This window comes from Leucobacter sp. cx-42, from assembly GCF_014529985.1.
In the GTDB taxonomy this organism is placed as follows: domain Bacteria; phylum Actinomycetota; class Actinomycetes; order Actinomycetales; family Microbacteriaceae; genus Leucobacter.
Genome location: NZ_JACVMU010000001.1, coordinates 56,160 through 113,830, shown reverse-complemented (window position 1 = coordinate 113,830; position 57,671 = coordinate 56,160). Strand labels below are relative to the sequence as shown.

Below are 57,671 nucleotides of genomic sequence, written 5' to 3'. Positions count from 1 at the left end.
TGCAGGAAGCCTTCGGTCCGGTGTACCCGGTCGCGATGCTCGTGATCGTGATCGCTTTTATCTCGTGCCTCACGAGTCTGCAGGCAGCGGCAACCCGCCTCATTTACTCGATGAGCCGTGACCACTTCCTGCCGGCGTCGAACTTCCTGTCGAAGTTCAACGAGAAGCGTGCGGTTCCTACTCGCTCGCTGCTCATGGCAGCGCTGTTCCCTGCGATTATTCTCGTGCTCTCGCTCTTCCTTGAAGATGCGCTGACTGCGATGGTGAGCTTCGGTACGGTCGGCATTTACATCGGTTTCCAGATGGTGGTGTTTGCGGCGCTCAGAGCTCGCATTCTCGGCTGGAAACCGGCTGGCAAGTTCCGTCTCGGCGCCTGGGCGTACATCGTCAACATCATCGCGTTGATCTGGGGTGTCGCTGCCGTTGCCAACATCCTGTGGCCGCGGCCGACTGGCGGCGGTTGGGCAGAGGACTATCTCCTCATCATCACCACCGTGTGCGTGATCGGCTTTGGTTGGATCTACATGCTCGCCTCGAAGGCGCACACCAAGGGTGATGCACCGGCCGGCGACGCAAGCGGTCCGATCAAGGTCGTCGCGTAGCGGTTCCACTTCAACGTGGGTGCGCCCAGCAGTTTCGCGCTGCTGGGCGCACCCACGTCCGCTCCATCCGAAAGGTTCCCATGCATCAGCTCGTCATCGACCCTACGCAGTTCAATCACCCGGATCGCGAGCAATCAGATGGCCCAGTCGTGGCCATGATTGTGTCGCTCGGATTTCCAGGCATGAATGCCGCTGCCGCGCAGATTCAGACCGCCACGACCGCGCTTGCGTTCGATGCGGTACGAGCCGCAGGCGGTCGTCCGCGACTCGTGACCTATACGACAGGAGCGCAACTGCAGCCAATCGCAGAGGTGTGCGAGCAGGCAGATGCGCTGGTGTTCCTCGGCGGATCCGACGTCGACCCCAGCTGCTACGGTTACGCGGGAGCACTGCCTGACAACCTCTACGGGGTTGATGGTCGTGGTGACGAATACTGCCTCAATCTGTTACGGGAGGCCGCCTCCAGAGACATTCCAACGCTCGCGATCTGCAAGGGATCGCAACTCATGAACGTCGCCTTCGGGGGCACGCTGTACCCAGATCTCGCGGAGTGGCAGCTCCATAAGGGCGATGGGAATCCGCTGTTCATTGATGAAGAAGTGATCCTGGAGCCAGATTCAGTGTTGGCGCAGATCTATGGCCGCGACCGATTGACCGTCCGGAACGGTCACCATCAGGCCGTTGCAGAGGTGGCGCCCGCGCTCGCTGTCATGGCACGCGCGCACGATGGCATTGTTGAGGCGACGAGGCACCGCGTGGCCTCCTGGATGGTGGGGGTGCAGTGGCACCCAGAAGAGCCTGGCGGCAATGTGGCGGATCGCGACCGCATCTTTGCCGAACTCGTCGCGCAGGCGCGTTAGTCGCCGATGAGTCGGTTCGCCGCGAACATGATGTGCGAATCGAGTACGCGGTGACCTGCTGCCCAGTCCTCGCCGAGGAGACTGCCCACGCGGTCGATCCGCTGGCGCACGGTGTTCTCGTGCACATGCATCGTGCGCGCGGTCTCTGACACTGATCGACCGGAATCAAGGAATACCGTCGCCGTGTTCACGAGCGCGGTTCCGTGGGTACGGTCGTACTCGATGACCGGCCCGATGAAGTCTTGAATTGCCAATCGCGTTGGCTCGATCGTGACCTTGGAGAGGAACGCGCCGATTGCCCCAAACGTGAGCAACGAGACAAGGGTTCGCGGGTGGTTTGATCGGCGTGCTGCTTCGAGCACGCGATTGAGTAGCGCAAACTCGTCTGGCACGACTTCGAACATGTGGAGTGCGGGGGAGTGCCCGACGAGCATCGAGCCCCAGTGTCGAGCGCCGCGAGACTCAAGCTCGGCCTGCACTCGTTCAAACGCAGCCTCTGGCGCAAGTGCAACGATCTGCTCGCCGATTTGTGCGTGTAACAGTGTCACGCCGAAGTTGAGCTCCAGGCGGTGCTGGAAGTCTCGGAGCGACGACTCTGCGCCATCAGCGATGAGGATTCGGTACGGGTGGCCCGTCATGATGCCGAGCTCGCTGAGCTGCGTCACGACGGTCACATCGAGACCGCCGGGTGGCGGCGAGAGTACCTGCTGAATGAGCTCTTTTCTGCGGCGTGCGAGGTCGCCGCGTTCGCGATCCTGCGCGCTCAGGAAGACACCGAGCACGTGAGCACAGCGACGCAACACGAGTTCATCGCTGTCGGAGATGGCGCCCTCAACCATGACCGCGCCGACGAGTTCGCCTCGTCGGGTCGCGGCCATGATGGTCTGTTCGGTGCCGCCCTCGCGCATCACGCTCATGGGGTCACCGGTTTTGGCTGAAAGGGCAAAGAGTGGGCGTTCGCTGTCACCGATTTCTGCAGCGGCCTCGCGCATGTCGAATCGGACGGTCATGTCGACCAGTTGTGTCTCGCGGCCAATTGCACGCTCCATGCCTGAGCGGAGTGAGGCAAGGCCGCCACCGCCGGCAATCGCGTCCATGAGTGACTCGTCCGCGCTCGTGATTCTGCGTTGCGTTTCGAGTTCGCGTTCGCGTTCGGATGCCGAGCCGCGAAGCTCGGTGAGGGAGGTGGTGAGAGAATCGACGCGATGCATGTTGTCGATCGCAACGGTGGCAATATTCGCCAGGGTCTCCGCGATAAAGACCTGCTCATCAGTGAACTTTTTGGCGAATCGGTTCGCGACGAGAAGTGCGCCGATGACCTTGCCGCGTGACTTCATTGGCGCACCAAGAATGGCTTTGACGCCTTCAGCTTCGACGACCCGGTCGACTTCGCTGTCGTGTGTGAGGACAGTGTCGGTGGCGTAATCGCTCGTCTGTGCCGGGCTGCCTGACTCTGCAACGCGACCAAGCACGCCGGCGCCGAGTGGCATGCGGAGTGTGCGATATGCGTCGGTGCGCACTCCCGCGGTTTCCACGATGTGTGTGAAGCCGCTGCCGTCGGTGCCATTCAAGCTGATGTACGCCATATCGACATCGAGAAGCGAACGGGTGCGGGCAACGAGCTGTTGCAATGCAGCCGAATCATCACGAATCGCTGTGATTGCGATAGCGAATTCAGAGATTGAGCTCGTGAGTCGCTGCTGTCGCCGAGCCCATTCGATGAGCGAGTCGTAATCAGCGGGTGGCGTGTCGGCGGTGATCATGTAGAAAACTCTACATTCGATCAAAAAGAATAGATAGTTGCACACATGGTTTGTGAAAAGTGGGCGGCATTCTCGTAAGTGTTAACGGCGACGCGGTCGTCGTTCTCAACACGAAGCACAACACGAATCAACAATCAGGAGGCGACGATGAGCGGCACAACGACGACGCGCACCATCCGTGGCGCAGTGTTGAACCAGTTGGGCGCAGAGGCTCCGTACAGCAGGAGCCGTCCCATCACCATCGATGCGGTTGAACTCTCTGGCCCCGCAGCAGGAGAGGTTCTCGTTCGCATCGAAGCAGCGAGCATCTGCCACTCAGATCTTTCGGTCGTAAACGGGTCGCGTCCGCGTCCCGTTCCGATGCTCCTCGGCCACGAAGCAGCAGGCATCGTCGAAGAGATTGGTGACGGCGTCACCGACCTCGAACTCGGCCAGCGCGTGGTACTCACCTTCCTTCCCCGCTGTGGCGAGTGCGCAGAGTGCTTGACCGATGGTCGCCTGCCGTGCTCGGCAGGGTCGAAGACCAACGAGGTCGGCACGCTCCTTAGCGGCAGCGAGCATCTCACCCGCGACGGTGAGAGCGTGAAGCACCACCTTGGTTGCTCGGGCTTCGCAGAGTACGCGGTTGTCGACCGCCGCTCGATCGTTCCGGTCGGCAGCGATGTTCCCGCAGATATCGCAGCGGTACTTGGTTGCGCAGTGCTCACCGGTGGCGGCGCAGTACTGAACGCGGCGAAGCTTACTTCGAACCAGTCGATCGCGATCGTCGGTCTCGGCGGCGTGGGCATGGCCGCGCTGCTTACTGCGCTTGCGGTGAAGCCGAACAAGGTCATCGCTGTTGATGCGAACGAGCAGAAGCTCGAACTCGCAAAGGAGTGGGGCGCCGACGAGGCGTACACCCCGCAGCAGGCAGCAGAAGCTGGCATCATCGCCGATGTGGTGATCGAAGCCGTAGGTCACCCCCGCGCATTCGAGACCGCGTACAAGATGATCGGCTTCGGCGGCACCCTCGTGACCGTAGGCCTCCCGGCTCCCGGCGCAATGAGTGAGATCGAGCCGTTGAAGCTCACCGCTCGCGCACAGTCTGTCATCGGCTGCTACCTCGGTTCGGCCGTTCCTAGCCGCGACATTCCCAAGTTCGAAGAGCTCTGGCGTGCAGGCGACCTGCCGCTTGAGCGCCTCATTAGCGGCACCATCGAACTCGACGAAATGAACGAGGGCATGGACGCTCTCGCTTCAGGCAACGTGCTGCGACAGATCATTCGCATGCCGGCAGCCACCGCATAACTTTTCAATTCTTCTCTTCATCACGTAGTACCTCAAAGGAAATAATCATGAGCACTCCTCAGCACTTCCGCGTAGCAATCCTCGGCTCCGGGTTCGGCGGCCTCGGCATGGCAGCACAGCTCGTTCGCGCAGGCGAGAACGACTTCGCTGTCTTCGAGAAGGCAGGCGCAGTCGGCGGCGTATGGCGCGACAACACCTACCCCGGCGCAGCTTGCGACACCCAGGCACACGTCTACTGCTACACCTTCTTCCCGCACCTTCGCGTGTCGAAGATGTTCGCAGGCCAGGACGAGATGCTTTCCTACCAGGAGCAGCTCCGCGATGCATTCGGCATTGAGAAGCACATGAAGTACAACTCGGAGATCACCGAGGCACGCTGGAACGAAGAAGAGGCTCACTGGGTCATCTCGCTCGCAAACGGCGAACAGTACACTTCTGACTTCTTCGTCCCGGCTTGGGGCCAGCTCAACGCACCCAAGATTCCGAACTGGAAGGGTCGCGAAGACTTCAAGGGCGAGCAGTTCCACTCGGCAAACTGGCGTCACGACATCGATCTGACCGGCAAGAAGGTCATCTCGATCGGTTCGGCAGCTTCGGCAGTACAGTACGTCCCCTTCGTTGCAGAAGAGGCAGGCCAGCTCGAGGTATTCGCTCGTTCGGCAAACTACATCTTGCCCCGCGACCAGATTGAATTCACTGACGAGCAGCTCGACGCATTCGAGAAGAACCCCGAGATCTTCGAGGAGTCGCGTCGCGCGATCCACGATCTCCGTGAGGCTGGCTTCGAGCGTACCCGTCTGAACACCGGCGGCCAGGCTGAAGGCGCGAAGGAGTCGCTCGACTACCTCGCATCGGTCATCGAGGATCCCGAGCTCCGCGAGAAGCTCACCCCGACCTTCGAGTTCGGTTGCAAGCGCATCCTCCGTACCTCGGCGTACTACCCGACCTTCCTCCGCGACAACGTCACGCTGGTCACCGAGGGCATCGACCACTTCACCGAGAACGGTATCGTCACCACTGATGGTGTTGAGCACGAAGCTGACGTCATCATCTACGGCACCGGCTTCTACTCGCAGAACTTCCAGGGCAACATCCAGATCATCGGTCGCGACGGCCTGAGCCTTGCTGACCGCTGGGGCACCGAAGACGCAGAGGCATACGTTGGCCTCACCGTCGACGGCTTCCCCAACATGTTCCTCATGTACGGCCCGAACACCAACCTCAACCATAACTCGGTTGTCACCATGCTTGAGATCCAGCAGGCATACGTGCAGGACGCGCTCGCAAAGACCGCTGGCATCGAGAAGGTTTCGGTTGACGTTCGCCGCGAGCGCCTCGATCAGTTCAACGAGGCAATGCAGGAAGAGATGAACGGTTCGGCGTTCTCGAGCGATTGCTCGAGCTGGTACAAGAACTCGAAGGGCAAGGTCATCAACAACTGGTCTGGCACCGTTGAGGAGTACCGCTCGCTCGCAGGTGAGTTCAACATGGACGATTACCTCGTTCGCTCGGCAGTTCCGGCAGCGAACTAATGACGATCGTTCCGATCAACGTGGTGGCCGCGGACCAGCGAGAGCTGGTCGCGGCCTTCCGCGCATCCGGGGGCAAGTCGTTCCAGGACGCGGAAACGATGGCGATCTCGCGCCAGAACTATGAGGTCTCGAGCAAGGCCAACGGTCTTGCTCCCGACCCCATCGCGCACGTCGAAGATGTGACGGTTGGTGCGGGCGACGAGGCGTTCAAGGTCCGGGTCTACGATCCGCGCCCCGAACGTAACGCCGCTGACGGCGTGATCGTATTCGCGCACGGTGGTGGCTGGGTCATCGGCTCGCTTGAGACGCATGATTCTGCGTGCCGACGCCTGGCGACGCTGACCGGTCTGCCCGTTGTTGCGATTGATTACCGCCTCGGCCCAGAATTCCCGTTCCCCGCGGCACACATTGACTCTGCGCTCGCAGTTGCGTGGATTCGTGATGCTGCTGCCGAGCGTGGCTGGGATGCACAGCGGATCGTCACCTGCGGTGACAGCGCCGGCGGCGGCATCGCGACCGCACTTGCGTTTGAGCCCTCGATGCAGGTCGAAGGCACGACGATCGCGGCTCAGGTGCTGTTGTACCCGGTGCTTGATCTGTCAGCTGAGTCTGCTGGGTACGCACGTATCACCGAGGGCTTCCCGCTCACGGCAGACACGATGCGTTGGTTCGCTCAGGAGTTCCTTGATCCGGCAACGGCAGACGCGGATCGCGCAGACCACCGTGTCTCGCCGCTGCTCGCAGCGCGAGAACCCGGTGCGCAGGCGCAGCCGCCGGCGTGGATCATCACGCTCGGACTCGATCCGCTCGCGGATGAGGCGCTTGAGTACACGCAGCTCCTTGCGACCGCGGGTACGCACGTTGAGCTGACGCACTTGCCTGGCAATGCACATGGCATCTTCACCTCGGCTGGCAAGATCCAGGCCGGTGAAGAGCAGCTTGCTCGCGCAGCGGAGTTCATCACTCGTATGGTGTGATGCGCGCCGCGTATGTGGCATGAATGAGTGAGGGGCTGGGCGCCCGTAGAGGTGCCCAGCCCCTCACTCATTCGGTGTGCGGGTTACGCTGCAGCTCGGAGTTCCGCGAGCGCTTCAAGCACGCTGGGAATCCAGGCGATTGCCACGTCACTTCCCATGTCCCACGATGATGCGTCATGACGTCCGTATTCGCCGACGCGCGTGGCACCCTGAGCGGTGAAGCGGCGGTCAATGTGCTCGCTGCCCTGACTGTAGGTCTCCTCGTAGAAGGTGTCGCCGAGACCAAACATCGCGTACTGGAGCCCGGTGAGGTCTGGCAGTACCTGGTCGAACGCTTCAACAAAAGGAATCGCGGTGTTGGGCAGGTCACCCTCGCCGTGTGTGGAGCAGATCACGATGGTAAACCGGTCTGGTGTGAGGTCCGCTGGGTCGAAGTTCTGGAGATCGTGGACCGCAACATCGTCGTTGGAGTCGCGCAGATGCTCGCCGAGATCTTCTGCAATGAGTTCTGAGTTTCCGGACTCAGTGCCGTAAAGAACAGTGAATTTCATGACTGGTTGGTTCCTTTCGAGGAGGCGTGAAGTGTCTGAATTACCCGCGGGCAATCTTGACCATGTACGTGTGATCGGGAAGCTTGTTGCGTACGCGATTCGCGAGCGCAGTGTTGCGTTCGTGCGCATCCAAGCGAAGCCAGTCGTCGTAACTGACGGCGCGTTCGCGTACCGTGTCTGGCAGCCCAGCGAATCCGGTCTTCCCGGCTGGGGCGAGTGCGCCGCTCTCAATATCGGCGAGCATTTCGTCAGCGACACTCTTTGCGCAGGCGCGATTTTCTGGAATCGCGCCGTTCGGGCCACGCTTCGCCCAGCCCGTACGGTACAGGCCGGCCGCCAGGCGGCCGCTCGCCGCCGGCGTTGCCGTGAGCGCGCTCAATGCGTCATCGGCATCAGGCGCAAACCCGACCGCGGTGATGACCGATGTTGCCGGGACCACTGTGGTCTCGCTGCCGAGCGCAAACTCGACACCGGTCACGTGATCCGCGCCAAGGATGCGTGTGGGGGTCGCACCGAAGAGCACGTGCACCTCGGGGCCAGGCGCCGGCGCGCGATCGGGGGAGAACAGGTCGGCAAAAGCGGCGGATCGGGCAGTCGCTGTGCGGTCGGCATCGGGGGCAGCCGCGGTCGCCGTCGTCGACGAATAGTGCGCGCGGGGGAGTGTGGCCAGCTCCTTGATCATCTGCGGATCGCCCTTGGACTCTGCGGTGCGCGATCTGCTCGCGAGTGTCACACGCTGCGCGGGAGCAGACAGGTAGGCGTTGAGATAGGCGTCGTTGACATCGCTCGCGTCGTAGCCTGCAGCATCCTTGACCAGAAAGCGCAGAATATCGAGGGCAACATTTCCCGCTCCAATGATGACGACCTCCGTCCCAAAATCTGGTCGGAGCGCTGCCGATGCCGGGTGCGAATTCAAGGCGCGCGTGATCTCGCCTGCGCCGAGCACGCCAGGCAGTTCGGCGCCTGGAATATCCAGTTGGCGGTCAATCGTCAGGCCAGAAGCCAAGACGACCGCATCGAAGTTCGCCTGCAGGTCTGCGAGCGAGAGATCTCTGCCGACCTCGATGTCGCCGGCAAAGCGCGCGGCGCCACTGGCGAAGAGTCGTTCGAACTGGCGCGTGATGGCTTTGGTGTGCTGATGGTCTGCGGCGACGCCGTAGCGAATGAGGCCGAATGGCGAGGCCAAACGATCAAAGATGGTGATGGTGCTTTCTGGCAGACCGCGCGAGAGCGCCTGGGCAAGGTAGCAGCCGGAGGGGCCTGCCCCAATGATCGCGATGTGCAGGTTCGCAGGTGACGACATCTCTAGCTCCTTTGCTTGAGTGGTTCGCGTGCAATGGCACTAGTGTACCCATAAAGATTCATTCGATGAATGTTTTATTAACTGAATTTCCCATTGGGCAAAAGTTTCGTTGAATTTACTTGCAATCTAAAACATTCATGGATAGCTTATTGCTGACCGGCCGCAATGACGCGACGGCGGCCGAAGCACGATTTATTCGACAAAGGAGTACGAATGACTGGCCAGGATACCCACACAGACGTGCCGTATTTGGACATCGCTTCACCCGCATTTGCGATGAACTCTGAAGAGGTCCGAGATGCGCGTGAACGTAGTTGGTACGCAAAGACCAACTACGGGTACGGCATTCTGCGGTACAAGGAAGTCACCGAGCTGCTGAAGCACCCGAGCCTGAACCAGGGCAGCGCAAAATGGCCGGAGCACCACGGGGTGCACACCGGCATCTTCTACGAGTGGTGGGCGAAAAACCTGCTCGTGCTTGAGGGAGACGAGCACCACCGCATTCGCCGACTCCTGAACCCCGCATTCTCGCCAGCGGTTGCACGTCGACTTGAGCCAGAGTTTGCTGACATTGCAAATGAGCTCATTGCGGAGATGAAGGCGCTGCACGCGGCAGGGGAAGAGGTTGACTTCGTCGCGGCGTTCTCTGAGCCGTTTGCGACCCGTGCGCTCTGCGCAATGATGGGGCTCGATCACAAGCATTGGAAGTTCATTGCATCTCGCGCGAACACGGTCGGTTACGCGCTGAGTGTCTCCATCAAGGAAGACATCGAAGCGATTGATGAGGCAGTGAAGGAACTCTACGACTTCGTTGATGAACTCATCGAGGAGCGCCGGGCACACCCGGGTGAAGATGTCGTCTCGCGCCTGGTGCAGTTCTCTCAGGCAGACGACAAGCTCACGACCGAAGAGTTGCGGAATGCACTCGTGCTCATGCTGTTCGGTGGCATGGACACCACCCGTAACCAGATCGGTCTGCTCTTGCAGACGTTCATGCGCAACCCCGAGCAGTGGGAGTTGCTCGCAGCGGATCCCGCGAAGTACGCAAAGCCTGCGCTCGAAGAAGGACTGCGTGTGAACCCCACAACTCGGTGGGTGACACGCGAGGCAAACGAAGACTTTGAGTTCAAGGGGCTGCAGATCGCAAACGGCACCACGGTGCATCTCTTCACGATGTCGAGTGGCACCGACCCCGAGGCCTACCCGGACCCTGACATTGATCTCAACGCGACGGACCGGAAGCAGCATCACACCTTCGGCGGCGGCGTGCATCACTGCCTCGGTCATTACATTGCGCGCGCGGACATGAGCGTTGCGCTCCCGCTGCTCGCCCAGGCCTTCACCGATATCACCTGCCCCGGTGGCGATGAGTGGCTCCCCGACTCGGGAAACCACGGACCGGTCAAACTCCCCATCACATTCTCCGTACGCTAACGACGCGACACGGCATTACGAACCTTCCAAAGACGAAAGGGACCTCATGTCTGATCTGAAAACGGGTGGCAGCTTCGGCGCTGCCATGCGTGAAATTCTCGCGGATGACACAGCGTTCGCGCGACATCAAGCCGCAAACCTGCGACCCGAGGTCGTGCAGGCACTCAGTGACAAGATCCGCGAAACCGGGGTGAAGTACATTTACTACATGCTCCCGACGCTGGGGGCGCGCACGGTCGCAAAGGTCGTGCCAGCAGAACTCTATGAGCGCATGTTGAAGAAGGGCATCGCGTTTCACCGCACGGCCCTGACTGACCTGCAGACGAGCCGCGAGGGCGAGCTCATCGGTGGTGGCGTCGACGCACACGAGTTCTGGGGACTTCCCGAGCCAGAGACCTTCCAGGTGCTGCCCTGGGATACTGAGGTCGCTCGTATCTTCTGTACCGCGTACGATCCGCCCCATCTTGGCGAGGGCGGTGGCCGGCTCGTAGCGCTCGATACTCGTGCGCTCCTCAAAGCAGCGATGCGTGGCTTCACCGAGCGCACCGGCCTGGAGCTTCGTTCGGGTCTCGAGCCAGAAATGACCTGGATCGGTCCCGGGATTGAACCAGTCTCGAAGGAAGACCAGAGCCCCGCGTACCAGGTCGAAAACCTTGAGAGGATGCGCCCGGTCTTCAAGAAGGTGTACGGCTACGGCAAGGCCCTCGACTTCACGATGATCCAGGGTGACTATGAAGACGACGGACAGATTGAGCTCAACTGGGATTACGATCGTGCCGACCTCACGGCAGAGCGTATGACCACCTACCGTCAGATCTGCAAGCAGACGGCGCGTGAGCTCGGGCTTCAGGCAAGCTTCATGGCGAAGCCGTACAACGGCAAAATGGGTAATGGCTGCCACCACAACCTCAGCCTGTGGAAGGTCGACGGCGACGGCCCAGCAGAAAACGTCGTTGAGGACGGTCGCGTCGAACTGCACGCGACGGAGCTTGCGCGGCACGCGATGGGCGGCATGCTTCGGCACACCCCCGGTTCGATGCTGGTGATGGCATCGACTGTGAACTCGTACAAGCGTTTCTGGGACGCTGGCCAGTTCGCGCCGTCGGGAGCCGATTGGGGCCTCGATACCCGTGGCGTTGCGATCCGCATTTCTGCCAACGGCCGTATGGAATACCGCCTGCCAGACGCGAGCGTGAACCCGTATCTCTCGCACCTGTACTTGCTGGCCGCAATTGAGCACGGTCTGGAGTCGCGGATCGATCCAGGCGAACCAGGCCAGCTCAGCGACGAGGCCAACGGTGGCCTCGTGCCGAACACGCTCGGCATGGCGATCGAGGCGTTCGAGGCAGATGAGTACCTCATGAACGCAATGCCAGAAGAGCTGACACGTATCTTTGTGCAGCTCAAGCGTGACGAATGGGCCCGCTATTGCGGAGTCATTACACAGTGGGAATTTGATCAGTACTGGGAGGCAATTCCGTGAGCACCAACAACGAACGAATCATCAAGCTGGCATGCATCGACTCAGAGGCGCTGCCCCTGTTCTCGAAAAGCCAGGACGGGAAGACCCGTGGGGGATACGAGCCGGAGGCTGCCGCGCTGGTCATGTCGCGGCTCGCGGGCGGCGCGGCAAGTGTCGAGTGGGTGATGGTCCCGTGGGACGACATGATCCCGACCGTGCGCGCCGGCGGCGCCGACGCGGTCTGGTGCGGTCAGGGTATGACGCCAGAGCGCGCAGCACTCGTTGATTTCACCCATCCGTACGCTGTATTCAATGAGACGTTGATCGTGCGAGCCGATGACCCGGCACGCTCGGCCGATGATCTCGCCGGCTACAGGATCGGCGCGATCACCGGATCGACGAACATGAAGCTCGCCGAGACCTTCCCCGGTGTCGAGCTGGTGCACTTTGGCGCGAGCGACGATGTCTTCAAAGACATGATCGAGGCGACCCGGTCGGGCGAGGTCGACGGCTTCGTTGATGACGATGTGGTGATGATTCCGCTCGGGCAGGAAGATCCTGACTTCGTTGAGGCATTCACCGTGCTCACGGGGAACCGGTGGGGCATCGGCGTCGCACCGGGCAACGATGAGCTACGAGCCGAGATCAACGCGGCGATCGAGTCGGTCATCGCAGATGGCTCGCTCGAAGCCGTCTGGAAGAAGTGGATGCCGTTGCTGCCCTTCCCACTGAAGAACGCGGAGTAAAAATGCAGCACACGAAGGCGCAGGCGGTGCCGCGAATCGGCGTAACGGGCATGTGGTCTAACCAGGTGCACGGGCTCCGATTCGACGGCAGCGCCGTCGCCGGCGCGGTACTGAAATCAGTGATCCGCGCCGGCGGCGAGCCGCACACGCTGTTTGCGCTCAGCAGTCTCGAACCAGCTGAGCGCCTCCTCGGGCTCGACGCGCTGCTCGTGCCTGGCGGAGCCGACGTCGCACCTGCCCGCTATGGCGAGGCAGCAGGTGACGCCACGCTCACCGCTGACTTTGCTGAGCAAGACGAGTTCGAAGCCGGGCTCCTCGCCGCAGCGATCGAGATGGGGCTTCCCGTGCTTGCGATCTGCCGCGGATTCCAGCTCCTCAACGTCGAGCAGGGCGGCAGCCTGGTCCAAGATGTCGCACCCGACAGCGTGCATCGCAATTCGGTACACGACGTCACGCTCGAACCCGACTCACGCATGGCAGCCGTGCTCGCATCGACGCAGCTGCCGGTGTCGTCGTATCACCATCAAGCGATTGGGCGGATCGGTGCCGATCTCCGCGTGGTCGGTCGCGCGCCCGACGGCGTAGTTGAAGCATTTGAGCATGTGGCTGCACCAGTTTTGGCAATGCAGTGGCATCCTGAAGACACCGCCGCTGAAGACGGGCGTCAGCAAGCACTCTTTGACTGGCTCGTCACCAGCGCACAGCGCTACCGAGAGGAACAGGGACGATGACCGCACGCGTACTCGTTGTTGAGCACCAGAAGAACGCTGGCCTTGGCCAGCTCGCGCCGCGTTTGCGCGCAAACGGCCTCGACCTTGTCACGGTTGGGCCAGACACCGGCGAGTCCGTGCCTGACTCACTGGACGGATTCGACGCACTCATCGTGCTCGGCGGCGCAATGGGGCCAACAGAGGATGAACGGGCGCCCTGGCTTCCAGCCACTCGCGGGCTCATCACCGAAGCAATCGACGGTGAGATCCCGATGCTCGGCATCTGCCTCGGTGCGCAACTGCTTGCGACGGCGGCCGGCGGTCATGTCCGAACGATGCCTGCCGGCCCAGAAGTTGGTCTGTGCAAGGTGGAATTCGCTGAGTCTGCGAGCGCGGATCCCGTATTCGGAGGTATCGCAAGCGCATCGCTTCCGGTCGTGCAGTGGCACTGGCTCGAAGCTGACACCCTGCCGCTGAACACCGAGGTCCTGGCCTCAAGCGACGCGTGTGCGAACCAAGCATTCCGCGTTGGATCGGCGGCATGGGGCGTGCAGTTCCACCCAGAAGCGCTTGGCCCGACCGCAAGTGACTGGGTCGACGAGGATCCCGAAAGCCTCGATGAGTTGGGGCTCGATCCGCGCCAGATTATTGCAGCGGTCACGGACGCCGAGCCTCGGCTCGGAGCGGCGTGGCTGCCAATTGCGGATCGCTTCGCAGCGGTCATCACCCAGGCACGCTAGGCGGCATCACACAACACCGCGAGACCAGCACCACACGTGCTCATCAGCTACTCGGCAAGCAGCAGTTCAAGCCCGATACTCAGCGGTTCTACCGACACCCGGCGGAACCCAGCAAGATCGTTGGGGACCTGCGCGCCGGGCAGGTAATTCGCCGAATTGCTGATGAGCACGTTGTTGTGTGTGCCAATAAGAATCGCGTCAGTGGGGCATCCGAGCAGCAGCGGCAGCAGGCTCTTTTCGAGGTCTGCGAGCTGAATATCGTTGCCGACGACGCCGATGCGAGTACCGTTGAGCGTCGCGGGCAGAGTCAGCGTGGTCACGTATGCTTCGACGCCGAGGTAGTCGAGGTACGGCCCGACAAACACCGGGACATCCTCGTGGAACGCGCGAATGAACCACTCGTGGTGTTCGTAATCGTAGTAGCGGTCACCGCCGGGCACGACGCCAAACGAGTAGCGAGCGAACCGTTGCTCGTCTTCACGGACCCACCACTCGATGTGGCCGTTCTCGGTGCCCATTGCTGTCCGCGAGAAGATGAGTCCGCAGCCGTCTACCGATGCGTTGTCTTCAAGATACTGTTCAGCGATCAAGCGAAGCTGACGCTGCATGCTTGCCGTGACATCGATCAGGCCACCGGAATTCAGGTCAATCTTTGCGAGAAACCGATCGGAGAGGTCAGCCAGGCGTGAGAATCGCTCGGTGAACCAGGCGTTGACCGCCTCGACGGTTCCTTGGGTGCGGAGCGAAGCGGTCATTGCTTCCCCTTCGTGCCAGATCGGACAGCCCCAGTCGCTTGGCGAGCTGCATCGCTGCCATCAAGCTGTTTGCGGTTGAGGGCCAACTTGCCAGTGATGATGAGGTGCATGTTGCCGTGCACGTGCTCGACCGCGAGACGCTCTGCGGTCTCGGCATCCTGCTGCTCGATCGCCATCACCATCGCGAGATGTTCAGTGAATGCGAGGTGCGTTGAAGCACTGCAGACCTCGTCGCACCACAGGAACGGGGAAAGCTCAGACTGGAGTCGCTGCTCAGCGGCAAGGAGCCGTGCCGACTGGCTCAGCACCGCGATTTCAAAGTGGAAGCGGCTGTCAGCCATCGCGCGGTCACGCATGGTGCGGGCATCGCGGGCCTGGAAGGCGAACTCCGCGAGGCGCGTGCGCTGTCCGAGCTGGGTGCGCTCCGCAGCGAGACGAGCGGCCATCCCGGAGATCGCTGCGTGCTCATCAAAGAAGTCGCGGAGCGCGATCACGCTCGTGCGTTCAAGCGACGCGCACAGCTCCTCTGGCTTGGGGAACGGGGTCTGCACAATGAACGTGCCACCACTGCGCCCACGACGCGTTTCAACGACGCCCTGCTCACGAAGCTGGGCGAGCGCCTTCCGCAGAGTCGCCACTGCGATCCCGAACTGATGCGCAAGGTCAATCTCGGGCGGCAGCCGTTCACCCACGCTGAGCATGCCCATCGAGATCGCCGATGAGATGCTCTGCGTCACCGCGGCGACGCTCGACGACTGAGCATCAGTGTCGAGCGAAGCCGCGGTCTGACCGAGTGACGGTTGCCCCCAAGCGTTCACCTGAGAATCAATCCTCGAAGCGCGTAGCTTGCTCGATGATCTGAGCCTGCTCAAGCGCGTGGATCTTTGCCGAGCCGGTTGACGGCGCGGCCGAAGCGCGGCGTGACACAACCGAGAACGAACGCTGATCCGTGATGTGGCGGGGGTACCACTGTGCAATGAACGGCCACGCGCCCTGGTTCTGAGGCTCGTCCTGTACCCACACCAGCTCAGCGTTCGGGTACTTCGCGAGGATCTGCGAGAGCTCTGCCCCGGGAATCGGGAAGAACTGCTCAAGGCGTACGACCGCGATGCGGGGATCGGGGTGCTTCTCGAGCTCACCGAGAATGTCGTAGGTGACCTTGCCCGAGGTGAGGACCACGCGCTCGACGGCTGCGGGATCGGTGATCCGCGCATCATCGATCACCGGCTGGAAAGCGCCGGTCGTGAAGTCTTCAACGCTCGAGGTGGCGTTACGCAGGCGCAGCATCGACTTCGGGGTGAAGACGACGAGCGGCTTGCGGGGCCGAGCGTAGGCCTGGCGACGCAGCAGGTGGAAGTAGTTCGCAGGCGTCGACGGGTGGCAGACCGTCATGTTGTCCTCAGCGCAAAGCTGGAGGAAGCGCTCAATGCGTCCTGAAGAGTGGTCAGGGCCCTGACCCTCGAACCCGTGGGGGAGCAACATGATGACCGACGAACGCTGGCCCCACTTCTGCTCAGCTGACGAGATGAACTCATCGACCACCGACTGGGCGCCGTTGACGAAGTCACCGAACTGCGCCTCCCATGCGACGAGTGCGTCTTCGCGCTGGAGCGAATAGCCGTACTCGTATGCGAGCGCTGCGTACTCCGAGAGGAGCGAGTCGTAGATCCAGAAGCGAGCCTGCTCTTCCGAGAGGTTGAGCAGTGGGATCCATTCCTGGCCGTTCGCACGGTCGTGGAAGACCGCATGACGCTGTGCGAAGGTGCCGCGTCGTGCGTCTTGACCCGCGAAGCGCACCGGGGTGCCCTCGATGAGAAGCGAGCCGAGCGCGAGCAACTCACCGAAGCCCCAGTCGATGCCGCCGTTACGGCTCATCTCGTGACGCTTCGTCAGCAGGCGCTGCAGCTTCTTGTGCACGGTGAAGCCCTGCGGCGGGTTGATGTGGGCGTCACCGATCCGCTCAATGATCGAACGATCGACGGCCGTATCAAGCACGACCGGGGGAGTGACGGGCTCAGGCGTGAGGTTCGTCTCGGGGACGATGGTCTCAATGATCGGAATCGAGCCGGTCTGGGCAGCGTGCGTCTCCATGAACGCAAGCTCGAGCCGGTTCTGGAAGTCTTGCTTCGCCTTCTCGTACTCTTCCTCAGTGATGTCACCACGGCCGACAAGGCCTGCGGTGTAGAGACGACGCGTCGAGCGCTTCGCCTCGATGAGGTCGGTCATGAGCGGCTGGGTCATCGAGGGGTCGTCGCCCTCGTTGTGGCCGCGACGGCGGTAGCACACCAGGTCGATGATGACATCGACGTGGAAGCGCTGACGGAACTCGTATGCGAGACGCGCAACGCGAACAACCGACTCGGGGTCATCACCGTTGACGTGGAAGATTGGCGACTGCACAACCTTTCCGACGTCTGACGCGTACACCGCCGAGCGAGAATCGCTCGGGAGCGTGGTGAAGCCCACCTGGTTGTTGATGATGATGTGGATCGTGCCACCGGTGCGGTAGCCGCGCAGCTGAGACATCTGGAGAGTCTCGTAGACCACGCCCTGACCCGCCATCGCGGCATCGCCGTGAATGAGGATCGGGAGCGTGGTGAACGAACCAATCGGCTTGAGGTCCTGCTTCGCGCGGACGATGCCTTCGAGAACACCGTTGACCGTCTCGAGGTGCGAGGGGTTCGCAGCGAGGTGGATCGGGACCTGGGTGCCGTTCGGTGCGGTGAAGACACCGGTCGTACCGAGGTGGTACTTCACGTCGCCAGAGCCGGTCGAGGCCTGTGCGCCCTCGAACTCACGGAAGATCTGACCGTAGGTCTTGCCCGCAATATTCGAAAGCACGTTCAGTCGGCCACGGTGTGCCATGCCGATATCGACGCTGTCGACCCCGTCTTCTGCGGCGTCAATGAGCATCGCATCGAGGAACGGAATGACCGATTCGCCACCCTCAAGGCTGAAGCGCTTCTGGCCAACATACTTCGTCTGGAGGAAGGTCTCGAAAGCTTCAGCCTCGTTGAGCTTCTCGAGGATACGCATCTGCTCGTCGTGATCGGGCTTCGCGTAGGGAACCTCGAGCTGCTCGCGGATCCACATGCGCTGAGCCGGATCCTGGATATGCATGTACTCGACGCCGATCTTGCGGCAGTACGAATCACGGAGCACACCCAGGATGTCGCGGAGCTTCATCGAGCGCTTGCCACCGATACCGCCGGTGACGAACTCGCGATCGAGGTCCCAGAAGGTCAGACCGTGCGACTCGATTTCTAGGTCGGGGTGCGTGCGCTGCACGTACTCAAGCGGGTCGGTGTCAGCCATCAGGTGGCCGCGAACGCGGAACGAGTTGATGAGCTCCTGCACGCGTGCCGACTTGTCGACTGCGCCGGAGATGTCAACGTGGATGTCCTGGCCCCACTGCACGGGCTTGTACGGAATACGGAGCGCTGCGAAGACCTCTTCGTAGAAGTCGTGGCCGCCCGTGAGACGCTCATGGATGAGTTTCAGGAACTCACCAGAACCGGCGCCCTGGATGACCCGGTGGTCATAGGTGCTCGTGAGCGTGATGGTCTTGCCAATGCCGAGGTTGTTCAGAATTTCGGGGGAGGATCCCTGGAACTCAGCGGGGTACTCAAGTGCGCCTGCACCGATGATGCTGCCCTGGCCGGGCATGAGACGGGGAACCGAGTGCACGGTACCGATGCCACCGGGGTTGGTGAGCGAGATCGTCGTGCCCTGGAAGTCGGCGGCGCCAAGCTTGCCGCCGCGAGCGCGCTGCACGAGGTCTTCGTACGCATCAAGGAATGCGTTGAACGTGAGCGTTTCTGCGCGCTTGATCGACGGGACAAGGAGCGCCCGGTCGCCATTGGCCTGGGGAACGTCGATCGCGATGCCGAGACCGATGTGCGCTGGGGAGATAACGGCAGGCTTGCCATCAACCTCGCCGTACGCAACGTTCTGCGCGGGGAAGCTCTTGAGCGACTGGATGATTGCCCAGCCAATCAGGTGTGTGAAGGACACCTTGCCGCCGCGGCTGCGACGCATGTGATTGTTGATGACAATGCGGTTGTCAATCAGAAGCTTGGCGGGAACCGTACGCACGCTCGTTGCAGTCGGGACCGAAAGGCTCTGGTCCATGTTCTTTGCGAGAGTGCGAGACATGCCGCGGAGCGGCGTCGTCACGGGAGCCGAGTCTTCAGCAGTTTCGGCTGGCACTGCGGCGCTCGCGCCGCGATGCGGGGCATCTGCCGGGATAGGGGTCAGACGAGGCGCCGTGTTCGTCGTGCGAGCTGGAGTTGCCTGCTGCGTCGGAATCGGCGTGGTCGCTGTGGGAACAACTGCAGCTGTGGGCGCGGGTGCGGGAGGTGCGGCGGCTGCGGGCGCGGCAGCAGATGCCGCGTTCTCCTCAGCGGTCAATGCTTCAAGAACCGGCCACCACGATGCATCTACGGAGTGTTTGTCGACGATGAACTTCTTGTACATCTCATCGACAAGCCAAGCGTTTGCGCCGAAGTCCTCGGCGGATCCGTCGTGATCAGTCGTGCTCGTGTGCTCAGCCACAGCTACTTCCTCTCATGTCACGCCCGTAACAGGGCGCGTCTTTGATGCCACAGAAGGAGCTACGGCGCTCCTTCGCGTCTCTAGCCTACGGGGTTTTGGGGTGGAAAAAGTTTGGAAACACCCATCTATTTTCAGGATCTGACTGGTAATGTTTCTTGAATCATGGACGCAGGCCCTCGAAGATCGTCAGACCCCCCGAGTAGTAGCCGTGCATTTGCGCGGCATCAGTTTCCCCATTGGGGGTGGCGATGAACGAGTGGTGGCTCCTTCTCGTCGGAATTCTCCTCACCCTCGGCACAGGCGTGTTCGTCGCCGCCGAGTTCGCGATGGTTGGCCTTGATCGGCACGACCTCGAACGGCGCAGAGACGCAGGCGAGACCGGCCTTGACCGGGTGATTCGTGCGCTTGCGCATACGTCGACAAACCTGTCTGCAGCTCAGCTCGGAATTACGCTGACCACGCTGCTCGCTGGTTACACGCTTGAGCCGGCGGTCAGCACGCTGCTGCAGGTACCGCTCACTGCGATGGGCGTTTCATCGTCCTTCCAAAGCGTCATTACCGTGCCAGTTTCCGTCGCAATCGCGACCATTTTCTCGATGATCATCGGCGAGCTCGTTCCCAAGAACTTTGCAATTGCAATGCCGCTGGCAACCGCGCGACTCGTGGTGCCGCTGCAGAGCGCATTTACTGCCGTGTTCAGGCCGGCGATTGCCGTGCTTAACGGCAGTGCGAACGCGCTGCTACGTGCCGTCGGCATCGAGCCAGTCGAAGAGTTGAGTGGGAGCCGCAGCGCCGAAGAGCTATCGTCACTCGTACGCCACTCAGCGAGCGCGGGTCTGCTTGAAGCTGACACGGCGACGCTGCTTGACCGCACCCTGCGATTTGCAGAGCTCACCGCGGCAGACGTCATGACTCCGCGACTCAAAATGGAGAGCATTCAGCGTCTCGAACCCGCGAGCGCAGTGCTTGAGCTGTCTGGCCGTACCGGTTTTTCTCGCTTCCCCGTCATTGACGAGGATCGCGATGACGTCGTCGGTATCGTGCACGTGAAGCAGGCGGTTGCCGTTCCCCGCGAAAAGCGAGCCGACGTCCCGGTTGCTGCACTTGCTGAAGACGAACTGCGCGTACCCGAGACCATGCGTCTCGACCAGCTGCTCGGCGAGCTTCGTGAACAGGGTTACCAGACCGCCATTGTCGTTGACGAATACGGTGGCACCGCCGGCTTGGTCACCCTCGAGGACCTTGTCGAGGAGATCATCGGCGAGGTCGCCGACGAACACGACCGAGCATCGGCTGGCGTTGTCGGATCCGCCGAAGAAATGACCTTCCCCGCCGACCTGCGTCCTGACGAAGTTCTCGCACAGACCGGCATCGAAATCCCTGACGACGGTGAGTACGACACGGCCGCTGGCTGGGTGCTCCAGGAACTGGGGCGGATCCCGGAAGTCGGCGACGAGGCACACCTGCCGAGCGGCGCAACGCTTCGGGTTGAACGCATGGAAGGCCACCGCATCGCGAGGCTTCGCTACATCGCGGCCCCGCTGCCGAAGGAATTTGAAGACGAACTGGTGACTGAGCGAGAGGAGGAACGACGATGAACGACTGGGCCGGAATTGTGTGGCTCGTAGTGCTGCTCGCTGCGAACGCATTCTTTGTTGCCGCGGAATTCGCCGTGATCTCAGCCCGCCGCTCACAGATCGAGCCTAAGGCCGAGGCCGGCTCGAAGCGCGCCATCACCGCGCTCTACGCGATGGAACATGCGACGCTGATGCTCGCGACGAGTCAGCTCGGCATTACGGTCTGCTCGCTGCTTATTCTGAACGTGTCTGAGCCGGCGATTCACCACTTGTTGCAGGGGCCACTCGCCTGGACGGGCATGTCGGTGGCGACGGTAAACGTTGTTGCCTTCATCCTGACGCTCACCCTCGTGTCGTACCTGCACGTCGTGCTCGGCGAGATGGTGCCGAAGAACGCTGCGTTCTCGATGCCTGACAAGGCCGTGTTGCTGCTCGCTCCGCCGCTCGTGCTCGTCTCGAAGGTGTTCAAGCCGCTCATTGCGGGATTGAACGCGATTGCGAACGGCGTGCTGCGCCTTTTCAAGGTTGAGCCGAAATCGGAGACCAACAGCACGTTCACGCTCGAGGAAGTCGCGAACATCGTGAGCCACTCAACCCGCGAAGGCGTGCTTGAGGATCGGAGCGGGGCGCTGTCTGCAGCCTTTGAGTTCACTGCGAAGCATGCGGGCGATGTCTTGGTGCCCCGTGCCGAGCTGGTGACGATGCCGATGGACGCGACGCCAGCCGATGTTGAAGCTGCGGTCGTGAAGCAGGGCTTTTCTCGATACCCGATTGCGGACGAGAGCGGTGCGCTGCACGGCTACGTGCACATCAAAGACCTCGTGCGCATCCAGGATTCGCGTATCAACGACCCTATTCCCGCAAAGCGTATTCGTGACATGATGCGGGTTCCTGCATCGATGGACCTTGAAGATCTCCTTGCTGAGATGCAGGCGAGCGGCATCCACGTGGCCCGCGTGCAAGACGTGGCGACTGCCGATGACCTCGGTGTGGTCTTCTTGGAGGACGTCATCGAAGAGCTCGTCGGCGAGGTGCACGACGCGACGCGTCGCCAGAAGTACGCGTAGTCTCAGCCCCCACTTGCGGAGTGGGTCAACCCCGCGAAAAGGGGTGTTTCTCCCGAAAAAGCCACTTTCATGCGTATGAAAGACCCTATCTCGGTAGAAACACCTCTTTTCGCGAGGTGAGCGTAAGAAACTTTTCGCAGGCTGAGCGTAAGAAACTTTTCGCAGGCTGAGCGCAAGAAACTTTTCGCGGGGTTGGCTCAAGAACTGAGGAGCTTACACCGCAACCCCGAGCAGCCGCGTGAGCTGCGCGCCAACGAACTCGAACTCGATCAAGAACGCATCGTGGCCGAAGGGCGACTCCAGCCGCACAGCCTGATCGCCGTCGAGGGCGCCGGGCACGTGCAACGCAATCTCGTCTTGACCGTCGAGCGTGAACAAGCGGTCGCTCGGGATGCCGATTACGAGCGTCGGAACAGTGATCGTGGTGAGTGCAGCGCGCACGCCACCACGCCCGCGACCGACGTCGTGTGAACTCATGGCCTGCACGAGTGTGAGGTAGCTGTTTGCGTCGAAGCGGCGGGTGAATTTGTTGCCGTGGAAGTCGAGATACGACTCGACGGCGAAGCGGCCTCCCTTGCCGAGCGGGCTCACCGCCGACTGCCACGACCGGCCGAATCGCTCGTCGAGCTCGCGGTTACTGCGGTAGTTGAGTAGCGCGAGGCGACGTGCGGTGGCGAGGCCGTGGTGCGGGCCGATGCCGTCTGGAGCGTCGTAGTAGTTGCCGCCGCGGTAGGCGGGGTCAGAACGAATGGCTTCGAGCTGTACGAGGTTCAGACCGATCTGATCCGCCGTGGTGACGGGCGGTGACGCGATCACCGCGAGGCGCTCTGCGCGTTCCGGGTACATGATGGCCCACTCGAGGGCGTGCATGCCACCCATCGATCCGCCAATCACTGCCGCAAATTTCGGAACACCGAGCGCTTCGGTGAAGCGGGCCGCCGCGTGCACCTGGTCCCGGATGGTGAGGTAGGGGAATCGGCCGCCCCATTCGCGGTTGTCGGCCGCGAGTGACCCCGGGCCGGTCGATCCTTGACAGCCGCCGAGCACGTTGGGTGCGATGATGCAGTACTTGTCGGTGTCGAGGTGCTTGCCTGGGCCGACGATCTCTTCCCACCAGCCGCTCGTTGCGTGTCCGGAGCTTGCCGGACCAACGAGGTGGCTGTCGCCGGTGAGCGCGTGGAAGACGAGAATTGCGTTGTCTCGCGCCTCGTTGAGCTCGCCGAAAGTTTCGTACGCGATGCGCACGTGGGGGATGTGTTCACCGGCCTCCGTATCGAGCGATCCAATGTTCAGGAACTGGCGATCGCCAACCGGGTCGCCGTCCCGCCAGCCGCCGGAAATCGGCGGACGACCCATGAGCGCGCGCAACTGCGCGTCGGTGATGAAGTCGGTGGGAAATGAATCCTCGGGTGTCTGCCAGTCCATACTCCCTATTGTGGCCTGGTTCCGAAATTCGCGTGCCAATGTTACGGAACCGGGCTGGGGGGAGTGGTGGCGGATCCGCGCGCCCCGCCACACACAACGACGCGGGCGCTGCCCGGGCCCCAAATGGAGCTCAGGCAGCGCCCGCGTGGTGCGTGCGTAGTCGAAGGTTACGCGTTGTTTGCGACGACCGCGCGAGCGGCTGCGAAGCCCTGCTCGAGGTCTGCCTTGATGTCGTCGATGTGCTCGAGGCCGACCGAGAGACGGATCAGGCCGGGGGTCACGCCGCCCGACAGCTGCTGCTCGGGGGTGAGCTGCGAGTGGGTCGTCGATGCGGGGTGAATGACGAGCGAGCGAACGTCGCCGATGTTTGCGACGTGGCTGAAGAGCTCGAGCGAGTTCACGAATGCCTTGCCAGCTTCAACGCCGCCCTTGAGTTCGAACGAGAGCACTGCGCCGACGCCCTTGGGTGCGTAGGTGTTTGCTGCTGCGTAGCTCGGATCGGTGGGGAGGCCTGCGTAGTAGACGGTCGCAACGTCGGCGTGCGAATCGAGCCACTCTGCGGTGTCCTGTGCGTTCTGGGTGTGACGCTCCATGCGCAGCGAAAGGGTCTCGACGCCCTGGAGGAGCTGCCATGCGCTGAGGGGCGCGATTGCCGAACCGAGGTCGCGGAGCAGCTGCACGCGTGCCTTGATGATGTATGCGATGCCGTCGCCGACTGCACCGGTGTAGCTGACGCCGTTGTACGAAGCGTCGGGCTCGGTGAGGTCGGGGAAGCGCTCGACGTGCTGCGACCAGGGGAACTTGCCGCCGTCGATGATTGCGCCACCGAGGGTGGTGCCGTGGCCGCCGAGGAACTTCGTGACCGAGTGGAGCACGATGTCAGCGCCGTGCTCGAGCGGACGCACGAGGAAGGGGCTTGCGACGGTGTTGTCGACGATGAGGGGCACGCCGTTTTCGTGTGCGACGTCTGCGACAGTGCGGATGTCGAGCACCTTGGTGCGGGGGTTGGCGATCGACTCAGCGAAGAAGAGCTTCGTGTTCGGGCGAACGGCACGCTGCCACTCTGCGGGATCATCCTGGTTCTCGACGAAGGTGACCTCGATGCCGAGCTTGCCCAGGGTGTACTTGAAGAGGTTGTAGGTGCCACCGTAGATCGAAGCCGACGACACGATGTGGTCGCCTGCGCTCGCGATGTTCAGTACTGCGAAGGTCGATGCTGCCTGGCCGCTCGACAGCAGGAGTGCTGCGGTGCCACCCTCGAGCGCTGCGAGGCGCTGCTCAGCAACGTCCTGCGTGGGGTTGGTGATGCGCGTGTAGATCGGGCCGAACTCAGCGAGTGCGAAGCGGTTTGCTGCCTGCTCGGTGCTGTCGAACACGAATGCGGTCGTCTGGTGAATCGGCAGCGCGCGCGAACCCGTCGTTGGGTCGGGCTGCTGGCCAGCGTGGATCTGCTTGGTCTCAAAGCTCCAGGCGGTCGGTTCAGTCATGTTGGATCCCCCGATAGTGAAAAGATGTGGGCGGTGTAGGTCTGAGTAAGACACTAAAAGGTTCCCACACAACCAGCAACGCAATACGACACGAAGTGTAACCTTGAGCCAGAATCCCGACCGGGTGCTGTTTTGCACGAATGGAGTCCCCATGCGCAATCGCGTTGTTGTCACAGGAGCAAGCTCAGGAATTGGCGCTGCAACGGTGCGTCGCTTTGCCGAACTGGGGTGGGAAACGGTCGCGGTCGCGCGCCGTGCAGACCGCCTGCAGGCGCTCGCAGCTGAGACCGGCGCGCACGTCATCGTGTGTGACGTGACAGACGAGGCGCAGGTTGCTGCGATGGCCGCTGAGGTTGCCCGCACTGGCGGCGCGAATGCGCTCGTGAACAATGCCGGTGGTGCGCTCGGCACGGAGCGCGTTGAGGACGCGTCGAACGATGACTGGCGCGCAATGTTTGAGGTCAATGTGATCGGCCTGCGTACGGTGACTGCCGCCATGCTGCCGATCCTGCGCGCTGCGACTGAGCACGCGGATCCCGAGGCCACCGGCGTCGATGCCGGGCACGGGTGGGCCTCCATTCTGAACCTCACCTCGACTGCTGGTCACAGCGCGTACCCCGGTGGCGGTGGCTACAACGCGGCGAAGTATGCGGCGCACGCCGTCACCGAGGTGCTGCGGCACGAGCTTGCTGGCGAGCCGATCCGCGTCATGGAGCTGGCCCCCGGCCTCGTGCACACGGAGGAGTTCACCCTGAACCGGCTGCGCGGCGACGCTGTTGCAGCTGAGAAGCCGTACGTTGACGTCACCCCGCTGCAGCCGGAAGATGTCGCGCGAGTGCTCGTGAACGCCTTCGAGCAGCCGCCCCACGTGAATCAGGACCTCATTGTGATCCGCCCGGTCGCGCAGTCCAGTGTCTTCCACACGCGTCGCGGCCCGCTCGCAGCGCGTACCGCCGAGTGACCCCGGTGGCAGCAACACTCGCCGATCTCGTCGCCACCGGTCGCATGGCTGCGGACTGGGCTGAGGCACTCGCCCCGGTCGAGGCCGAGCTCACGGCCGCGCTTGAATTCCAGGCTGCCGAACGCGCGGCAGGCGAGGTGGTGCTTCCAGACGAGGCGCGGATCTTCGCCGCCTTCACCCAGCCCCTCGCCGACGTGCGCGTGCTCATCGTCGGTCAAGACCCGTACCCGACACCTGGCCACGCGGTCGGGTTGTCCTTCTCCACTGCGCAGGAGGTGCGGCCGCTGCCGCGCAGCCTTGCGAACATCTATCGTGAGCTCGCGACTGACCTGGAGATCGCACCGGCGGATCACGGTAACCTCACTTCCTGGGCTGATCAGGGCGTGCTGCTCCTCAATCGCGTGCTCACGGTGCGCGCGGGGGAGGCCGGCTCGCACCGCGGTCATGGCTGGGAGGCGGTAACCGAGGTCGCGATCCGCGCCCTCGCAAAGCGTGGTGGCCCGCTTGTCGCAGTGCTGTGGGGAGCGGATGCGCGCAAGCTCGCACCGTTGCTTGCCGGCGTCGAGATCATCGAGAGCGCACACCCGTCACCGCTGTCTGCATCGCGCGGGTTCTTCGGCTCGCGACCGTTCAGCCGTGCAAACGCCGCCCTCAGTGCGCAGGGGATTGACACGATCGATTGGCGCGTGCCGCAGGCGACGCTGTGGGACGACTAGGCGTAACCCGTCCCTCATGAGACCGGCTGCAGGCCGGAGAGATGCTCGAACACGATTTGTGTTTGTGTCTGTGCGAGCGCGGGTCGATTGCTCAGGTGCTCGGCGATGAGCGCGCGCAATGCTGAGACGCTTTCGCATGACACGTGGAGCACGAGATCCTTTTCGCCGCCGATGAGGAACACCTGCTGCACCCCAGGCACCGAGCGCAGGTCTTCTGCGAGTACCGGGACCTGGTCGCGCTGATCCGCGCGCACGGCAACGAGAATGAGCGCGCTCACTGCCCGGCCGAGGGCTTCGGGGTCAATGTCGGCCTGGTAGCCGCGGATCACGCCGCGCTCCTCGAGCGCTTGGACACGGCCGTGGCAGGTAGACGTCGGGATTCCCACCTGCGCCGCAAGCTCCTTGTAGGGCATGCGACCGTGGCGAGCGAGTGCGGTCACGATCTTGCGGTCGATGTCCGTGAGGTGAACTGTGCTCAAAATCGGCTCCCAATACGCGTAAAAAACTGAAACTTTTACGATTAATTGCCAGTTTCTCGGATTCCTTCCGAAATGGCCAGACCCAATTCGGACATACTGGCAAACTAAGGCAACCAACTCGAATCGCGACGGAGGGAATTCGGTGCCACTCTACGATCTCAGTCCCATCGTGACGCCGGAGACCCCGCACTGGCCGGGCGATCAAGACTTCACCCGTGCCGAGCGTTGGCGCATCGCCGACGGCTCATCGGTCAACGTTGGTACCGTCACGACCACGTCTCACATCGGCGCACACATCGATGCCCCGGCCCACGTCGTCGATGGTGCGGCAACGGCGGAGGCGATCCCGCTCGATGCGTGCATCGGTGACTGCCTGGTGCTCGATGTCGCCGATCTCGTCGATCGCACGAACATACCGCACGGACCAGCACCGGTTGCCGCAATCCGGGCGCGGATCGCACAGCTCCTGCAGCGCACACAGCAGACAGCGCCCGCACATCCCGCTGCGGCGAGCGCGGCACAGATGACGGTCGAACGGGTGCTGCTGCGGCACCGATCCGCCCCAGGAAACGACTGGCTGCCGGACTCGCCTGGACTCGACCCTGAGTTTGTGACCTGGTTTGCGGGGCAGGGCGGGCGACTGATCGGTATCGACATTGATTCGTTTGACCCGCTCACTTCGAAAGGCTTGCCCGCGCACCACGCGGCCATCGCTGGTGGCGTCGTCATGCTCGAGGGGCTTGCGCTCGCCGCAGTTCCGGAGGGTGTTGGCGATCTCGCGGCGCTTCCCGTTGCGTGGGCTGGCGCCGATGCTGCGCCAGTGCGAGCGGTGCTGCGCACGTAGCGCGATCCGGGGCATCTCCACACCTCTTCTGGCCACTACTCGGCCGACTCATCCATCCCAGACGAAGGAGTCATCCCATGACCGTTTCGACCATCGTTACCCGCGAGGACTGTGTTGCCGCTGACGCGACCGATCCGCTCGCGCAGTACCGTGACAAGTTCGCGCTGCCCGAGGGAGTCATTTACCTCGACGGCAACTCGCTCGGTGTGCTGCCGAAGGACGCGAGTGCGCGTGCGAACGACGTGATCTCGCGCGAGTGGGGCACCGACCTCATTGCGAGCTGGAACACGAACGACTGGTTCGACCTCCCCGTTCGCATTGGCGAGAAGATCGCACGTCTCCTCGGTGGCGCGGCCGGTGCCTGCGTCGCGACCGACACCACCTCGATCAATGTCTTCAAGGCTGTTGGTGCAGCGCTCGACATTCAGTCGCAGGATGCCCCTGCGCGCAAGGTCATCATCTCGGAGCGTGAGAACTTCCCGACTGATCTCTACATGGTGGAGGGGCTCATCAAGTTCCTCGACCGTGGGTACGAACTCCGTCTTATCGACGACGAGGCGTCACTTGACGCCGCACTCGGTGACGACGTCGCCGCGGTGCTCCTGACGCAGGTGAACTACCGCTCGGGTCGTCTGTGGGACATGGCACGCGTGACGCGCAAGATCCAGGACGCTGGCGCGCTTTCGATCTGGGATCTCTGCCACTCGGCTGGCGCGGTCCCGATTCGTCTCGATGAGGCGAACGCCGACTTCGTTGTCGGCTGCACGTATAAGTACCTCAACGGTGGCCCCGGCTCACCCGCCTTCATCTGGGTCGCGGATCGCCACGTCAATCGCGCATGGCAGCCCCTCGCGGGCTGGTGGGGGCATTCGAAGCCCTTCGACATGTCGGTGTCGTACGAGCCGAGCCAGGGGATCCGCCGATTCCTCGTGGGCACGCAGCCGATCATCTCGCTCGCGACCATGGAGGTCGGCGTCGATATCGCCCTGAGCGTCGACGAAGCGGAGCTGCGCAAGAAGTCGCTTGCACTCACGTCGCTCTTCATCAAGCTGGTCGAAGAGCGGATCCCGAACCACCCGCTCACGCTCGTCACTCCGCTCGATGAGGACGAGCGTGGCAGCCACGTCAGCCTGCGTCACCCCGAGGGGTTCGCAGTGATGAAGGCCCTCATCGCGAACGGCGTCATCGGCGACTACCGCGAACCTGAGGTGCTGCGTTTCGGCATTACCCCGCTGTACATCGGGTTCGCAGATGTGTGGGACTCGGTGGAGACCCTGCGTCGCGTGCTTGACGAGGAGCTGTGGCGTGCGCCTGAGTTCCAGATCCGCGGCGCGGTGACGTAGGCCGTATCCCTAGCTGTGTGTCCGGCCGCAATGGTGCGGTCGGGTGCGAACGGAGAAGAAAACATGCAGGAATTCAAAGACATTCAAACGCGCGAGATCGGTCTCGCGAAAAGCCTGACCTCGGGCCAGCTGGGCATGATCGCGCTGGGCGGCGCAATCGGTACCGGCCTGTTCCTCGGCAGTAAGTTCGCGATCGGGTTCGCCGGTCCGAGCGTCATTATCAGCTACCTCATCGGTGGCTTCATTGCACTCATGCTCATGGGCGTACTCGCTGAGATGACTGTGAAGCACCCTACCTCGGGCTCATTCGGAGCGTACGCAGAGTATTACCTCGGTCCCATCTGGGGCTTCCTCACCCGCTACATGTACTGGCTGTGCATTGTGCTCGCGGTCGGCACTGAGGTCACCGCTATCGGTGAGTACATGCAGCTGTGGTTCCCTGGCGTTCCACCGTGGATCTGGGTGGTGGTCTTCTCAGCCGCACTCATCCTCGTCAACGCGATGAACGTGAAGAGCTTCGGCACCCTGGAGTACTGGTTCTCGACGATCAAGGTGTTCGCGATTCTCGCGTTCATCATTATTGGTATCTGGCTTGTCTTCTTTGCCGGCAAGCAGCAGGAATACGGCTTCCAGAACTGGACGGCAGACGGCGGCTTCATGCCCAACGGGTTCACCGGCACCTGGTTCGCGGTGATCGTGGCGATCTTCAGCTACCTGAGCATCGAGATGATCGCGGTCGCTGCTGGCGAGGCGAAGGAACCTGAGAAGGCCGTGAAGAAGGCGTTCCGCTCGACGATTCTTCGTCTCGTCATCTTCTACTTCCTCACGCTCGCGCTCATCGTGTCGATTGCGCCGATGCACGAAATCCTCGAGGGTGGCAGCCCCTTCGTGACGGTCATGCAGGTCGTTGGTATCCCGTTCGCAGACTCGATTCTCAACTTCGTCGTCATCGTTGCGGCCCTCTCTGCGATGAACAGCCAGCTGTATATCTCGACCCGCATGATGTTCTCGCTCGCGCGTGCTGGCGAAGCCCCCAAGGCTTTCGGCAAGGTGGCCAAGAACGGCAGCCCGCTCAACGCCCTTGCGCTCTCCACGGCTGGTATCGCGGTGGCAACCATCATCTACGTGCTCGTACCAGAGCAGGCGTTCACACTGATGTTCGCGATCTCGATGTTCGGTGCGATGTTCACCTGGTGCCTCATCTTCATCACGCACATCGCATTCCGCCGCTACTACGCGAAGCGCGGTGAGACGCTCGACTACAAGATGAGCTTCACGAAGATCGGCGCCTGGGTTGGTGCGCTCATGATGATCGCTGTCGCAGTCTCGACCGCGTTCACCCAGGAGTTCTGGGCCACCTTGCCCTTCGGTGCAGGCAGCCTCGCTCTCACGATCATTGCCTATTTCGTGCTCCGGAAGAGCCGCAAGACCACACCGATCACCGTGGTGCGCGGATCAGCTCCCACCGAGTAACACCGGTCGCGCTGGCGGCTTTCCAGCGGTAGTGAAACGCAAGCAGGGCGGCCCCGAGATTCTCGGGGCCGCCCTGCTTGCGTGCAGTGGGAACTACTGCTTGTCGGACGCGGCGTCTGCCGCAGCGCGCTCGGCTACGTCGGCTGCCGACGGCTGCACCACGTGGATGCGCTCGGTCTGGTCAACGAGCTGGAACGGCAGGCGACCTCGCGCCGGCACGAAAAGTTTGTAGCAGACCGCGAGCAGCGCGATCCAGACGAGTCCGACACAGAGCGCAGGGCGTGACTCGGGCACGATGCCGACCATGACGATGACGAACAGGATGAACGCCACGGCAAGGTATGAGCCGACCGGCCAGAGTGGCACGGGGAACTCGCTCGGCAGTCGGTGCTCACGTTCGACCTCGCGCTTCATACGAATGTGCGCGATGAGAATGACGAGCCACACGAGCACCGTCGCGAAGGTCGCGAGTGCGCCGAGCAAGAACAGCACCTGGTCGGGGTAGAGGAAGTTGAGCACGACGCCGATGAGGAGCGCGACAATCATTGCGAGCACGGTCATGATGGGCACGCCGTTCCGGGTGGTACGCATGAACGCCCGGGGTGCGTGGCCCTGCTCGGCAAGACCGTGAATCATGCGGCCAGCGCCGTACACATCAGCGTTCATTGCCGACAGTGCGGCCGTGATGAGAATGACGTTGAAGACCGCTGCTGCTGCCTGGAACCCGATCGACTCGAAGATCGATACAAACGGACTCGTGTCACCCGTGATGTCGACCCACGGCTGGATGCACATGATGACGCCGAGGGTGAGCACGTAGAAGAGCAGAATACGTACGGGGACCGAATTGATCGCCTTCGGCAGCACCTGCTTGGGGTTCTGTGCCTCGCCAGCGGTGATGCCGATGATCTCGATGCCTCCGAAAGCGAACATCACAATGGTGAAGGACGCGAGGAAACCGCCGATACCGTGGGGCATGAAGCCGCCGTGGTCGACGAGATTGTGCAGACCCATGCTCGAATTGTCTGCGCTGCCAAAGCCGAACAGGATGACGCCAATGCCCGCGGCGATGAAGACGATGATTGCGGTGACCTTCAGGAGCGAGAACCAAAACTCAAGCTCTCCGAAGACCTTCACACCAACGAGGTTGATCGCCGCGAGGAAGAAGATGACCGCGAGCACCCAGATCCACTGCGAGACGTCTGGGAACCAGAACCTCATGTAGACGCCGACCGCCGTGGCGTCGAAGACCGCGACGAGGAACATCTCAAATGCGAAGCTCCAGCCAACGAGGAACCCTGCGAACGGGTGAATGTAGCGCGAGGCGTACTGACCGAACGAACCAGAGACGGGGTAGCGCACAACCATTTCACCGAGGGCGCGCATGACCATGAAGACCGCTGCGCCGCCGATGATGTAGGCGAGCAGCACCGAGGGGCCCGCCGTTTGAATCGCGCTTGACGATCCCATGAACAGACCCGTGCCGATGGCCGAGCCGAGTGCCATGAACCGAATGTGACGTGCGGTGAGACCGCGCTTCAGGGTTGCTTCCTGAGCGGGGGTGTCTGTGTGACCCATGATGCTTCCTACTATTTGCCGAGGCGCTCGGCGAGACCGGCTGCTGCTTCGAGGACGCACAGGGCGGCGAGCCGCACTGTGCGCTGATCCGCGCTATCGGCAGTGGCATCAACCTCAGCGAGATCGACACCACGCACGCGAGGATCGGCCGCGAGCAGTCGGGTGATGCTGCGGAGTTCGTGCGCTTGGATTCCGCCGGGAATCGAGGCCGGGCACCCAGGTGCGACCGAACGATCGCAGACGTCCACGTCGAGATCAACGTGAATCGGGCCACCTGCCGAGCCCGCGATGCTGAGAGCCTCTTCGACGATAGCCGAAATTGGGCGTTCGAAAAGTTCAGTGCGGTGAATCACCGAAATGCCGAGCTGCTTTGCTCGCTCGCGATATGCGCGGGAATTGGCAAAGTCAGCGATGCCGATCTGCACGATGCGGGTGGGGTCGAGACCCGCTTCGACCAGGCGACGCACGGGGGAACCATTCGAGCGGCCGTCACGAAGGTCGTGGTGCGCGTCGAGGGTGATGAGCCCTGCGGTCGCGAGCTGGTCGCCGGCGACGCCGAGGGCGGCTGGCACGGTGAGGGCGTTATCGCCACCAAGTGCGACGACGAGTTCAGCCTTCGCGGCGAGCGCCTGGACGTACGCGGTTGCTGCGATTTCGCCTTCTTCAGTATCGGGGGAGTCGACGTCACCGGCATCGAGGATGCGGAGTGCTTCGTCGAGCACGAGCTCACGCTCTGCACCGCGAGTGGCTGGTGACCCTGCTGCGACAACATGGCTGGAGTAGCGCTGCAGTGCGGCGCGGATCGCTGCGGGGGTCTCATGGGCGTTCGTGGGAGACAGCGAGGTCGCCGAGGTCGGAATTCCGACGACGATGAGGTCAGCTGGTGCGGTCTCGGCGCTGGCCCAGTTGCCCGTGCGGGGCCACGCAGGATCATGGGACAGGGGCTTCGGAATTACGGCATCGTTGCTCATGCTTGTGACCGTAGCATCGGCGTGCTGTGGTCGATCAAGGGGGTAGATCCCGCTTTCGTCTGGGATACCAGACTCGTCAGGTTGGCGGGACTGCGGCTCATAGCTTCAATTCTACGGAGCGAAACGTCAAGTGTCTGGGATCCCAGACACTTGACGGGAGTTTCTTGTGGAATAAGGGCACGGGCGCGCTCAGAATCGGACTATGAATAATCTCCCCGAAGCTGTCGTCCTTGGCGCCGACCCCTTGACCATCGCCGATGTCGTAAACGTCGCCCGTGCAGACGCTCGAGTCGAGATTGCCGCAGCGGGCCTCGAACGTGTCGCTGCGAGCCGCCAGGTCATCGAAGACCTCGCAAACGATAGCCGCCCGCACTATGGCGTCTCGACCGGCTTCGGCGCGCTCGCAAAGGTGCAGATTCCCGTTGAGAAGCGCCAGCAGCTCCAGCGCAGCCTCATCCGTTCGCACGCAGCTGGCACCGGTGCCGAGGTTGAGCGCGAGGTGGTTCGCGCCCTCATGCTGCTGCGCCTCAACACCCTTGCCTCGGGCCGCACGGGTGTGCGCCCGGTCGTGGTCGAAACCTACGCGGCGATTATTAACGCAGGCATCACCCCGGTCGTGCACGAGTACGGCTCGCTCGGCTGCTCGGGCGACCTCAGCCCGCTGGCACACTGCGCGCTCACGCTCATGGGTGAGGGCGATGTGCGGGTGAGCCGCGATCCGCACTCCGCTCCGATTCCTGCAGCTGAAGCGCTCGCCGCAGCCGGCATCGAGCCGCTCGTGCTCGCTGAGAAGGAGGGCCTGGCGCTCATTAACGGCACTGACGGCATGCTCGGCATGCTGTGCCTTGCGCTCCACGATCTTTCGTCGCTGCTCGTCACGGCTGACATCGCTGCCGCAGCGAGCGTCGAGGCGCTGACTGGCACCGACGCAGTATTCGCGGCGGATCTGCACGAGCTCCGTCCGCATCCCGGTCAGGGCCGTGCCGCTGCGAACATGCTTCGCGTGCTTGAGGGCTCGACCCTCGTCCAGCGCCCGACCGAGGGCGAGTTCACCCGTGTGCAAGACGCCTACTCGCTCCGCTGCTCACCCCAGGTGCACGGCGCCGCTCGTGACACCGCTGAGCATGCTTCGCGGGTGGCAGCGATCGAGCTCCGCTCGGCCATCGACAACCCCGTCGTGCTACCCGATGGCCGCGTCGAATCGAACGGCAATTTCCACGGCGCACCCGTCGCGTATGTCCTCGACTTCCTCGCGATCGCTGTTGCTGACGTCGCAAGCATCTCGGAGCGTCGCACCGACCGCTTCCTCGACGTAGCTCGCAACCACGGCCTGCCGCCGTTCCTCGCGGCAGATGCTGGCCTCGACTCGGGACTCATGATCGCGCAGTACACAGCAGCAGGCATCGTGTCAGAGCTGAAGCGCCTCGCAGTGCCAGCCTCGGTCGACTCGATTCCGTCGTCGGCGATGCAGGAAGACCACGTTTCGATGGGCTGGCACGCGGCGCGCAAGCTGCGCCGCGGCATTGACGGTCTGTCACGCGTGCTCGGCATCGAGCTCCTCGCGTCGACCCGCGCACTCGACTTCCGTGCGCAGGCAGCTGGTGCCGGTGATCCCGCGGCGGTGACGCAGGCGATCCACGCCCTGTTCCGCACCGAGATCAGCGCACCCGATACCGATTCCTTCCTGTCGCCCACGATCCAGGCGGCAACCTCATTCGTCGCGACCGGAGCCGTGCGCGAAACTGCAGAACAGGTCATTGCTGGCCAGTTCGCCTAGCCTGCTGGTTCCCGATGGGTGCCCTGTGATTAACTCACAGGGCACCCATCGCATTCAGTGCCGAACATAAAGCGAGAGCATGAACGAGCATCACCCCACGGGGGCAACCCGACGAAGCGCAGACGCGGCGGCACCGCCGCTCGCGACGTCGAAGGTCCCTGCCGCTGACCAGACCCTACGGATCCTAAATCTGCTCGCGACCTCACGCGGACCGATGGCCGCAACGATGATTGCCGCACAGCTCGAACTACCTCGCTCAACGGTGTACCACCTGCTCGGCACGCTGCAAGAACACGGCTACGTCATGCACCTGCCAGAAGAACGACGCTACGGCCTCGGCATTGCCGCGGTCGCGCTAAGTTCGGCGTACGAACGTCAGGAACCCCTTACCCGCATCGGCCGGCCGCTGCTCGCCGCGCTCGTCGACCGCGTTGGCGTGAGCGGTCACCTCGCCGTGCCGCACGGACGAGATGTGCTCTACGTGATTGAGGAGCGCGCGGCTGGCTCACCTCCGCTCGTCACCGACGTTGACGTGCGGTTGCCGATGCACCTCACCGCGAGCGGTCGAGCGATCCTCTCGATGATGCCGAAGGCGCAGGTGCGCGCGCTCTATCCGAGTAGCGATGCGTTCGTGAGCCGAGTCGGTTCGCCAGAACAGATCGACCGATACTCGCGGCTGCGCTCGATTCTCGATGACACCCTGAACCGGGGCTATGCCCTCGAACGCGGCGACATTACTGACGGCCTCGCCTCGGTAGGTATCCCGGTACTCGACCACCGCGGCTGGCCCGTCGCTGCAATCGCGGTGACGTTTCCCGAGCAGCGCCTCACCGAGGCACAGGTCTCCGCGCTCGCCGCAGACGTGCGAACGACCGCGGAGGCGCTGTCAGCGCGCATCCACGGTCGTCGTGTCACTTCGTAGCGAGGCAGCCTCGCGGCGGGGTTAGACGATCCGTTCGCCCGTGCGCCAGACCCCTGCCGTCAGCGGCATGCCCGGACGGTACGCGAGGTGCGTTACCGACGGAGCACTGATGAGGTGCAGATCGGCTCGCGCGCCAGGCGCAATCACGCCGACCCGTGGCTGGGCGACGCCGCGCGGATCGATCCATCCGTCCTCGTGCATCCCGAGCGCGACCGCGCCACCGAGCGTCGCTGCGCGCACCGCCTCCTGAACGGTGAGGCGCATCTGCAACACAGCCGTCGTGACGCAGAACGCCATCGAGCTCGTGTACGAGGTGCCAGGGTTGCAGTTCGACGCGAGCGCGATCACGGCGCCGGCGTCGACCAGCGCGCGAGCTGGCGCGAGCGGCATCCGGGTCGAGAGATCGCATGCGGGGAGGACTGTCGCGACGGTGCCGCGCGATCCGCCGGTCCACGAGTCCGCAAGCGCATCGATGTCGCCGGGCGTGAGGAACGCGACGTGATCGACGCTGAGTGAGCCGTGTTCGACCGCGAGCTGCACGCCGGGGCCGTGCCCGAGCTGGTTGCCGTGCACGCGAGTTGCGAGGCCGTGCGCCTGCGCAGCCGCGAGCACCTCACGCGAGGCGTCGCCATCGAACGCGCCGGTCTCGCAGAACACGTCTACCGCGCTCACGTGGGGTGCGACCGCGGTCATCATCTCGCCAGTGACGAGGGAGATGTAGGCGCGCGGATCCGCCCCAGCAGGTACCAGATGCGCCCCAAGGAACGTCACCGCGTCGGCAACCGTGCCGGCGACGCGTGCTGATCGCAGCTCGTCAGCGACCGTCAGACCGTACCCGGTCTTCGTCTCGAGCGTGGTGGTGCCGCCGCGCCTGGCTTCGTCGACCAGCCGGGTGAGATTTGCGGCGAGCTCGGCGTCGGTCGCAGCGCGGGTGGCGTCAACCGTGACGTTGATGCCACCCGCGGCGTAGGACTCACCTGCCATCCGCGCCTCGAACTCAGCCGTGCGGTCGCCCGCAAAGACCATGTGGGTGTGCGAATCTACCCAGCCAGGGAGCACCGCGCGACCGGCGGCATCAACGTGTGTATCTGCCGCCGGGGCGTGTGCCGCCTGACCGGTCCAGGCGATCCGCCCACCCTCGATGACGACGGCGGCGTCGTGGAGACGGCCGCCGTTCGCATCATCGTTGGTGGTCAGCTCGCCGATATTCGTAATGAGGATGGAGTCAGACATCGTGCCTTCTTTGGTGAGTTACCAGCTCTGATCAGTGTTGCGGATCACGGGCTCCATGGGAACCCTGACGCCGCGTTCCTTCGCGACATCGACCGCGCGCTGATAACCGGCATCGACGTGGCGGATCACGCCCATGCCCGGATCGTTCGTGAGCAGTCGCTCGAGCTTCTGCGCCGCGAGTTCGGTGCCGTCAGCGACCGAGACCTGACCCGAGTGGATCGAGCGGCCGATGCCGACGCCACCGCCGTGGTGCAGCGAAACCCAGGTTGCGCCGGAAGAGGTTGCGGTGAGGGCGTTGAGGAGCGGCCAGTCGGCGATTGCGTCCGAGCCATCGGCCATGGCCTCGGTTTCTCGGTATGGCGATGCGACCGAGCCGGAATCGAGGTGGTCGCGTCCGATGACGATTGGTGCCTTGAGTTTGCCCTCAGCAACGAGTTCATTGAACCGGACGGCCGCGCGGGCGCGATCGCCGTAACCCAGCCAGCAGATGCGAGCGGGCAGGCCCTCGAACTCAACACGCTCTTGTGCAGCGCGGATCCAGCGGTGCAGGTGCTCGTTCTCGGGGAAGAGCTCGAGAATCGCTTCGTCGGTGACGCGGATGTCTTCGGGATCCCCCGAGAGGGCGGCCCAACGGAACGGGCCGAGGCCCTCGCAGAAGAGCGGGCGAATGTACGCCGGAACGAAGCCGGGGAATTCGAAGGCGCGATCGTAGCCACCCTTGCGCGCCTCGTCGCGGATCGAGTTGCCGTAGTCGAAGACCTCGGCGCCAGCGTCTTGGAACTCAACCATCGCGCGAACGTGTGCGGCCATCGCGGCCTGCGCATCGGCGGTGAAGGTCTCAGGATCGGCTGCCGCGCGCTCCTGCCAGTCTGCGACGTCGTAGCCGATCGGGAGGTAGGAGAGTGGATCGTGCGCGGAGGTCTGGTCAGTCACGATGTCGATCGTGATGTCACCTGCGCGGTGGCGCCGGAGGATCTCGGGGAACACCTCTGCAGCGTTGCCGACGAGGCCGACAGACCAGCCACGCTTTTCGTCCTTCGCCTGCTGCACCTTGGCGAGCGCTTCGTCGATATCGGTGACGACCTCGTCGAGGTAGCGCTTGCCAGCGCGGCGCTGCAGGCGCGTCTCGTCGACATCGACGATGAGGCATGCGCCGTCGTTCAGGGTGACGGAGAGCGGCTGGGCGCCGCCCATGCCGCCGCAGCCACCCGTGAGGGTGATGGTGCCTGCGAGTGATCCGCCAAACTTCTTGCGTGCGATCGCGGCAAACGTCTCGAAGGTGCCCTGGAGGATGCCCTGGGTGCCGATGTAGATCCATGAGCCGGCCGTCATCTGGCCGTACATCATGAGGCCCTCTGCCTCGAGCTTGCGGAATTCTGGCCACGTGGCCCAGTCACCGACGAGGTTGGAGTTCGCGAGGATGACGCGCGGCGCCCACACATTCGTGCGGAACACGCCGACTGGCTTTCCTGATTGCACAAGAAGTGTTTCGTCTTCTTCGAGATCGCGCAGGGTTTCGACGATTGCGTCGAATGCTTCCCAGCTGCGGGCCGCGCGACCCGTGCCGCCATAAACGACGAGATCGTCTGGCCGCTCGGCAACTTCTGGGTCGAGATTGTTCATGAGCATACGGAGAGGGGCTTCGGTTTGCCAGCTCTTGGCACTGATGTCGGTGCCTCGCGGGCTCTTCACTGAGCGTGCGCCGGGGAGTGTCATGGTGTTCCTTTCCTGGGAATGTGACTGCTTCCATGACACCGTGCCTGCAGGTGCTAAACAACGGGGGAGTGCGCGTAGTTGTCTGGGATCCCAGACACTCGAGTTCTTGGAGTTGCTGAATTCGAGTCGAATTTTGCCTGAAAACCAGCCGAATAAAACACTGACATGCTGAATGCTCGATTTTTTCGCGGTAAGCTAATATGATGACCTCTTCTGAGAACGCCGCGACTGAAGCCGGCGAGACTGCTGCTGCCCCCGAGAGCGAGCGCACGACCTTCGCAGACCTGGGCCTTGAGCCCCGAGTTCTGCAGGCCATTACCGAGGTGGGATACGAGACTCCCTCCGCCATTCAGGCCGCGACGATCCCAGTGCTCCTTGAGGGCCACGATGTCGTTGGACTTGCCCAGACCGGTACTGGTAAGACCGCTGCATTCGCGCTCCCCATCCTTTCCCGAATCCAGCCCGGCGCAGGTGCGCCGCAGGCTATCGTCCTCGCACCGACCCGTGAGCTCGCGCTCCAGGTCTGCGAGGCATTCGAAAGCTACGCAACCCACCTCCCCGAGGTGAAGCTCCTCCCCGTTTACGGTGGCCAGGCGTACGGTCAGCAGCTTTCGGCACTTCGCCGTGGCGTTGACATCGTCGTGGGCACCCCCGGCCGTGTCATGGACCACATGAAGCGCGGCTCGCTTGACCTCTCACAGATCAAGTACCTCGTGCTTGATGAGGCTGACGAGATGCTCAAGATGGGCTTCGCTGAGGACGTCGAGACGATCCTCGCTGACACCCCTGAAGAGAAGCAGGTTGCCCTCTTCTCAGCAACCATGCCTGCGCAGATCCGCCGTATCTCGCAGCAGCACCTCAACGATCCGCGCGAGATCAAGATCGCTGGCAAGACCCAGACGAGCTCGAACATCACGCAGCGTTACACCGTGGTGTCGTACATGCAGAAGCTTGACGCGCTGACCCGCGTGCTCGAGGTGGAAAACTTCGACGGCCTCATCGTCTTCACCCGTACCCGTGGTGATTCGGAGCAGGTGGCTGAGAAGCTGCGCGCTCGTGGCTACTCGGCAGCGGCGATCAACGGTGACATCCAGCAGGCACAGCGTGAGCGCACCGTTCAGGCGCTGAAGGATGGCAAGCTTGACATCCTCGTTGCAACCGACGTTGCAGCTCGTGGCCTTGACGTTGAGCGCATCAGCCACGTCATCAACTACGACCTCCCGATCGACACCGAGTCGTACGTCCACCGTATTGGCCGTACCGGCCGTGCGGGCCGTACCGGCGACGCGATCAGCTTCGTTACTCCTCGCGAGCAGCGCATGCTCAAGGCGATCGAGCGCGCGACCAAGCAGCCGCTCACCCAGATGCCGCTTCCTCGCATCGAAGAGGTCAACGCAACGCGTCTGACCCGCTTCGATGACGAGATCACGACCGCTCTCGGTGAGACCGCTCGTATCAGCCGCTTCCGTGAGATCATCGAGCACTACGTCCGTAACCACGACGTAGCTGAGGCAGACGTCGCTGCAGCACTCGCTGTTGTTGCACAGGGTGACACCCCGCTCCTCCTGACCGAGGCAGACGACGCAAAGTTCGATCGTGACCGCAAGCAGGCGTCGCGCTTCCTCGAGGACTCGGGTCGCGATGACAACCGTGCACCTCGCCAGGACCGCGGCCCCCGTCAGCGTCGTGATGACCTCAAGACCTACCGCATCGAGGTTGGCCGTCGCCAGCGCGTGCAGCCCGGTCAGATCGTTGGCGCGATTGCCAACGAGGGTGGTCTGAGCCGTGACGACTTCGGTCGTATCCAGGTGCGCGATGACTTCTCGCTCGTCGAGCTCCCCTCGAACCTGTCGGAAAGTGCGCTTGAGTCGCTCAAGTCGACCAAGATCGGTGGCAAGGCCATCGAGATCACCGAAGACACCGGCCCCAGCCCCCGCGGCAAGGGTTGGGACTTCAAGGGTGATCGTGACCGTAACGATCGCGGCGGCGACCGTGGTGGGTACCGCGGCGACCGTGGTGGGTACCGTGGTGGCGATCGCAACGACCGCGGTGGCTACCGTGGCGGCGACCGCAATGACCGCGGCGGCGACCGCGGTGGGTACCGTGGTGGCGACCGTAACGATCGTGGCGGCTTCCGTGGCGACCGCGACAACCGTGGTGGCGGCAACAGCTGGGATCGCGACAACCGTGGCGGCGGCCGTGACTTCGGTAACGACCGTGCAGACGGCAAGCGCAAGCCGCGCTGGTAAGGCGTTCTGCATCGCTCACTGAGCGATGATCTTTAGCGGCGGGTGAGCTTCGGCTCCCCGCCGCTTTTGCGTGCCCGGGTAGCTGTTGGGCGCACCTTCGCTGTTGCCTTCGCTACCGAGCGTCGCGCTCTGCCGCGTCCAGCAGCGCGTTGATACCCGCGAGGAAGATCGCCTGGTCATCGAGTTCGGTAAGTCTCGAGGAGTAGTGGGCAATGTGCGGATAGGTGCGCGGATCAGCGTGCAGCGGTCCCTCGACCCATCGCTCCGGCCCACTCGGTTCGCCAGATGTGCCGCCATCATCGGCGCGTGCGCGCGCGATGCCCGACGACATGGAGAGTGTGTATGAAGAAATGAGCGAATAATGCTGGAGTACACCGACTTCGTCAAGGCCACATGTGGAGAGCGCGCTGAGGATGAGTTCCATTGCGCCAAACTCACCGGGGCCGTGCGTCGTAAGTGTCATTGCCTCTGCTGCGATTGCTGGATGCTCGCAGTACTCGCGAAGGGTGCCATCGGCAAGTCCCTGGATGCGACCGCGCCAATCGTCTGGTGTGGCGGTAATGCTCGCGAGCGCGCGTACGTGCAGCTCATCGAGCAGCGCCTCCATGAGGTGGCTCTTGCTGCGGAAGTGACGGTAGACCGCGGAAGGGTCGACGCCGAGTTCAGTGCCCAAACGCTTTGCCGAGAACGTTGAGCTGCGGTGCTCGGTAGCGACTTTCAAGCCGGCAGCGATGATTTTCTGCGTGTCGAGACGCACTTTTCGTGGCCCGGTTCGCACGGTACGTGTCGCGGTCGTCATGTCACCCCTTTGTCCTTCTGCCAGCGTAGAGCATCCAACGCGTCGGAACTAAACCTATCAATGTCAGAAATGTTGTCAAAGCCTTTGACAAGAGTAATGATTCCCGCCTAAGCTCCGAACAAACCTGATTTCAGAGTCGAAAGAGGAAGCATGTACGTTGACGTTCTGTTCACCGGCGGAGCCGTATTCACTGGTGAGGGAGATCCGCGCACGGATCTCGCAATCGGTATCACCGGCGAACGCATCACCGCAATCGTGGCAGCAAGTGATGCTGGCAGCATTACCGGTCCGGAGACCAAAGTGATTGATCTGGCGGGCGCACTCCTCTCGCCTGGCTTCCAGGACGCACATATCCACCCGATCGGCGGCGGCGTTGAAGCGCTGCAGTGCGATCTGACCGAGTCGGAGAACGCAGAAGATAGCGTGCGTCTCATCTCGGAATACGCAGCGGCGAACCCAGATGAAGGCTGGATCCTTGGCGCGGGCTGGTCGATGGACCACTTCGAAGGTGGTGCCCCCACTCGTGATCTCATCGATGCGATCGTGAGTGACCGACCAGTGGTGTTATCGAGTCGCGATCACCACAGTGTCTGGGCTAATACTCGCGCAATTGAGCTTGCCGGCCTGACTGCGCAAACTGCAGACCCAGAGGACGGCCGTATCGAGCGCGAGTCAGACGGATTCCCCGCCGGTACCTTCCACGAAGGGGCAATGAATCTCTTCAATGAGGTCAAACCCGAATCGTCTGCGGATCTCACCTACCGAGGCCTCCTGCATGCACAAACGGAACTCATTGCGCAGGGCGTGACCGGCTGGCAAGATGCTTGGGTGGGTTCGGACGGACCCGGCACTGGCACGCTTGAGGCGTATGAGCGCGCGGTCGCGGAAGGCACCCTGCGCGTGCACGTGACCGGCTCACAGTGGTGGGAGCGCGATCGCGGTCTCGACCAGATTCCCGAGATCATCGCTCGCCGCGACGCGAACGTCGCAAGCGGCACCTCGAACCGTTTCAACCTCGGCACGGTCAAGATGATGGTCGACGGTGTTGCAGAGAACTTCACCGCGTCAATGCTCGACCCGTACCTCGACGAACACGGCGAACACACCTGCAATCACGGCATCGCCTTTATCCCCGCAGAGATTCTCACCGACGCAGTACAGCAGATCGACGCGGCCGGTATGCAGGTGCACTTCCATTCCCTCGGCGACCGCGCGGTTCGTAATGCACTCGACGCAGTCGAAGCGGCACGAAAGGTGAACGGCCCGAGTGATGGCCGTCACCACCTCGCCCATCTCCAGGTGATCGCTGCCGAAGATACTGCGCGCTTTGCTGAAGTCGACGCCGTTGCCAACCTGCAGATGCTGTGGGCAACCCACGAAGACCAGCTCGACACACTTACGCTGCCATTCATGAGTGAGCGCGCGGCAACTCGCCAGTACCCGTTCGGCGATCTTGTCCGTGACGGTTCGCGGCTCGCTGCGGGCAGCGATTGGCCGGTTTCGACGGCGGATCCGCTTGCCGCGATCCACATTGGTGTGACGCGCGTTGGCCCCGAAATCACCGCTGGCCCACTCGGCGGCGAGGAACAGTGCCTCGCGCTGTCGACCGCATTTGCCGCGTACACCTCGGGCACCGCATACGTAAACCACCGTGACCACGACACCGGCTGGATCCGTGAGGGCTACCTCGCGAATCTCGTCGTGATCGAACCTAACCCGTTCGCGCTCGCGCCGGCTGACATCGCAGATGCCGCCGTCACGCAGACCTGGATCGAAGGCTCCCAGGCCTTCGCCCGCGCCCAGTAGGGCACCCACTTTCAACGCATTGGCACAGTGGAGTGCCGCAGTTTTCGAAGGAGAAAACAATGTCAGTTACAGCATTTACCCGCGGGCGCCGCGGCGCTGCGGTGATCGGTGCAGCGATTACCGTCGTTGCGCTCACTGCGTGTTCTGGTTCGGGCTCGGGCGGTGGGAGCAGCGAGCCAGTCGACTGGAAGCTCACCGAGCAAACGGCAGCGCCGTCGGGTGAAATCGATCAGATCACCTGGGCGAGCTACGCGGAGCCGTTCTCGCTCGATAACGCGTACGCCTTCGATTACTCAGATAACCAGGTTCTTGCGAACGTGTGCGAATCGCTGTTGCGGTTGAACCCCGATTTCAGCCTCACTCCTGGTCTGGCTGAGTCGTTCTCAAACCCAGAGCCGACGAAGTGGGTGTATCAGATTCGACAGGGTGTGAAGTTCCATGACGGAACTGAAATGACTGCTGACGATGTCGTGGCAACCATGTCCCGTCACATTGATCCAGAGGTCGGGTCGTCATGGTTTAGCGTCTACCAGTACGTCACCTCTATTGAGAAGACCGGCGACTGGGAGGTGACGGTCACCACGTCAAAGCCTGACTCACAGTTCAACCTCGGTATGGGTGGATCCGCAGGTGTCGTCGAGTCTGCGGCGACGCTCGCCGAACTCGGTAGCGACTACGGAAATTCCACGGGCGGCGTAAATTGCACCGGTCCATTCAAGTTTGACAGCTGGAAGTCAGGAGAGAAGATCTCGCTGAGTCGCTTCGATGACTATTGGAACGAAGAGCTCAAGGCGAAGTCTGAGAAGTTTGACTTCGTATTCATGGCGGACGCAAACGCGCGCACCAACGCTCTGAAAGCTGGCGACGTAGATGGCACGTGGCTCCTCCCAATGGATTCGATCCGTGAGCTGCAATCGAAGGGTTCGGGAGACGTCCTCTTCGGTATGAGCACTTCTGTCGCAAACATGGTGGTCTCAAACCTCGACGGACCCCTAGGCGACGTGAACGTGCGTAAGGCACTGCTCATGGCGCTCGACCGCCAGGGAATTCTCGACGCGGCATACAGCGGCGTTGGTGAAGTGACTGATGTGTACACCACCGAGTCGGTGTGGAATGATGCTGACCCTGCGGCCCGCGAGCGGGCGTTCACCGACATTGAGTCGTACGACTTCGACGTTGAAGCGGCGAAGAAGCTCGTTCAGGACGCAGGGTTCGAGGGTGCAGAACTCACTATCGTGAGTGCTCCAATCAGCCAAGAATTCACCGTCATTTCGCAGGCAACTGTTGCTGCAGCCAAATCAATCGGCCTGAACGCCAAGATCGACACGGTGACCCCGGCGGCCTACACCACGCTGTTCGCTGACCCCGCTGCGCGTGAGGGCGTGGACCTCTTCTACACGAACTGGTACCTGTCGAGCCCGGATCCCGCGGAAATGTTCGGCATCCTCCGTACCGGCGAATTCAGCAACTATGGCAATTGGTCGAACCCAGAGTATGACGCACTCGTCGAACAGGCTGTCACCACCATGGACGTGAAGGAACGCAGCAAGGTAAACGCAGATATGCAGCAGCTGGCAAACGCTGAGCTTCCGTGGTTGCCGCTTGTTGAAGTACCGAATGCCATGTACATGGGCGAACGCGTCACCGGGCTTTCGCCCTCGATCAACTTCCTGTACTACCCCTGGGCGGCAACGCTCGGCGCACGCTAACGAGGACTCCGAATGGCATACGCACGCCGCATCGCCTCGAAACTCGGGGCGTTGCTCTTGACGCTGTTCCTCGCGTCGCTCCTGGTCTTCTTTTCCAGGTTCTTAGTACCTGGTGACCCCGTCCGCTTCCTCCTCCGTGGCCGCAAGCCAAGCCCGGAGGCGGTTGCGGCCGTCACTGAACAGTTCGGCCTGGACCTGCCGCCGTGGCAGCAGTACATCAATTGGCTTTTCGGAATGTTCCGGGGCGACTTCGGCCGATCCCTGCAGTTCCGCCAGGACGTGGCGGTCGTCGTCGGCGACCGCCTCCCGGTCACCCTCGGCCTCGTCGCAATGTCGGCAATCATGATCGCGATCATCGGTATCACGGCCGGCGTCATTGCCGCATTGAACAAGGGCAAGTTCGCGGATCGCGCGACGCTCATCTTCCTCACCGTACTTGGCGCGATCCCATCGTTCGTCGGGTCTATCGTGCTCATCGCAGTCTTCGCGGTGACCCTCGGCTGGTTCCCGACGTTCGGATCGGGAGAAGGATTCTGGGACACGGTGTACCACCTGATTCTGCCGTCCTTCGCGCTTGCGATTACCTTCGTGGTGCTCGTCGGCAAGGTCACTCGCTCCTCGATGATCGAGCAGGTTGGCAAGGAACACGTGGAGGTCGCGACGAGTCGTGGTCTGAAGCGTGGTGTCGTGATCCGCCGCCACGTGTTCAGGAACTCGATCGGCCCGATCGTGACCGTGAGTGGTTTGCTCGTTGCGGGCCTCCTCGTGGCAAGCACGATCGTTGAGACGGCGTTCGGTGTTGCAGGCCTCGGCTCGCTGCTCGTGCAGTCGGTCGATCGTCTCGACTTCCCGGTCGTGCAGGCGATCACGCTCTTCGTTGTTACGGCCTTCGTCGTGGTGAACGCGATCGTCGATCTCTGCGAACCCCTCATTGACCCCCGAGCTGCGGCAGGAGCTGATGCACGATGACCGTCCCGAATGCAACCACTGCCGTTCGCGTGATGCGTGCCCCACGGGTACGCCGAGCGAACTGGCTCTTCACTGGCAGCGTCGTCGTGCTTGCGGTATTCACGCTCGCGGCGATCTTCGCGCCGATCGTGGCACCGTATGATCCGGACGAAGTCGACTTCCTCGCGTTCTATTCCGGCCCGTCAGCCGCGCACTGGCTCGGCACCGACGGCCTCGGGCGCGACATCCTCAGCCGCATGGCGTTCGGTGCCCGCACCGCGCTCCTCGGTCCGTTGCTTGTCGTGATCTTCTCGACGATCTTCGGCATCCTGCTCGGCCTCCTCGCAGGCTGGCGCGGGGGCTGGATCGACGCCGTGCTCGGCCGCATCTTTGACGTGATCTTCGCGTTCCCTGCGCTGCTCATCGCGATCATGGCGGTCGCACTGTTTGGCAAGGGGTTCGTCGCTCCGGTCATCGCGATGGTGATCGCGTACATCCCATATGTTGCGCGCCTCACCCGCTCGCTCATCACGGCCGAGCGTCACCGCCCATACGTTGCCGCGTACCGAGTCGCCGGCTTCGGCGGAGCGTGGATCGCGCTGCGCCGCGTGCTCCCGAACATCACGCCGATCGTTGGCGCGCAGTCGACCCTGAACTTCGGATACGTGCTCGCCGAGCTCGCTGGCCTGTCGTTCCTTGGCCTTGGAGTGCAAGCGCCGATGTCTGACTGGGGTGCGATGATCAACGAGGCGCAGGCCGGTATCGTTGGCGGGCACTTCCTGCCAGCCCTCGTTCCTGCAATCGCGGTCGTCCTCGTCGTCGTTGCCGTGAACATTATTGGTGAAGAACTGTCTGAACGTATCGGAGGAGGTGTGGTCGCATGACCCTGCTCGAAATCTCAGGTCTCACGCTCGACCTGCCCACAGGCAAGCGCCTGCTTGATGACATCTCAATCTCGGTAGCACCGGGGGAGACGGTCGGCCTGGTCGGCGAGTCTGGCTCAGGCAAGTCGCTCACCGCACGCTCGGTGCTCGGCCTGCTGCCGCAGAACGCTCGTCTCGGTGGCAGCGTACAGATCGACGGCCACGAAGTGCTCGGCTCGTCGCGTGCCACGCTGTTGGACGTGCGACGGCACAGCGCCTCGATGGTGTTTCAAGATCCGCGCTCTGGCATCAACCCCATGCGCACGATCGGTGACTTCATGACCGAGTCGCTCCGTCTGTGCCAGGGGGTATCTGCCGCTGATGCGCGGGCACAAGCGATCGAACTCCTGCGTGCGGTACGGCTGCCGCGCCCCGAAGAACACCTCGACCAGTACCCGCACGAGTTCTCGGGCGGCATGCTGCAGCGCGTCATGATCGCGGGAGCACTCACGAGCTCGCCGAAGCTCCTCATCTGTGACGAGCCGACCACCGCACTCGACGTCACGACCCAGGCCGAGATCATCGATGTGCTGCGCGAGCAGCGCGATGCGCGCGGCATGGGCATGCTGTTCATCACGCACGACCTCAACCTGGCCGCATCGATCTGCGATCGCGTGACCGTCATGCAACAGGGGCGGATCGAGGAGCGCGGCACCGCGCGACAGATCTTCCTCGAGCCAACAACCGAGTACACGAAGCGGCTCATCGCTGCGACACCGAGCATCGCCGTCGACGGGGTGGGGTCTGCCGGTGAAGCAGCAGCGGTGCTGGCGGACGCTGGTGTGCTTGGCGCGCATGGCGCTGGTGCTACGGATGGTGGTGCGGGTGAGCCCATGGTCTTTGCTGACAAGCTCACGAAGACCTACTATCCGCGTGGCAAGGCGCCAGTGACCGCGGTCGCTGAGGCCTCCATCGCGATTCCGCGCGGTGGCGCACTCGGTGTCGTGGGGGAGTCGGGCTCAGGCAAGTCCACCCTGGCGCGCATGATCATCGGACTCGAGCAGCCGGACGGCGGCGAACTCCGCATCGCTGGTGCATCGCGCATGGCGGTCCCGCGCAACCGGGCTGAGCGGCTCCAGCGGGCGCGGAGTGCGCAAATGGTGTTCCAAGACCCGTACCTGTCGCTCGATCCGCGAATCCCTGCCGGCAAGGCAGTCGAGGACGCGATCACGCTGCACACCGGAGTGAAGGGTGCGGCCGCGCGGCAGCGTGCGATCGAACTGCTTCACGCGGTTGGGCTTGGTGAGGAGTTTGCTGCGGCGCATCCGCGCACACTTTCCGGCGGACAGCGTCAGCGCGTCGCAATTGCGCGCGCAATTGCGATTGATCCCGACGTGCTTGTGCTCGATGAGGCGACGAGTGCGCTCGACGTGTCCGTGCAGGCTCAGGTGCTCGATCTCCTGGCGCGTGTTCGCGAGGAGCGCGGGCTGACGATCCTCTTCATCAGCCACGACCTCGGCGTTGTGCGCCGCGTGTGCGACGAGACCGTCGTTATGCGGCGCGGTGAGATCGTGGAATACGGCGCGACCGAGGAGATTCTGACCGACCCGCAGCACGAGTACACGCGAGCGCTGTTGGCGTCCGTGCCGCAGCCGGTCTGGGACTAGTTCCGGGGCTGCGCGTGTGTGCGTGGTGAATGAGAGGTGGTTGGTGGCCGGTGCTGGTCGCCCACCACCTCTTCATCTTTCAGATCCATGTTCGTGCGTTGAATCGGTCATGGGCCACTTTGGGTGTGGTGCGGGCTAGTGTTGCGGGCGGGGCTCGGAGCGTAGCTGCTGTCCCGGTAAAGCACGCGCAAAGAGAACTGTTGTGTGTGCTGATCGCCACACACAGTCTTCCTCCTGCAACCGAGTGCAGGCCACGCATCAAGAGCATTGCTGACCGTTGGCCCTCGCGTAGTGCCCACAACTATTGCGTTCTCACTGGTGAGGGGTACGCGGCGCATATTGCGCCGCTGAATTGATCAGAGGGCGCGGCCTGTGGCCGCACCGAAGATGCACAACCTGACGGAAAGAGACGAGGTGCTGGGCTGTAGTGGCTGCTCGCCACGCTGAGACCCCTGCGTCACCACGTCGAACAGGGCAGTTCCCTGCGAGACGGACCGTTTCATGCGCATGAAAGGCCCTGTCTCGGGAGAAACGGTCGATCTCGCGGGGTTGAGGTGCAAAAAGGTGCGGGCACGGTGCGACGCGGTCGAAGCGAAGAGAAGCGACGCGGGGTTCGGCACGACGCGGTGCTGGGAGCCTACAGTGCAGTGAACCGCGACTGCGGCACGATGTCGCGCGAGATCCGGCAGTCGAGCAAGATGGTGCCCGTCGCGCCGGCGGCAATCCAGTGTTCAAGGGCGGTGAGATCGAGCATCGTGCGCACGGTAACTCCGCGGGCCCCAAACGCGTTTGCGATACTCGCGAAGTCCACGTCGGGGATGAGCATGGGAGCCTCATCGAGGCCAAGCGCGCCGTAGTGCGCGACCTCTGCGCCGTACGCGCCGTCGTTCCATACGACAATGATGGAGCTCTGAGAATTGCGCACTGCGGTTTCCAGGTCAGCGAGTGCCATGAGCCCGCCGCCATCACCGGTGCTCAGTACCGTCGTGGTTCCTGGTGCGGCGGCTGCAACACCTGCGATCGTCGAGATGCCGAGGCCGATCGTGTGGAACGTTGAACCCACCATGATGAGGCGCTCGGGTGAACCCACAGGCCAGTACATGTTTGGCCATGTCGCCGACCGGTTGCCATCGACCGTGATGTGGATATTCTCTGGGAGGATGTCGCCGATCCGGGCAGCTACCGCGCGCGGATCGAGCTTGCCATCAGCGCAGATACCGTCGGGATGCGCTTCGAGGCCGTTCTCGCGAACGCGAAGCGCGCCGCCGGGTTCGAGTCCCTCAATGGTTTCGCGCCAACCCTTGGACTTGCCGCCAGCGGTGGCATACGCGCCAGTGAGGGTCTGCAGCGTTGCCTTTGCGTCGCCCTGCAGCATGATGTGGCGTTGGTCGTGCACCCCAGGAGGGGCTGCGAGCTGCTGTTCATCGATGCGAATGATCTTGGTGTCTGCCCCAAAGATTGAGCGGAAGCGGGCCGAGACGCGATCAAAACTCGCGCCTACGAGCACGACAACATCAGCCGAAGCAATGCGCTCACCCGCTGCTGGCTGCGCAAAACCGCCGGAGACGCCGAGGTCAAACTCGGGGCGGGGGAATACGTTTCGTGCGAGCGCGGTCGTGGCGGTGAGCGCACCGAGACGATCCGCGATGACACCGAGCTCCTGCTGAGCGCACGCGAGCACGGCTCCGTGACCTGCCAGTACGAGCGGTCGCTCTGCTGCGAGCAGTGCGGAGACCGCGTTGTCGATCTGCAGCTTCGTCGGTGCGATCTTGGTGGGAGCGGTAGAAATCGAAGGCTTGGTCGGGGTCGCCGCGACCGAGGCAAGCAGACTAGCGAGCACAGCGGGATCGTTTGCGTCGATTGCTTCGGAAGGCATGCGCTGAATGTCGACAGGGCCGGTGGTGCTACGTGTCGGGGCGACAACGAGATCGCACGGGACTGCGAGCACGACCGGGCGGCGAGCCCGAAGCGCGTACGAGACAGCGCGGTCGACGATCTCGTCAATGCCGCGTACCTTGAGTTCGTACGTGCGCACGCCGAGCGCTGCCGCAAGCATCTCCTGGTCGACATCCCATGGACGACGACCGTCTGTCGGTGCATCGCCGACAACCATGAGGAGCGGGGTGCGTGCGTGTGCAGCCTCAGCCAGTGACGTCAAAGCGTTGGTGAAGCCGGGGCCGTAGGCAGTCGTGGCGATAGCGAGACGGCCACTGATCCGCGTGTACGCGTCTGCAGCTGCGACCGCGCCAGCCTCGTGGCGTACCGCGGTATACGGGACGCCGAGGTCAACGAGCCCTTGGACAAGATGTGCATTGCCGGTTCCCATCAGGCCGAAGCTGCGACCGGCGTGCCGTGCGAGGGCAGACGCGAGTGCACTGGAGAGGGAAATAGAAGAGGAATGCGACATCGTCATCCTTTGTAAAACTGCGTGTTGCTACGAAGTGTAGCGGGCTGAATATGCGGAGAGGGGCTCAAAATCCGAAACGGATCTCGAGCCCCTCATTCGCTATGCGGGAAAGCGCTTACTTCGCTGCGAAGCGGAAGAGCTTCTTGTTTGCGAACTCAAGCATGCCGACGCGGCCAAGCTCGCGGCCGTAGCCCGACTTCTTGACGCCACCGAAGGGAACGTCTGCACCCTCGAGGCCTGCGCCGCCGATGAAGACCATGCCTACGTCGAGCTGGTTACCAACCTGCTCAGCGCGGTCGAGGTCGTCACAGATGATGACCGAACCGAGGCCGTAGGGCGACGAGTTAGCGAGCTCGATTGCCTCTGCATCGCTCGATACGCGGTAGAGCTGCGCAACCGGGCCGAAGAGCTCCTGGCTGTACACGTCCATTGCGGGAGTGATGTTGGTGAGGACGGTCGGGGTGTAGAGGTTGCCCTCGGGGGTGTTGTTGCCCACGAGAACGTCTGCGCCCTGATCGATTGCGCCCTGAACCTGTGCGGTGAGACCCTTGGTCGCAGCAGCCGACGACATAGGACCGAAGTCGCCTGCCTCGTACGACTGGCCTGCAATTGCAGCCTTGAACTTCTCGGTGAACTCGTCGAAGTACTTGTCCATAACGACGATGCGCTTCGAGCCGTTGCACGCCTGGCCGGTGTTCTCCATGCGGCCGCCAACAGCGTGCTCAACTGCGTGATCGAGATCATCGGTGTCGAGAACGAGGAAGACGTCCGAACCGCCGAGCTCGAGAACGCACTTCTTGAGCTCGCGGCCTGCCTGCTCAGCAACGATTGCGCCTGCGCGCTCCGAGCCGGTCAGCGAGATGCCCTGGACGCGATCGTCTGCAATGATGTCAGCGATCTGGTCGTGGCTTGCGAACACGTTGACGTATGCACCCTTGGGGAAGCCTGCGTCAAGGAAGAGCTGCTCAAGTGCGAGAGCCGACTCGGGGCACTGTGCAGCGTGCTTGAGCACGATGGTGTTGCCGAGAATCAGGTTCGGCACTGCAAAGCGTGCAACCTGGTAGTAGGGGTAGTTCCAAGGCATGATGCCGAGGATGACGCCGGTGCCCTGGAAGCGGAAGAAGGTCTTGAGACCGTCTTCTACCTGGAGCTCCTCGTCAGCGAGCCATGCCTCAGCGTTGTCTGCGAATGCAGCGGTGATTGCACCCGAGAACTCAGCCTCGCCAACAGCCTGCTCGAGGGGCTTGCCCATCTCGCGGTTGATGATTGCGCCGAGCTCGTCCTTGCGCTCGTCGAACAGCTCTGCTGCGCGCTTAGCGAGTGCTGCACGCTCGGCAACAGTCGTCTTGCGTGCCCAGTTCTGGTATGCGTCCTGTGCCGAGGCGAGAGCTGCCTCGATCTCGACTGCGGTTGCTTCCGGGTATTCCGAAATAGTTTCGCCCGTGGCCGGGTTAATGACGGCAAAAGTGCCCATACTTGACTCACTCCTTAGTGACTCGTCGGTGGCTTCGGTGAAGCAAGTCTCCCATACTTCGGAGGGCGATGCTAGGCACCGCGCCTTGCCTTTTCGGGGAGGATCAAGCTTGTGTCTGGATGTTATCAGTCGAATCGATGGGGTTTTACAACTGAATCCGAAGAAGGCGACCAAATCTGTTGATTTGGTCGCCTTCAGGGTTAATTCAGAGGAATCGGAATCGTCAGTGTTCCGGTCTCGGCTGGTGGCTCGATATCGCGACCGAGCATGTCTGGGATCCACTTCATCGTGCACGCGGCGACGACGGCGCTGATCAGGAGAAGTGTGGCCGAGACGAGGATCGCGCCGATCGCGCCGCTCGAGTCGATAGCCATGCCTGCGATGGCGGATCCGATCGCGACACCAACGAGCTGGCCGGTGCCGATCCAGCCGTACGCCTCAGCGGTTTCTGAGAATTTCACGGTTGTGCCGATGACACTCGAAATTGCTGCAAATACGGGCGCGGTGCCCATACCGCCGAGGAAGAGGACAATGCACAAGAACCACATGTCCTGGCTAATGAGCGTCGCAAGCGTGCCAGCGAGCACGATGCAAATACGGAGCAGCATTGACCAGGGGCGCATCTGGCGGTGGCCGAATAGCAGGCCGCCGACGAGTGAGCCGCCGGCGAAGCATGCGAGCACGATGCCTGACTCGATACTGCTGCCGTGCGCGCCAGCGTCACCCGGCGGCGTGAATGCGGCGATGATGCCAGCTTCAATTGCCGCGAAGGACGCAACAAAGAAGAAGCCAATGACCGTCGTGATGATGACGGTTGGGCGACGCAGCACGGCACCAAAGCCACGCTTCGCGCGCGGCAGCTTGACGGTGCCGAGCGCAGGGCTCGAAATGAACCACGCGCCACCGAGCAGCATGAAGCCTGCCGCGGTGCAGAGGCCAACGGTGGTGCCAAGCTGCGAGGTAATGAAGACGGCAACAACTGGGCCAAGTACCCAGATGAGTTCCTGCGCAGCAGCGTCAAGTGAGAACAGGCCAGCGATTTGGTTGTTCGGAACGAGCTTCGGGTAGATCGAACGCACGGCTGGGGTGACCGGCGGCGTGAAGAGGCCGGTCAGCACAGCGAGCGCAGTGAGCACGAGTAGCGGCAGGTGCACGAATGCCATGATGGCAAGCGCAGCCGCGCACAGCAGCGTGGTGATCGACAGGACCGGGCGCATGCCCCATCGGCCCATGAAACGGCTTGCGAGCGGTCCTGAAACCGCCTGGCCGACACTCGCCGCAGCCAGCACGATGCCCGCAGACGTATAGTCGCCGTACATCTGTTGCACATGCAGCAGCAAGATGATCGACAGCATTCCGAAAGGGAACCTCGCGGTGAGCTGGGAAACGATCACACGGTAAACTCCCGGATTCCGTCCGAGATCGCGATAGATGCCCATTACAGAATCCTACCGCTCCGCGCGCGTGTTTTTTGCCACTAGGCCGACTCGGCAAGCACCTTTCTGATGCGCTGCAACGAAACTGATTCTGAAGTTCGCAACTGCTGTGCAAAGAGGCTGATGCGGAGTTCCTCGATCAACCAACGCGTGTGCACAATCTGAGGGAGCGCGCGGGGACCGAGCGGGATCGTGCCACCGGCATCCGCGAACATCGCGAGCGCCCGATCCACATCGTTCTGCCAGGCTCGGTCACGACCGGGATTCTCGCGGAGCCCCTGCATGCGAATCTGTACGCCCTCCAGATACACGGGAAGACGTTCGAGCTGGGCGAGCCCGGTCTGCGAGACAAACCCGTCGAAGACGAGACCATCCACCTGCTTTGCGGCATCGGCCACCTGGCTCAGTACCTGAATCGCCTTTGCGCCGTCGATCGCCTTGCGCGCGAGTCGTGCACCATCGAGCACGCGGGCCGTGAGCGCAATTGCGCCGTAGATCTCGTCGAGGAGACTCCGCGCATAGTCGTTTGCGATCGCTTCGAAATCGTCGGCTCGCCACACGAGGCCATCAGGACAGTGGCGGCGGATCACGCGGTCTGCGACCGCGAGCGAAACATCGGCTATTGCTGCGTCAAGCGTGCGGTACGGGCCGGCGCCGAGCAGCAGTTTCTCCTGATTGGAGAGGTGCTCACGGACGTAGCTTGCCGGCGACGGTGAGCTGAGCACGAGCAAGCGGCGGATGCCGCGACGCGACAGGCGCACCTGCTCCGACTCGTCTGCCACGAGACCGAGATCGACGCTCGTGCGGCGATCAACGATCGCCGGGTACGCACGAACGACGCCTGCGCCTGATCCGCGCCCCTTGGCGAAGCCGGTGTCGACGTACTTCGGAAGGTCGCCGAAGTCCCAGGTCGTGGCTCCGCGCTTGTCAAGCGTGCTCGTCGGCATGGCCGCGGCTGCGACCTTCGCGACGCCCTGATTCGCCTGCTGCTTGTGCGCCGCCTTCAGCTCGGCAAGATCCTTGCCAGTACCGATCGTGCGGCCGCGCGCATCAATCACGCGGAACGTCGGGGTGAGGTGAGCGGGAAGACGGTCGGTGTCGAAGTCCTTCGGCGATACCTGCATGCTTGCGCGGCGACGAATCTCGTCAGCGAGTAGCTGCGTGAGTGAGGCTTCGCCGGCATCGAGCTTCGGACCGACCGCTTCAAGCAGCGTGCGCGCCCAATCGGCCGCGGGCACGACATGGCGGCGGATCCCCTTCGGGAGCGTCTTAATGAGCGCCGTCACCAGCTCCTGGCGGAGACCAGGGACGAGCTTTTCAAAGTCTTCGCCATCGAGGCGGGGGAGCAGCGGCAGCGGGACATTGACCGTCACGCCATCGTCTTCAGCGGTCGGGTCGAAGCGGTACTTCAGCTTGAGTGTCTGATCGCCGTGACGCCACTGGCGCGGGAACTCGGTCTCGTCGACGACCTCTGCGTCGTCCTCCACGAGGTCTTCGCGGCTGAGGTGCAGGAAGTTCGGGTCGGTCGTGCGCTTCTTTTTCCACCAGCCCTCAAAGCTGCGGGTCGACGTGACGTCTGCGGGGATGCGTGCATCGTAGAACTCGAAGATCGCCTCGTCGTCCGAGACGATGTCGCGGCGGCGCGAGCGTTCTTCGAGCTGTTCGAGCTCGCGGCGCAGCTGACGGTTCGCACGGTCGAATGCCTGCGGCGAATCCCACTCACCCTCGACGAGCGCGTGGCGAATGAAGAGTTCGCGTGCGTGCTCCTGATCGAAGCGGGCGAGCTGCACGCGGCGGCGATCCACGATGGGGACGCCGAACAGTGTGACGCGCTCGTACGCAACGGCCGCGCCCTGATTCTTCTCCCAGTGCGGCTCAGACAGGTTGCGCTTCGCGAGCGGGCCAGCGAGCTCCTCGGCCCAAGCCGGGTCGACAACCGCGTTCGAGCGGGCGAACAGGCGCGAGGTTTCGACGAGCTCGACGCTCATGATGACCTCTGGCGGATTCTTCGCGAGCACCGAACCCGGGTACAGCACGAACTTCGTCCCACGCGAACCCAGGTACTCCTGTGCTGGCTTGCGCTTGCCGGTACCGGCAACATTGCGGCCGCCGCGGCCCGGCACGCTGCGATCCTGCTTGTCGTCGCGCACGCCGAGCTGCGAGAGCAAGCCGGCAAGTACGGAGCGGTGGATGGCTTCGCCCGATCCGCCCTCCGTCTGCGCAGTGGGAGCGAGCTTGCCGCGCGGTACGCCAGCGATACGGGCGATCTGACGGTACAAGTCCATCCACTCGCGCACGCGCAGGAAATTGAAAAACTCTGCCTTGCACAGACGGCGGAAGGCGCTCGATGAGAGCTCCTCCTGCTGCTCGAGGAGATAGTTCCAGACGTTCAGGAGCGTCATGAGGTCGCCCTGCGGATCGGAGAACCGGCCGTGCAATTCGTCGGCCTTGCCGCGCTGTTCCTGGGGGCGCTCGCGCACATCTTGGATCGTCAGGCCGGCCACGATCGCGAGGACCGCGGGAACGACGTCGTGCTTGCGCGCCTCGACGACCATTCGGGCGAAGCGCGGCTCGATCGGCAGGCGCGATAGCTCGCGACCGATCTGCGTGATCTTGTGCGAGGCACCGCCGCGACCACGGCCGCGCGCGTTCTTGCCGATCGCCTCGACCGCACCGAGCTCGGCGAGCAGGCCGAGACCGTCTGCGATGCCGCGCTGATCGGGCGGGGTGAGGAACGGGAACTTCGCAATGTCCCCCAGGCCGAGCGACAGCATCTGCAGAATGACCGAGGCGAGACCCGTGCGGCGGATCTCCGGCTCAGTGAACTCCGGACGCGCAAGGCAGTCTTCTTCTGAATAGAGGCGGATCGCGATACCCGCGCTGGTACGTCCCGAACGGCCTGAGCGCTGGTTCGCGCTCGCCTGCGAGATCGCCTCGATCGGCAGGCGCTGCACCTTGCTGCGCGCGGAATAGCGCGAGATGCGCGCGGTGCCAGCGTCGACCACATAGCGGATGCCTGGCACCGTCAGCGAGGTCTCCGCGACGTTGGTCGCGAGCACGATGCGGCGGGTGCCGCCCTGCCCGCGCTCGAAGACGCGGTGCTGCTCGGCAGCAGAAAGACGACCATAGAGGGGGAGGATCTCGCTCGGGCGGGCGCGGTTGTTGCCGACCCTGCCACGGAGCGCATCGCTCGCATCGCGGATCTCGGCCTCACCAGACAGGAACACGAGGACGTCGCCTGGCGACTCCTTGCCGAGCTCCTCGACGGCATCGCCAATCGCGTCAAACATGTCACGCTCAACGGTCACGACCGTTGGCGCGCCACCCTTCGGGTTCGGGCGCTCAATCTTTTCGACGAGCGGGCGATACCGCACCTCAACCGGGAACGTACGACCGGAGACCTCAATAATGGGAGCCGGTTCGCCCGACTGTACGTCAGCGAAGTGCTTCGCGAAGGACTCCGGATCA

Annotated in this window: 43 protein-coding genes (2 of these 43 cut by a window edge); 25 read left to right on the top strand and 18 right to left on the bottom strand. The window is 62.9% G+C overall.

Annotated features, from left to right (window positions below; all coding sequences use genetic code 11):
* Positions 1 to 602 carry the 3' portion of an APC family permease gene (locus ICM05_RS00480; RefSeq protein ID WP_188022603.1) on the top strand. 901 nt of this gene lie to the left of the window's left edge, so the window shows 602 of its 1,503 coding nt (coding positions 902–1,503); its start codon lies beyond the left edge, outside the window; the stop codon is at positions 600 to 602.
* A gap of 80 nt (positions 603 to 682) precedes the next feature.
* Complete coding sequence (locus ICM05_RS00475; protein ID WP_188022602.1) at positions 683 to 1,462, top strand: gamma-glutamyl-gamma-aminobutyrate hydrolase family protein; 780 nt, start codon at positions 683 to 685, stop codon at positions 1,460 to 1,462.
* On the opposite strand, the gene ICM05_RS00470 is transcribed toward ICM05_RS00475, so the two are convergent.
* Positions 1,459 to 3,225 (bottom strand): GAF domain-containing protein, encoded by a 1,767-nt coding sequence (locus ICM05_RS00470; RefSeq protein ID WP_188022601.1) that lies wholly within the window; start codon positions 3,223 to 3,225, stop codon positions 1,459 to 1,461. The genes ICM05_RS00475 and ICM05_RS00470 overlap by 4 nt on opposite strands.
* A 147-nt stretch (positions 3,226 to 3,372) precedes the next feature.
* Here ICM05_RS00470 and ICM05_RS00465 point away from each other — a divergent pair, with 147 nt between their 5' ends.
* The 3 genes from ICM05_RS00465 to ICM05_RS00455 are packed head-to-tail and all read left to right on the top strand — an operon-like array spanning position 3,373 to position 7,021.
* Positions 3,373 to 4,512: an alcohol dehydrogenase catalytic domain-containing protein gene (locus tag ICM05_RS00465; RefSeq protein ID WP_188022600.1), complete on the top strand. Its 1,140-nt coding sequence runs from the start codon at positions 3,373 to 3,375 to the stop codon at positions 4,510 to 4,512.
* 47 nt (positions 4,513 to 4,559) lie between these two features.
* The gene (locus tag ICM05_RS00460; RefSeq protein WP_188022599.1) at positions 4,560 to 6,044 is read left to right on the top strand and encodes an NAD(P)/FAD-dependent oxidoreductase; all 1,485 of its coding nucleotides are present in this window, start codon (positions 4,560 to 4,562) and stop codon (positions 6,042 to 6,044) included.
* Positions 6,044 to 7,021 carry an alpha/beta hydrolase gene (locus ICM05_RS00455; RefSeq protein ID WP_188022598.1) on the top strand — a complete coding sequence of 326 codons (978 nt, stop codon included), beginning with the start codon at positions 6,044 to 6,046 and terminating at the stop codon, positions 7,019 to 7,021. The genes ICM05_RS00460 and ICM05_RS00455 overlap by 1 nt, the downstream gene beginning before the upstream one ends.
* 83 nt (positions 7,022 to 7,104) lie before the next feature.
* Here the strand turns inward: ICM05_RS00455 and ICM05_RS00450 are convergent, their stop codons facing one another.
* Together ICM05_RS00450 and ICM05_RS00445 are read right to left on the bottom strand one after the other, a co-directional pair.
* The gene (locus ICM05_RS00450; protein WP_188022597.1) at positions 7,105 to 7,572 is read right to left on the bottom strand and encodes a flavodoxin domain-containing protein; all 468 of its coding nucleotides are present in this window, start codon (positions 7,570 to 7,572) and stop codon (positions 7,105 to 7,107) included.
* A gap of 40 nt (positions 7,573 to 7,612) precedes the next feature.
* The gene (locus tag ICM05_RS00445; protein WP_188022596.1) at positions 7,613 to 8,875 is read right to left on the bottom strand and encodes an FAD-dependent oxidoreductase; all 1,263 of its coding nucleotides are present in this window, start codon (positions 8,873 to 8,875) and stop codon (positions 7,613 to 7,615) included.
* 213 nt (positions 8,876 to 9,088) lie between these two features.
* On the opposite strand from ICM05_RS00445, the gene ICM05_RS00440 reads away from it, so the two are divergent.
* The 5 genes from ICM05_RS00440 to ICM05_RS00420 are packed head-to-tail and all read left to right on the top strand — an operon-like array spanning position 9,089 to position 13,967.
* Positions 9,089 to 10,309, top strand: coding sequence for a cytochrome P450 (locus ICM05_RS00440; RefSeq protein WP_188022595.1), 1,221 nt, complete (start codon positions 9,089 to 9,091; stop codon positions 10,307 to 10,309).
* Between the two features lie 46 nt (positions 10,310 to 10,355).
* On the top strand, positions 10,356 to 11,792 hold the full coding sequence (locus ICM05_RS00435; RefSeq protein ID WP_188022594.1) for a glutamine synthetase family protein: 1,437 nt from the start codon (positions 10,356 to 10,358) through the stop codon (positions 11,790 to 11,792).
* Complete coding sequence (locus ICM05_RS00430; RefSeq protein ID WP_188022593.1) at positions 11,789 to 12,517, top strand: ABC transporter substrate-binding protein; 729 nt, start codon at positions 11,789 to 11,791, stop codon at positions 12,515 to 12,517. Before ICM05_RS00435 ends, ICM05_RS00430 begins: the two co-directional genes overlap by 4 nt.
* A 2-nt stretch (positions 12,518 to 12,519) precedes the next feature.
* Entirely contained in the window at positions 12,520 to 13,248 is a 729-nt protein-coding gene (locus ICM05_RS00425; RefSeq protein ID WP_188022592.1) for a gamma-glutamyl-gamma-aminobutyrate hydrolase family protein, read from the top strand.
* Positions 13,245 to 13,967, top strand: a complete 723-nt coding sequence (locus ICM05_RS00420; RefSeq protein ID WP_188022591.1) for a type 1 glutamine amidotransferase — start codon at positions 13,245 to 13,247, stop codon at positions 13,965 to 13,967. The genes ICM05_RS00425 and ICM05_RS00420 overlap by 4 nt, the downstream gene beginning before the upstream one ends.
* Before the next feature lie 47 nt (positions 13,968 to 14,014).
* Here the strand turns inward: ICM05_RS00420 and ICM05_RS00415 are convergent, their stop codons facing one another.
* The 3 genes from ICM05_RS00415 to ICM05_RS00405 are packed head-to-tail and all read right to left on the bottom strand — an operon-like array spanning position 14,015 to position 19,276.
* Positions 14,015 to 14,722 (bottom strand): cache domain-containing protein, encoded by a 708-nt coding sequence (locus ICM05_RS00415; RefSeq protein WP_188022590.1) that lies wholly within the window; start codon positions 14,720 to 14,722, stop codon positions 14,015 to 14,017.
* Positions 14,719 to 15,540 (bottom strand): GntR family transcriptional regulator, encoded by an 822-nt coding sequence (locus ICM05_RS00410; RefSeq protein ID WP_188022589.1) that lies wholly within the window; start codon positions 15,538 to 15,540, stop codon positions 14,719 to 14,721. The genes ICM05_RS00415 and ICM05_RS00410 overlap by 4 nt, the downstream gene beginning before the upstream one ends.
* A gap of 7 nt (positions 15,541 to 15,547) precedes the next feature.
* Positions 15,548 to 19,276, bottom strand: a complete 3,729-nt coding sequence (locus ICM05_RS00405; protein ID WP_188022588.1) for a multifunctional oxoglutarate decarboxylase/oxoglutarate dehydrogenase thiamine pyrophosphate-binding subunit/dihydrolipoyllysine-residue succinyltransferase subunit — start codon at positions 19,274 to 19,276, stop codon at positions 15,548 to 15,550.
* A 248-nt stretch (positions 19,277 to 19,524) separates the two neighbouring features.
* Between ICM05_RS00405 and ICM05_RS00400 the strand changes: the two genes are divergently transcribed.
* Entirely contained in the window at positions 19,525 to 20,874 is a 1,350-nt protein-coding gene (locus ICM05_RS00400; RefSeq protein ID WP_188022587.1) for a hemolysin family protein, read from the top strand.
* Positions 20,871 to 21,920 carry a hemolysin family protein gene (locus ICM05_RS00395; protein WP_188022586.1) on the top strand — a complete coding sequence of 350 codons (1,050 nt, stop codon included), beginning with the start codon at positions 20,871 to 20,873 and terminating at the stop codon, positions 21,918 to 21,920. The genes ICM05_RS00400 and ICM05_RS00395 overlap by 4 nt, the downstream gene beginning before the upstream one ends.
* A 213-nt stretch (positions 21,921 to 22,133) precedes the next feature.
* Here ICM05_RS00395 and ICM05_RS00390 read toward each other — a convergent pair whose 3' ends face one another.
* Positions 22,134 to 23,345 (bottom strand): homoserine O-acetyltransferase, encoded by a 1,212-nt coding sequence (locus ICM05_RS00390; RefSeq protein ID WP_188022585.1) that lies wholly within the window; start codon positions 23,343 to 23,345, stop codon positions 22,134 to 22,136.
* 167 nt (positions 23,346 to 23,512) lie between these two features.
* On the bottom strand, positions 23,513 to 24,832 hold the full coding sequence (locus ICM05_RS00385; protein WP_188022584.1) for a bifunctional o-acetylhomoserine/o-acetylserine sulfhydrylase: 1,320 nt from the start codon (positions 24,830 to 24,832) through the stop codon (positions 23,513 to 23,515).
* 151 nt (positions 24,833 to 24,983) lie between these two features.
* Between ICM05_RS00385 and ICM05_RS00380 the strand changes: the two genes are divergently transcribed.
* Entirely contained in the window at positions 24,984 to 25,793 is an 810-nt protein-coding gene (locus ICM05_RS00380; protein WP_188022583.1) for an SDR family oxidoreductase, read from the top strand.
* 5 nt (positions 25,794 to 25,798) lie between these two features.
* Positions 25,799 to 26,509: a uracil-DNA glycosylase gene (locus tag ICM05_RS00375; protein ID WP_188022582.1), complete on the top strand. Its 711-nt coding sequence runs from the start codon at positions 25,799 to 25,801 to the stop codon at positions 26,507 to 26,509.
* Positions 26,510 to 26,523: 14 nt separating this feature from the next.
* Here ICM05_RS00375 and ICM05_RS00370 read toward each other — a convergent pair whose 3' ends face one another.
* On the bottom strand, positions 26,524 to 26,988 hold the full coding sequence (locus ICM05_RS00370) for an Lrp/AsnC family transcriptional regulator (protein ID WP_188022581.1): 465 nt from the start codon (positions 26,986 to 26,988) through the stop codon (positions 26,524 to 26,526).
* Positions 26,989 to 27,130: 142 nt separating this feature from the next.
* On the opposite strand from ICM05_RS00370, the gene ICM05_RS00365 reads away from it, so the two are divergent.
* The 3 genes from ICM05_RS00365 (at position 27,131) to ICM05_RS00355 (ending at position 30,648) form a co-directional block, all read left to right on the top strand.
* Positions 27,131 to 27,832, top strand: coding sequence for a cyclase family protein (locus ICM05_RS00365; RefSeq protein ID WP_188022580.1), 702 nt, complete (start codon positions 27,131 to 27,133; stop codon positions 27,830 to 27,832).
* A gap of 77 nt (positions 27,833 to 27,909) precedes the next feature.
* Positions 27,910 to 29,175 carry a kynureninase gene (gene kynU, locus ICM05_RS00360; protein WP_215401712.1) on the top strand — a complete coding sequence of 422 codons (1,266 nt, stop codon included), beginning with the start codon at positions 27,910 to 27,912 and terminating at the stop codon, positions 29,173 to 29,175.
* A 63-nt stretch (positions 29,176 to 29,238) separates the two neighbouring features.
* Positions 29,239 to 30,648: an amino acid permease gene (locus ICM05_RS00355; protein ID WP_188022579.1), complete on the top strand. Its 1,410-nt coding sequence runs from the start codon at positions 29,239 to 29,241 to the stop codon at positions 30,646 to 30,648.
* Positions 30,649 to 30,741: 93 nt separating this feature from the next.
* Here ICM05_RS00355 and ICM05_RS00350 read toward each other — a convergent pair whose 3' ends face one another.
* Both ICM05_RS00350 and ICM05_RS00345 read right to left on the bottom strand, forming a co-directional pair.
* Complete coding sequence (locus ICM05_RS00350; RefSeq protein ID WP_188022578.1) at positions 30,742 to 32,226, bottom strand: amino acid permease; 1,485 nt, start codon at positions 32,224 to 32,226, stop codon at positions 30,742 to 30,744.
* 11 nt (positions 32,227 to 32,237) lie between these two features.
* Positions 32,238 to 33,197 (bottom strand): arginase family protein, encoded by a 960-nt coding sequence (locus tag ICM05_RS00345; protein ID WP_188022577.1) that lies wholly within the window; start codon positions 33,195 to 33,197, stop codon positions 32,238 to 32,240.
* A 202-nt stretch (positions 33,198 to 33,399) separates the two neighbouring features.
* On the opposite strand from ICM05_RS00345, the gene hutH reads away from it, so the two are divergent.
* Both hutH and ICM05_RS00335 read left to right on the top strand, forming a co-directional pair.
* The gene (hutH, locus tag ICM05_RS00340) at positions 33,400 to 34,974 is read left to right on the top strand and encodes a histidine ammonia-lyase (RefSeq protein ID WP_188022576.1); all 1,575 of its coding nucleotides are present in this window, start codon (positions 33,400 to 33,402) and stop codon (positions 34,972 to 34,974) included.
* Between the two features lie 79 nt (positions 34,975 to 35,053).
* Entirely contained in the window at positions 35,054 to 35,896 is an 843-nt protein-coding gene (locus ICM05_RS00335; RefSeq protein ID WP_188022575.1) for an IclR family transcriptional regulator, read from the top strand.
* Positions 35,897 to 35,917: 21 nt separating this feature from the next.
* On the opposite strand, the gene hutI is transcribed toward ICM05_RS00335, so the two are convergent.
* Together hutI and hutU are read right to left on the bottom strand one after the other, a co-directional pair.
* Complete coding sequence (hutI, locus tag ICM05_RS00330) at positions 35,918 to 37,129, bottom strand: imidazolonepropionase (protein WP_188022574.1); 1,212 nt, start codon at positions 37,127 to 37,129, stop codon at positions 35,918 to 35,920.
* 18 nt (positions 37,130 to 37,147) lie between these two features.
* Positions 37,148 to 38,845 carry a urocanate hydratase gene (gene hutU / locus ICM05_RS00325; RefSeq protein WP_188022573.1) on the bottom strand — a complete coding sequence of 566 codons (1,698 nt, stop codon included), beginning with the start codon at positions 38,843 to 38,845 and terminating at the stop codon, positions 37,148 to 37,150.
* Positions 38,846 to 39,045: 200 nt separating this feature from the next.
* On the opposite strand from hutU, the gene ICM05_RS00320 reads away from it, so the two are divergent.
* On the top strand, positions 39,046 to 41,094 hold the full coding sequence (locus ICM05_RS00320) for a DEAD/DEAH box helicase (RefSeq protein WP_188022572.1): 2,049 nt from the start codon (positions 39,046 to 39,048) through the stop codon (positions 41,092 to 41,094).
* 112 nt (positions 41,095 to 41,206) lie between these two features.
* Here the strand turns inward: ICM05_RS00320 and ICM05_RS00315 are convergent, their stop codons facing one another.
* Positions 41,207 to 41,893: a TetR/AcrR family transcriptional regulator gene (locus ICM05_RS00315; protein ID WP_223160241.1), complete on the bottom strand. Its 687-nt coding sequence runs from the start codon at positions 41,891 to 41,893 to the stop codon at positions 41,207 to 41,209.
* Positions 41,894 to 42,043: 150 nt separating this feature from the next.
* Here ICM05_RS00315 and ICM05_RS00310 point away from each other — a divergent pair, with 150 nt between their 5' ends.
* From ICM05_RS00310 to ICM05_RS00290, 5 genes are read left to right on the top strand one after another with little or no spacing between them, the layout of a single operon-like run.
* Entirely contained in the window at positions 42,044 to 43,699 is a 1,656-nt protein-coding gene (locus ICM05_RS00310) for an amidohydrolase (protein WP_188022571.1), read from the top strand.
* 59 nt (positions 43,700 to 43,758) lie between these two features.
* A complete protein-coding gene (locus tag ICM05_RS00305) occupies positions 43,759 to 45,408 on the top strand; it encodes an ABC transporter substrate-binding protein (RefSeq protein ID WP_188022570.1) in 1,650 nt (549 codons plus the stop codon).
* A gap of 12 nt (positions 45,409 to 45,420) precedes the next feature.
* Entirely contained in the window at positions 45,421 to 46,377 is a 957-nt protein-coding gene (locus ICM05_RS00300; protein ID WP_188022569.1) for an ABC transporter permease, read from the top strand.
* Complete coding sequence (locus ICM05_RS00295) at positions 46,374 to 47,240, top strand: ABC transporter permease (RefSeq protein ID WP_188022568.1); 867 nt, start codon at positions 46,374 to 46,376, stop codon at positions 47,238 to 47,240. Before ICM05_RS00300 ends, ICM05_RS00295 begins: the two co-directional genes overlap by 4 nt.
* Entirely contained in the window at positions 47,237 to 48,886 is a 1,650-nt protein-coding gene (locus ICM05_RS00290; protein ID WP_188022567.1) for an ABC transporter ATP-binding protein, read from the top strand. Before ICM05_RS00295 ends, ICM05_RS00290 begins: the two co-directional genes overlap by 4 nt.
* Positions 48,887 to 49,523: 637 nt before the next feature.
* On the opposite strand, the gene ICM05_RS00285 is transcribed toward ICM05_RS00290, so the two are convergent.
* The 4 genes from ICM05_RS00285 to hrpA all read right to left on the bottom strand — a co-directional run.
* Positions 49,524 to 51,293, bottom strand: a complete 1,770-nt coding sequence (locus ICM05_RS00285; protein WP_188022566.1) for a thiamine pyrophosphate-binding protein — start codon at positions 51,291 to 51,293, stop codon at positions 49,524 to 49,526.
* A gap of 115 nt (positions 51,294 to 51,408) precedes the next feature.
* Positions 51,409 to 52,767, bottom strand: coding sequence for an NAD-dependent succinate-semialdehyde dehydrogenase (locus ICM05_RS00280; RefSeq protein ID WP_188022565.1), 1,359 nt, complete (start codon positions 52,765 to 52,767; stop codon positions 51,409 to 51,411).
* 200 nt (positions 52,768 to 52,967) lie between these two features.
* A complete protein-coding gene (locus ICM05_RS00275) occupies positions 52,968 to 54,206 on the bottom strand; it encodes an MFS transporter (RefSeq protein ID WP_188022564.1) in 1,239 nt (412 codons plus the stop codon).
* Positions 54,207 to 54,244: 38 nt separating this feature from the next.
* On the bottom strand, positions 54,245 to 57,671 hold the 3' portion of the coding sequence (gene hrpA, locus ICM05_RS00270) for an ATP-dependent RNA helicase HrpA (protein WP_188022563.1). Its footprint extends 497 nt past the window's final position; 3,427 of the gene's 3,924 nt are visible here — the last part of the coding sequence; the start codon falls outside the window, past its right edge; it ends in the stop codon at positions 54,245 to 54,247.

What these genes read in the sequence shown, in the direction of transcription:
- ICM05_RS00475 (WP_188022602.1), top strand. Translation starts at nt 683, where the DNA reads ATGCATCAGCTCGTCATCGACCCTACGCAGTTCAATCACCCGGATCGC.
- ICM05_RS00470 (WP_188022601.1), bottom strand. Translation starts at nt 3,225, where the DNA reads ATGATCACCGCCGACACGCCACCCGCTGATTACGACTCGCTCATCGAA.
- ICM05_RS00465 (WP_188022600.1), top strand. Translation starts at nt 3,373, where the DNA reads ATGAGCGGCACAACGACGACGCGCACCATCCGTGGCGCAGTGTTGAAC.
- ICM05_RS00460 (WP_188022599.1), top strand. Translation starts at nt 4,560, where the DNA reads ATGAGCACTCCTCAGCACTTCCGCGTAGCAATCCTCGGCTCCGGGTTC.
- ICM05_RS00455 (WP_188022598.1), top strand. Translation starts at nt 6,044, where the DNA reads ATGACGATCGTTCCGATCAACGTGGTGGCCGCGGACCAGCGAGAGCTG.
- ICM05_RS00450 (WP_188022597.1), bottom strand. Translation starts at nt 7,572, where the DNA reads ATGAAATTCACTGTTCTTTACGGCACTGAGTCCGGAAACTCAGAACTC.
- ICM05_RS00445 (WP_188022596.1), bottom strand. Translation starts at nt 8,875, where the DNA reads ATGTCGTCACCTGCGAACCTGCACATCGCGATCATTGGGGCAGGCCCC.
- ICM05_RS00440 (WP_188022595.1), top strand. Translation starts at nt 9,089, where the DNA reads ATGACTGGCCAGGATACCCACACAGACGTGCCGTATTTGGACATCGCT.
- ICM05_RS00435 (WP_188022594.1), top strand. Translation starts at nt 10,356, where the DNA reads ATGTCTGATCTGAAAACGGGTGGCAGCTTCGGCGCTGCCATGCGTGAA.
- ICM05_RS00425 (WP_188022592.1), top strand. Translation starts at nt 12,520, where the DNA reads ATGCAGCACACGAAGGCGCAGGCGGTGCCGCGAATCGGCGTAACGGGC.
- ICM05_RS00420 (WP_188022591.1), top strand. Translation starts at nt 13,245, where the DNA reads ATGACCGCACGCGTACTCGTTGTTGAGCACCAGAAGAACGCTGGCCTT.
- ICM05_RS00415 (WP_188022590.1), bottom strand. Translation starts at nt 14,722, where the DNA reads ATGACCGCTTCGCTCCGCACCCAAGGAACCGTCGAGGCGGTCAACGCC.
- ICM05_RS00400 (WP_188022587.1), top strand. Translation starts at nt 19,525, where the DNA reads ATGAACGAGTGGTGGCTCCTTCTCGTCGGAATTCTCCTCACCCTCGGC.
- ICM05_RS00395 (WP_188022586.1), top strand. Translation starts at nt 20,871, where the DNA reads ATGAACGACTGGGCCGGAATTGTGTGGCTCGTAGTGCTGCTCGCTGCG.
- ICM05_RS00390 (WP_188022585.1), bottom strand. Translation starts at nt 23,345, where the DNA reads ATGGACTGGCAGACACCCGAGGATTCATTTCCCACCGACTTCATCACC.
- ICM05_RS00385 (WP_188022584.1), bottom strand. Translation starts at nt 24,832, where the DNA reads ATGACTGAACCGACCGCCTGGAGCTTTGAGACCAAGCAGATCCACGCT.
- ICM05_RS00380 (WP_188022583.1), top strand. Translation starts at nt 24,984, where the DNA reads ATGCGCAATCGCGTTGTTGTCACAGGAGCAAGCTCAGGAATTGGCGCT.
- kynU (WP_215401712.1), top strand. Translation starts at nt 27,910, where the DNA reads ATGACCGTTTCGACCATCGTTACCCGCGAGGACTGTGTTGCCGCTGAC.
- ICM05_RS00355 (WP_188022579.1), top strand. Translation starts at nt 29,239, where the DNA reads ATGCAGGAATTCAAAGACATTCAAACGCGCGAGATCGGTCTCGCGAAA.
- ICM05_RS00350 (WP_188022578.1), bottom strand. Translation starts at nt 32,226, where the DNA reads ATGGGTCACACAGACACCCCCGCTCAGGAAGCAACCCTGAAGCGCGGT.
- ICM05_RS00345 (WP_188022577.1), bottom strand. Translation starts at nt 33,197, where the DNA reads ATGAGCAACGATGCCGTAATTCCGAAGCCCCTGTCCCATGATCCTGCG.
- hutH (WP_188022576.1), top strand. Translation starts at nt 33,400, where the DNA reads ATGAATAATCTCCCCGAAGCTGTCGTCCTTGGCGCCGACCCCTTGACC.
- ICM05_RS00335 (WP_188022575.1), top strand. Translation starts at nt 35,054, where the DNA reads ATGAACGAGCATCACCCCACGGGGGCAACCCGACGAAGCGCAGACGCG.
- hutI (WP_188022574.1), bottom strand. Translation starts at nt 37,129, where the DNA reads ATGTCTGACTCCATCCTCATTACGAATATCGGCGAGCTGACCACCAAC.
- hutU (WP_188022573.1), bottom strand. Translation starts at nt 38,845, where the DNA reads ATGACACTCCCCGGCGCACGCTCAGTGAAGAGCCCGCGAGGCACCGAC.
- ICM05_RS00320 (WP_188022572.1), top strand. Translation starts at nt 39,046, where the DNA reads ATGATGACCTCTTCTGAGAACGCCGCGACTGAAGCCGGCGAGACTGCT.
- ICM05_RS00315 (WP_223160241.1), bottom strand. Translation starts at nt 41,893, where the DNA reads ATGACGACCGCGACACGTACCGTGCGAACCGGGCCACGAAAAGTGCGT.
- ICM05_RS00310 (WP_188022571.1), top strand. Translation starts at nt 42,044, where the DNA reads ATGTACGTTGACGTTCTGTTCACCGGCGGAGCCGTATTCACTGGTGAG.
- ICM05_RS00305 (WP_188022570.1), top strand. Translation starts at nt 43,759, where the DNA reads ATGTCAGTTACAGCATTTACCCGCGGGCGCCGCGGCGCTGCGGTGATC.
- ICM05_RS00300 (WP_188022569.1), top strand. Translation starts at nt 45,421, where the DNA reads ATGGCATACGCACGCCGCATCGCCTCGAAACTCGGGGCGTTGCTCTTG.
- ICM05_RS00295 (WP_188022568.1), top strand. Translation starts at nt 46,374, where the DNA reads ATGACCGTCCCGAATGCAACCACTGCCGTTCGCGTGATGCGTGCCCCA.
- ICM05_RS00290 (WP_188022567.1), top strand. Translation starts at nt 47,237, where the DNA reads ATGACCCTGCTCGAAATCTCAGGTCTCACGCTCGACCTGCCCACAGGC.
- ICM05_RS00285 (WP_188022566.1), bottom strand. Translation starts at nt 51,293, where the DNA reads ATGTCGCATTCCTCTTCTATTTCCCTCTCCAGTGCACTCGCGTCTGCC.
- ICM05_RS00280 (WP_188022565.1), bottom strand. Translation starts at nt 52,767, where the DNA reads ATGGGCACTTTTGCCGTCATTAACCCGGCCACGGGCGAAACTATTTCG.
- ICM05_RS00275 (WP_188022564.1), bottom strand. Translation starts at nt 54,206, where the DNA reads ATGGGCATCTATCGCGATCTCGGACGGAATCCGGGAGTTTACCGTGTG.